The following is a 57,170-nucleotide window of genomic DNA, read 5'->3' as shown; positions in this document are numbered from 1 at the left end:
GAAGCGGGTGTACTGGCCCGGCTTGAGGCTCGAGTAGGCGCCCTTCGACCAGGGGTTGAGCGGCCAGGCGTCCCGGTACGCCTTGCCGTTGTAGGCGGCGGTGATGCCCGGGTAGATGGGTTCCAGCTGGGTCAGGAACGACGTGACCTGGGCGGCCGGTGCCGCGCCGAACGGCGCTCCGGTCCACACCTTCGTCTGGCTGCCGCCCGGGAACTCGCACAGCACGCCGGTGGTGGTTGCCTGGTTGACCGCGTCGTCCCAGGCGCACTGGAATCCGGTGACGTTGGTGTAGGTGGCGCCGCCGTAACCCTGCGCCACCCAGGGCCGCCTGGTGAACTGGACGTGGATCTTCGCGTTGCTGCCCAGGTCGAACTCGTTGATCGAGCGCATCTTGACCGTCGAGAACCCGGCCCTGGACAGGTCGCACTCGCGCAGCATGGTGAAGGGCAGGGCGAGGATGACCTTGTCGGAGGTCACGTCGACGTACGTGTTGCCGGCCTGGAAGGTGCAGGTGACCGAGCCGTTGGTGTTCGCCTTGACCGCCACCAGTTTGCGGTCCGGCGTCACGGTGCCGGCCGGCAGCTGGCCGACCATGGCAGTCAGCAGCTGGTCGTTGCCGCCGATGATGGTGTACTTCTCGTCGCCCCCGGTCAGCGGGTTCAGCGAGTTCTGCGAGTTCCAGGCGAGCAGGTAGATGAGGTTGAGCGCGGACTGCTGGTCCGGGTCCATGCCGTACTCAGCGACGACGTTGCTCTGCATGAGCTTGGCGAAGCGGCTGGCGAGGCCACCCGGGATGTTGGCGTCCAGCCACTGGTTGACCGTCTGGTTGTCCAGCGCCAGCCCGGTCGCGGTGTAGCTGTCGTACCGCTGCGGCCACGGCGCCGCCTGCTGTGCCGCCTTGAACGCCTGGTAGACCTGACCCCAGTCGGTGTTCGCCGCGCTGTAGGGGTAGTCCGCTCCGTCGATCCAGTACTTGTCCCCGCCGGGTGGCTGGTTGCCGCCACCCACGTCCCGGAGGCTGAGCCCGAGGCTGTTGGCGAGGTTGCGGATCGTGTTGTGCTCGGTGTTGATGAATGCCCCGCCGTGCTCGACGACGACGCCGCCGTCGAAGAAGTTCCGCAGGGTGTAGCAGCGGCCGCCGATCCGGGAGCTGCCCTCGTAGACGGCGGCCCGGATCCCCTTGACCTTGTAGAGCCAGTGGGCCGCGCGGATGCCGGCGAGACCCGCTCCCACGATGGTCACCGACGGTGGTGCGGCGGGCGCGGCGGCCGCGCTGGCGGGGCGGGGCAGGCCGGCCGCCCCGGCGACGGCGGCGGCCCCGGCGACGGCGGCGCCGCCGAGCAGGTTGCGGCGGGACAGCCCCGCGGCCCGCATCTCGATGACTTCGTCGACCGGGATGCCGGTCCGTTCGGATTCGGCGTGCGCGGCGAGCGTGGCACGCAGGCGGCTGGTGAGTGGTGTTCGACCTCTGGATCTCATGACTGACCTCCGGTCGCGAACGCCTGAGCTGGCGTGCCCGACATTTAAAGCTGGATTCAGTTAGACAGTCAAGAAGTTCATTGGCCTGGAACATGGCAGCCCGTCGGAGCTGATCTCGCTTTCAGGAGTCGGCCCACCACCGGGCGGCCACAAGCTCGGCGACCAGCGTCTCGGTGAGCAGGCGTACGACGGGCTCGTCGTCGCCGCGATAGCGCACCGTCGCTGCGGCGCCGGTCACCTCGGCGCCGACGGCGAGCACCGTGGCCGCCCGCTGCCGCAGCCAGTCCAGCGCCGGCGCGTCGTAGTGGGAGCCGGGAAAGAGCAGGGCGCGGTAGTCGAGGGTCTTGGTGAGGTAGACGTCGACGTGCGACCAGTCCCCCGTCTCGCATCCGTCGGCGGGACGGCGGGGACCCTCGCGGACCATCAACGCCGACTGCATCGCCGACGAGAGCCGCTCGGCCGGCGCGAGGGTGTAGACGCCGTGCGGGCCGTCCAGGACTTCGGCGGCCACGGGCAGCCATTCGTCCCGGCGGGTCAGCAGATCCTCGGTGGCGTCCGCGGCGCGCCGGGCCAGGCCCGCGATGTCCCGCCGGCGGTCGCCCGGGATGTCCCGTTGCCCGGCCAGTCGGGTCACCAGATCCAGCAGCAGCACCAGGGTGTGTTGGAAGCTCCGGCAGGCCACCCCGCCGGCCTCGGCGCCGGCGTGCATCGGGACGACGAGGTCGGCCACCTTCGCCAGCGGCGAGTCCGGCACGTTGGTCAGCGCGACGAGTGGGGCCTCCCCCTGGTAGCGGCTGGTGGCGTCGAGGGTCTCCTGGCTGGTCCCGGTGGCGGAGATGGCGACCACCAGGGTCCGCGGCCCGGGCGGATAGCCGGTGGCGGCCGAGGCGTACTCGGCGACCGCGTCGACACCCGCGGCGCGCAGCCGCAGTGCGGCCATCTCGGCCGCGTAGCGGGAACTGCCCATCCCGAGCAGGAGGACTCGCTCGACCCGGTCGGGCAGCCCGTGCCACGGGTCACCGTCGGTGAGCGTCGCGGCCAGGCGGCGCAGCGACTCCGGCTTGGCTTCCAGGTCGGCCAGGAACAGGCGGGGGTCCACGGTTCTCCTCGGGTCAGTCGTACCAGCTGCGCAGGACGCCCATCGGGGCGTACCGCCAGCGGGGCAGGAAACGGGCGGCGTAGCACAGCTCGCGGCACTCCTGCTCGACCTCGAACGGTCGCAGCAGCCGCTCGTCGAACAGGTGCGCCATGCCGCGCTCATGCAGGGTGCCGAGGTAGGCCGCGAGCAGGTCGTCGACGCCGCGCCGGCACCAGTCGGCGACGGCGGGCCGGTGCCGGCCCTCGGTCCGCCGGCTGGCGATCTGCCCGACGTGCAGCAGGCTCGTGCGCAGCTGCGCCACGTCCCGCGCGGCCGGCTCGGTTAGGGTGCCGCCGGCGGGTGCCGCGAGGGTCGGGTTGCCGTCGAAGTCGGTCACCGCGAGGCCGCCCCGCCAGCGCAGCACCTGTCCCACGTGCAGGTCGCCGTGCGGTTGGATGACGTACGCCCGGTCCACCTCGCGGGACCGCCAGATGTCGGCGGCGAGCCGGGGCACCCGGGCGGTGAACCACCGGGCGTCCTCGTCGTCGGCCGCGGCGACGAGCCGGCGTGCCTCGTCGAGGACGGCCAGGCCGTCGGCCGCCCAGTCCCGGTGGCTGACCGCCACGGGTGCCGGGATGGTGTCGGACGCGGTGGCCAGGGCGCAGTGCAGTTCGGCGGCCAGCGCCCCGAGGTCGCCGGCCAGGTCGGCGGGCGGTCCCCCGTCGAGCTGGTGGAGCAGGGCGTCGACGCACCAGTCCCACCCGTCGGCGGCGTCCGGCAGGAAGCCGGTCACGACCGCCGCCAGGCCGCCGTCCGGCTCGTCCCGGTAGACGGCCGCGTACGGGGTGGGCGTACGGGTGAAGTTTGCGGCCGCCAGGTGGGCGAGCAGGTCGGGAGCCCGGTCGGGCGTCTCAGCGGGGCGCATCCACTTGACCACGACGCGTTCGCCCACCACGACCGAGGTGTTGGTCTGGTCGACGGTGATCAGTCGTTCCCCGAGGGGACCTCGGGCGAGCGGGACGAAGCGACGCACCCGTAGGCCGGTGATCGCGCCTCCGGTGGCGAGGGCCTCGACGAGCGCGGCGGAGGCACCGGGCGGCACTCGGGCGTGTGTTGAATCCAAATTCAGTTTCCGGCGTAAAAAGTCGGCTACAAAAGGCGGCACGAGTCTTGCGCACGTTGACTTGCATTGCAACACTCCGGTGCACTGTCTCGACTCTCGACGGGAGTGCCGAGTGTTGCCGTTCAGAAGTGCCCGGCGTACCGCCGTTTCGGCCGCCCTCGCCGCGGGCCTCGTGCTCGCCGTGGCGGCGTGCGGCGGTGGCTCCGACAACGCCGGCGCCGCCGGCCCGGATGCCCTCGACCCGAACGCGGACCTGAGCAAGCAGAAGCTCACGGTCTCCAACTGGGACGGCTACATGCCGGAGGATCTTCCCGAGAAGTTCAAGACGGCGAAGGGTCCGGCGGTCACCGTCACCAAGCACGCCACCAACGAAGAGATCATGGCGAAGCTGACCGCGGGCGCGGACAGCGGCATCGACGTCGCGTTCGTCTCCGGACAATTCGCCCAGGCGCTGGCCGAGCAGGGCCTGCTCGAGCCGATTCACACCGATCTCGTGCCCAACCTCAAGAACCTCTACCCGGAGGCCGGGCAACTGGCGTACGACAAGGGCAACAAGTTCTCCGTGCCGTACACCTGGGGCACGACCGGCCTGTGCTACCGCACCGACCTGACCGGCTACACCCCCGACAGCTGGGAGGACCTGCTCTCACCCAGGCCGCAGCTGGCCAAGAAGGTGACCATGATGGCCACCGAACGGTGGCTCATGCTGCCGGCCCAGAAGGTGCTCGGCTTCTCGGCGAACACCACCGACGCCGAGCAGCTGGAGCAGGTGAAGCAGAAGCTGCTCACCGCGAAGAAGACGCTGCTGGCCTACGACGACACCACCTTCGGCGACCGGCTCAAGTCGGGCGAGGCCGCCCTGGTCGAGGCGTGGGACGGCTGGTGCCCCACCGACGACCCGAAGATCAAGTTCGTGGTGCCCAAGGAGGGCAGCGACCTCTGGGTGGACACCATGGTGGTCTTGAAGACGTCGAAGAACAAGGAGGCGGCGCACGCCTTCATCAACTACATCCTCGACCCGGGCAACCACTCCTGGGCCGCCGAGAACATCCTCTACAAGGTGCCGAACGCCGCCGCCATGGCCAAGGTCGACACCAAGCTGCTGGACAGCCACCCGGAGCTGAAGACGCCCCCCGCCGAGCTGCTCAAGGGCGAGGTTCCGGTCGACCTGGGTGACGCCGCGCCGGCGTACACCCGGATCGCGACCGAGGTGTCGGCCAGCAAGTGAGCTCAACTCTCACCCCCCAGCGCGCCGCCCGCACGGACGTCGGTCCGGTCGGGCGGCGCGCCGCCCGACGGGAGCGCCTCGCCGGGCGGTTGGCCACCCTCGGACCCGGGCTGGGCTACCTGGCGGTGTTCCTGCTCGTGCCGCTCGCGCTCGTGCTCAGCTACACGCTGTTCCACCGGGGCCGCTTCGGCGGGATCGTGTACGAGGCGTCGACGGACAACTTCACCCGGGTCGCCGACGGGCTCTACCTGGGCGTCATCTGGACCTCGGTGAAGCTGGCCGGGCTCACCACACTGCTCGCGCTGCTGCTCGGCTATCCGACCGCATACCTCATCGCCCGGCTCCCCCGCCGCTGGCGCACGGTGGCGCTCGTCCTCGTGGTCCTGCCGTTCTGGACCAACTTCCTCATCCGCACCTACGCGTGGATCATCCTGCTCAACAGCGAGGGCGTGATCAACCGGACGCTGACCGGGATCGGGGCGATCGACCGGCCGTTGGAGCTGCTCTACACGCCCGGCGCCGTCGTCGGCGGCCTGCTCTACGCCTACCTGCCACTGATGGTCCTGCCGCTGTACTCGGCGATCGAACGGCTCGACCCCCAGCTCCGCGAGGCGTCGGCGAACCTGGGCGCCCGGCCGGTCCGAACCTTCTGGTCGGTGACCCTGCCGCTCACCCTGCCCGGTGTGCTGACCGGCTGTGTCTTCGTGTTCGTGCCCAGCCTGGGCAACTTCGTGGTCCCCGAACTGCTCGGCGGCGGTCGCACGGTGATGGTCGGCAACCTCATCCGCGACCAGTTCCTGAAGGCGCGGGACTGGCCGTTCGGCTCGACCCTGGCGCTCGTCGTGATCGCCCTGCTCATCCTGCTGCTCATGGCCCAGGCGTGGGCGGCGCGACGGCTGGCAGGTGGCAACCGTGCGTAAATTCAGCTGGCTGTACGTCCCGGCGGGCCTGACGTACCTCTTCCTCTACCTGCCGATCGTGGTCCTCGTGGTCATGTCGTTCAACGCCGCCGAAACCCCGTACCGGTGGGACGGGTTCGACACCGCCTGGTACGGACGCCTGTTCGACGACCGGGCGGTGCGCGAGGGACTGATCAACACGCTGGTCGTCGCGGCCGGCGCCACCGCGCTGTCCACGGTCCTCGGTACCCTGCTCGCCGTCGGCCTCGCCCGGTACACGCGGTCGAAGCTGCTCGACGCGATCGCCGTGGCGCCGGCGGTGCTGCCCGACATCGTGCTCGCCATCGGGCTGCTCGCCTTCTACACCGCCGTTCAGTTCACGCTCGGCCTGCACTCGATCCTGCTGGCGCACACGGTGTTCGGCACGGCCTTCGTCGCGGCGGTGGTCCGCACCCGGCTGGCCCACGTCGACGGGTCCCTGGAGGAAGCCTCCCGCGACCTGGGCGCCACGGCGGTGCAGACCTTCGTCCGGATCACGCTGCCGTCGCTCGCCCCGGGCATCATCGCCGGTGCGCTGCTGGCCTTCTCCCTGTCCATCGACGAGTTCGTCATCGCCTTCTTCACCGCCGGCCCGCAGGACCCGACGCTGCCCATCGTGATCTATTCGATGGTGCGTTTCGGCGTCACCCCCGAAATCAACGCCCTGGCCACGCTGCTGCTGGCGGTCAGCTTCACGTTCGTCATCGCGGCCCAGCGCCTGTCCCGCCTCACGGAGTCCCTATGAGCGAGCATCGTGGTGCGCCAGCCGGCGAACCCCTGGTCAGCATCCAGGGTGTCAGCCGCCGCTTCGGCGACGTCCGCGCCCTGGAGCAGGTCAGTCTCGAGATCCGCCAGGGCGAGTTCTTCGCCCTGCTGGGCCCGAGCGGCTGCGGCAAGACGACCCTGCTGCGGATCCTCGCCGGCTTCGAGCACCCGGACAGCGGCTCGGTGACCCTCGACGGCGCCGACCTGCTCGCCGTGGCGCCGCACCGACGGCCGGTCAACCTGATGTTCCAGTCCTACGCGCTGTTCCCGCACATGACCGTGGCCAAGAACATCGCGTACGGGCTGGAGCGCGAAGGGGTGCTGAGGCGGGAGATCCGCGAGCGGGTGGACGAGGTGCTCACCACCGTCGGGCTCACCGGACTGGCCCGCCGTCGCCCGCACCAGCTCTCCGGCGGCCAGCGGCAGCGCGTCGCACTGGCCCGGGCGATCGTGAAGCGGCCCCGGCTGCTGCTGCTCGACGAGCCCCTGTCGGCGCTGGACAAGAAGGTGCGCGCCGAGATGCAGCTGGAACTCAAGCGGTTGCAGCACGAGGTGGGCATCACCTTCGTGGTCGTCACCCACGACCAGGAGGAGGCGATGTCGCTGGCCGACCGGATCGCCGTGATGAGCGAGGGCCGGGTGCGCCAGATCGACGCGCCGGTGCCCCTTTACGAGCGGCCCGCCGACCTGTTCGTGGCGGACTTCATCGGGGCCAACAATCTGATCACCGGCGTGGTCACCACCGACGGGCTGCGGGTGCCGGACGTCGGGGTGCTGCCCTGCCCCGCCGCCCCGGACGCCGTCGGGGCCACCGCGACCCTGGCGGTGCGTCCCGAGCGGGTGCGGCTGGGCGCCGACGGCGGCCTGGTCGGGGTGGTGCGCGACGTGACCTTCTTCGGTGGCACCACGCGGGTGGCGGTGGACGTGACCGGGCTCGACCGGCCGCTGCTGGCCACGATCGCCGGCGCCGCCGCAGTGGGGCTCGGCGACAAGACCCGGGTGGACTGGTCGGGCGCCGACGCCGTGCTGCTCGACCGGGCCTGACCGCCCGGGCGCCATGCCGTCCGCGCTACGCCGTGGCCTTCCGGGCGCGCGGAGGCTTGGCCGGCTCCTCCGGTACGTCCAGCGGGTTGCCGGTGACCAGCCGGGCGTACGACAGGATGAGCTCGACCGCCTCGGCGGCGTGCAGGGTCGGGTGCCGGGCCACGATCCGGTAGCCGTAGGCGTCCTCGAGCGCCACCAGGTTGCGGGCGATGGCCTCCGACGGCACGGCGAGGGTGAACACGCCGTGGGCCGCGCCGAGTTCGAGGATCGTCTGGTACATGGAGACCTGTCGGTCGTAGAGCGTGGTCAGCAGGGCGGCGTAGACCCGGTTACGGCCGGCCGCCCCGCCGAGTTCGCAGAGCAGGCGCACGTCGGCGTCCTCGGCGTCGGTGGGCAGCCCGGAGCGGATCGTCACCACCAGCTTCCGTACCGGGTCGGAGATGCCGGCGATCCGCTTCACCCGCAGCTCGTAGAAGCGTTCCATGCCGGCGTGGTGCGCCTCGAGCAGCAGGTCCCGCAGGTCGGGATAGTGGTAGAGGACCGCGCCGGAGGTGAGGCCCGCCTGTTCGGCCACCTGGTTGAGCAGCACCGTGTCGGTCCCATGCTGGATCATGGCGCGGCGCGCGGCCTCGATGAGGTCCTGGCGGCGCTGGGCGCGGGACTTGCGGGTCTTCATGGGCACCGATCCGAGATACGACGTCAACACTCTCCCGAACACCATAGTGCCTGCGTATTGACGGCCGAGCGAGGAGCTTGTTGAATTTCGATTCAACAGTCACCCCCGGGAGAGTCGATGTCTCAGCTGACGGTTCTGTTCATGCCCGAGAGCGCGTACGGCCCCACCAACAACTGCATCGGCATCGGCGATGTGCTGCGCCGACGCGGGCACCGGGTGGTGTTCGCGGCCGAGGCGTCGTGGCGGGGCAAGCTGACCGCGCTCGGCTTCGAGGAGGACCTGGTCGACCTCGCCCCGCCGCCGGAGAACGCCGAGGAACAGGACGCCGGCCAGTTCTGGAAGGACTTCATCCGCGGCACCGCGCCCGAGTTCCGCAAGCCGACGATCGAGCAGCTCGAGACCTGGGTCAAGCCGGTGTGGGTCGAGCTCATCAACGGCGCGAAGTACTGCCAACCCCGGCTGCTGGACATCATCGACCGGGTACGGCCGGACGTCATCGTCGAGGACAACGTGGTCGCCTTCCCCGCGCTCAACACCGCCGGGGTGCCCTTCGTACGGATCGTCTCCTGCAACCCGCTGGAGATGAAGGGCCAGGACATCGCCCCGGTCTTCTCCGGGTACCCCGCCGCGGACCGGTCGGGCTGGGCGGCGTTCCGGGCCGAGTACGACCGGGTCCACCGTCCCGTGTGGGAGGAGTTCGACGCCTGGGTACGCGAGCAGGGCGCACCGGGCCTGCCCGACCTCGAATTCATCCACGACGGCGACCTCAACCTCTACGTCTACCCAGGCATCGCCGACTACACCGACACCCGGCCGCTCGGCCCGACCTGGCAACGGCTCGAGTCGTCGGTCCGCGAGACCGACGAGGAGTTCAGCATGCCGGCCGAGCTCGCCGACCGGGACGGTGCGCTGATCTACTTCAGCCTCGGTTCGCTCGGCTCCGCCGACGTCGAGCTGATGCGCCGGGTCATCGACTCGCTGGCCAAGACGCCGCACCGCTACATCGTGTCCAAGGGCCCGCTGCACGCCGAGATCGACCTCGCCGAGAACATGTGGGGTGCGGAGTTCGTGCCGCAGACGAAGATCATCCCCGTGGCCGACCTGGTCATCACCCACGGCGGCAACAACACCACCACCGAGGCGTTGCACTTCGGCAAGCCGATGATCGTGCTGCCGCTGTTCTGGGACCAGTACGACAACGCGCAGCGGGTCGACGAACTCGGCTTCGGGGTACGCCTCGACCCGTACCGGTTCACCGACGAGCAGCTGCACGAGGCCATCGAGCGCCTGCTCGGCGACGAGGATCTGCGCGGCCGGCTCGCGGCGCACGGCGCGGCGATCCGGGCCGCCGACGGCCTGCGCCAGGCCGCCGACGCGATCGAGCGGTTGGGTAGCACCGGGGCCCGTCGTTGACGAACTGGTACGCACCGGCCCGCACCGCCACCGGGGCGCGGGCGAGGGCCCGGCAGGCGATCGCCGACGCGGCGCCGGCGAGCTTCTGGACCGACCGTCCGGACCGGCCGGCGCCGCGGGCGCGACTGACCGGCCCGCGCACCGCCGACCTGGTGGTGGTCGGCTGCGGGTTCACCGGCCTGTGGACCGCCATCCTGGCCAAACAGGACAACCCCGCCGCCGACGTGGTGCTGGTGGAGGCCGAGCGGATCGCCTTCGGCGCCTCCGGGCGCAACGGCGGGTTCGTCGCGGACTCGCTCACGCACGGCCTGTCCCACGGCCTGTCGCGGTGGCCCACCGAGATGGACTCGCTGGTCCGCCTCGGCCGGGACAACCTCGCCGCGATCGCCGAGACCGTGCAGGAGTTCGGCATCGACGCCGGGCTGCGATTGTGCGGCAAGACGACCGTCGCGGTCGCCCCCCACCAGGTGGCCGAGCTCGCCGCGCTGGCCGACCTGCACCGGGCGTACGGGGACGACGTCGCGCTGCTCGACGCCGGCCAGGTACGCGCCGACGTGGCCTCACCCACCTACCTCGCGGGCATACGGCTGCGCGGCGCCGGCGGCCTGGTCGACCCGGCCCGACTGGCCTGGGGGTTGGCGCGGGTCGCCGAGTCGCTCGGGGTGACGATCCACGAGAACACCCGGGTCACCGGCTTCGACCGGTCCCGCACTGGCCTCGTGGTCCGGACCAGCGGCGGACCCGTCAGCTGCCGCCAGGTGGTCATCGGGACCAACGCCTATCCCCCGCCGCTGCGACGGCTGCGGCACTGGATCCTGCCGGTCTACGACTACGTCCTCGCCACCGAACCGCTCAGCGACGTGCAGCGAGCACAGCTGGGGTGGCCCGAGGCGCAGGGCCTCACCGACGCCGGTAACCAGTTCCACTACTACCGCCTCACCGACGACAACCGGATCCTGTTCGGTGGCTACGACGCCATCTACTGGTTCGGCAACCGGGTGGACCCGGCCCTCGACCAGCGCGACGCCACTCACCTGCTGCTCGCCGAACACTTCGCGCAGACCTTCCCCCAGCTCGACGGGATCCGGTTCACCCACCGCTGGGGCGGGGTGATCGACTCCACCACCCGGTTCACCCCGATCTTCGGCACCACCCGCGACCGGCGGATCGCCTACGCCGTCGGCTACACCGGACTCGGCGTGGCCGCGTCCCGCTTCGGCGCGCAGGTGGCGCTGGACCTGCTGGCCGGCCGGGACACCGACCGGACCCGGCTGCAGATGGTACGGCGCCGGCCGGTGCCGTTCCCGCCCGAACCGCTGCGGTACCCGGTGGTGGAGCTGACCCGCCGCGCACTCGCCGCGGCGGACGCGCACGACGGGCGCCGGGGGCCGTGGCTACGGCTCCTGGACCGCTTCGGTGTCGGTTTCAACAGCTGAGGAGCGACCGTGGCCATCCTGATCAACCCCGCGACCGGCGCCGTCATCGGCGAGATCGCGGACACCGATCCCGCAGACGTCGCGAAGCGGGTGGCCACCGCCCGGACCGCGTTCGACCAATGGCGGGACGCCACCCCGGTGGACCGCGCGCGGGTCCTGCTGCGCCTGGCCGACCTCGTCGAACGGGACGCGGACGAACTGGCCCGCCTGGAGGTGGAGGAGACCGGGAAACCGGCGTCGGTCATGCGCGACGGCGAGTTGCCGTTCGGCGTGGACAACCTACGATTCTTCGCCGGTGCGGCACGCTCGCTGGACGGGACGGGCGCCGGCACCCTGTCCGCCGGCTACACGTCCCTGCTGGTACGCCGGCCCGTCGGCGTCGTCGGCTCGATCGCGCCGTGGAACTTCCCGCTCATCATGGCGATCTGGAAGATCGCTCCGGCCGTCGCGGCCGGCAACGCGGTAGTCATCAAGCCCGCACCGCAGACCCCCCGCACCACCCTCGCGTTGGCGCGACTGATCGAGGAGGCGGGCGCGCCGGCCGGCCTGGTGCAGGTCGTCACCGGCGCCGCCGAGGTGGGAACCGCCCTGGTCGCGGACCCGGGCGTGGACATGGTCAGCGTCACCGGATCGACCCGGACCGGTCGGGAGGTGATGCGCGGCGCGGTGGCCGGGCTCAAACGGGTACACCTCGAACTCGGCGGGAAGGCCCCGGCGGTCGTCTTCGACGACGCGGACCTGCCCGAGATGGCGTCCGGCGTGGCCATGGGCGCGACGTACAACACGGGCCAGGACTGCACCGCCGCCACCCGGGTCTACGTCCAGCGGTCCGCCTACCGGGACGCGGTCGGCGCGCTCGAGGCGGCCCTGGCCACGGTACGCACCGGCGACCCCTGGTCGGCCGAGACCGACATCGGTCCGCTCATCTCCGCCGACCACCGCGGCCGGGTGGCGAACTTCGTGACCCGCGCCGCGGCCGACGGCGCCACCGTCGCGCTCGGCGGTGCCCCTGCGGACGGGCCCGGGTTCTTCTTCCCACCTACCCTGGTTGTCGACGCCGACCAGCGCAGCGAGATCGTGCAGGGCGAGGTGTTCGGTCCGGTCGTCGTGGTGCTTCCCTTCGACGACGAGGACGACGCGGTACGGCTGGCCAACGACAGCCAGTACGGCCTCGCCTCGTCGGTGTGGACCCGCGACGTCGCGCGGGCCCTGCGGGTCAGCCACCGCCTCGACGTCGGCGTCACCTGGATCAACGACCACCTGCCGATCGCCTCCGAGGCACCACACGGCGGCGTCAAGGGCTCGGGCTTCGGCAAGGACATGAGCCAGGAGGCCGTCGCCGAGTACTCCGTCACCCGACACCTGATGATCAAGCACGCGGCGCCCGCCGCCCGCGACTCCTTCCGGCCAGCCTGACCGCCAAGCGTCCACGGCAAAGCCGGCGCGGGGGGTCTGCCACGTCTCGTCCTGCGGCGAAGAAACGAGGTGCCCGGAGTCGGGTGGGTTGAGTATCGTGTGGGCCATGTCGAGCCCAGAGGCATCCAGGGTGGGGGCTTTCGGTCACCCGTCAGCCCCCTGAACCACTGAAGCCATAGCCCTGCCCCCCGCCGCGCTGGTCGGGGGATGTCAGGAGTTTCTTGGGCCGCTGACCGCGGTGACGAGACGTCTCATCCGATTTCTCGACACCTCGGAGTCACTCGATGCCGTTCCCTCTCTACCTGCTTGCCGTGGCCATCTTCGCCATGGGCACCTCAGAGTTCATGCTCGCCGGCCTGCTGCCGAGCATCGCCGCAAACCTCGACGTTCCCGTCGGAACGGCAGGTCTGCTCACCTCGACCTTCGCGATCGGCATGATTGTCGGCGCGCCGTTGATGGCCGCGCTCGCCCGCCACTGGCCGCAACGCTCGGCGCTGCTCGGATTCATCTGGCTGTTCCTGGCGGCACACGTCCTCGGCGCCGTCACCGGGAGCTTCGCCATTCTGTTGGTGACTCGGGTCGTCGCAGCGCTCGCCAACGCGGGATTCCTGGCGGTCGCACTCACGGCGGCGGCAGGGCTGGTCCCACCGGACCGGAAGGGCCGCGCCCTGGCGGTACTGCTGTCCGGCATCACCGTCGCCACCATCGCCGGGGTCCCCGCCGGCGCCCTGTTGGGCACCTTGCTCGACTGGCGCGCCACCTTCTGGGCCGTGGCCCTGCTGTGCCTGCCCTCGACCCTCGGCGTGCTGCGGGGAATCCCCGCACAAGCGGGACGGCCGGACCGGCCGACCGGACCGGTCCTTCGGGGTGAACTCGCTCAGCTGCGACGTCCGCGACTGGCCCTCGTCATGCTGCTCGGCGCGCTGGTGAATGCGGCAACGTTCGGCACCTTCACCTTCCTCGCCCCCATCGTCACTGACGCCGCCGGACTTGGATCCCTCTGGGTCTCCGCCGTGCTGGTGCTGTTCGGCGTCGGATCCTTCGTCGGCGTCACCACCGCCGGACGGTTGTCGGACCATCGCCCCGGTCTCGTCGTTGCCGTCGGAGGCCCCCTTCTGCTGCTCGGCTGGGTCGCCCTGGCCGTCTCCGCCACCCACCCAGCTGCCCTGCTCGTCCTTGCCTTCATCCAGGGGGCGCTCTCGTTCGCGCTCGGGAGCACGCTCATCGCCCGCGTGCTGTACGAGGCCGCCGGAGCCCCGAGCATGGCCGGCTCGTACGCCACCGCAGCACTCAACGTCGGTGCCGCGGCAGGACCACTCATCGCCGCGGCCACGCTGAACACCGGTTTCGCCGAACGTGGTCCGCTCTGGGCGAGCAGCGTCCTGGTCACGGTGGCACTTCTCCTCGCTCTGCCCTTCCGGCGATTGATCGCGAGTGGCCGACCGACGAGCCAGCCCGGCGACGGCGCAACATCGCCCTCTGCTCCTCCCGCCCGGCAAGGGAGCTGTGATCACCAGTAGGGCGGGCGGCGGGTTAGGGTCGTCGAATGCGGATCACCAAGTACACGCATTCCTGCGTGCGCGTGGAGCACGGCGGCGGGGTGCTGGTGATCGATCCAGGCACCTGGAGCGAGCCGCGCGCGCTCGCGGGCGCGGACGCCGTGCTGGTCACGCACGAGCACACCGACCACGTCGACGTGCTCCGGCTGGCCGGCCTCGGCGTGCCGGTGTACGCGCCGGAGGGCGCGCGACTGCCCGACCCGGCGCCGCTGTCAGTGACTCCGGTCCGCGTCGGGCAGCGGTTCACCGCCGCCGGCTTCCCGGTGACGGCGGTCGGTGGCCGGCACGCGGCCGTGCACGACGGCCAGCCCGGCTGCGCCAACCTCGGCTACCTGGTGGGTGACGGCCTCTACCACCCGGGCGACGCGCTGCACGTGCCGGACGAACCGGTGCAGACCCTGCTGATCCCGGGGCAGGCATCCTGGATGCGACTGGGCGAGGCGATCGAGTTCGCCCAGGCGATCCGGCCACGCCACGCGTACACCATTCACGACGCCCAGATCAACGAGCGCGGCCTGGCCAGTGTCACCGGCTGGCTCACCGAGACCGTTCCCGGCTATCGCCACCTCATCGCGGGCGAGACCGCCTGACCTTCCGACGTGGCGACGACCGGCCGTCATCACCGCCGTTGGAGAGAGTGGACGCCAGGTAGGGGAAGGTTTCCGGGTGTTCCCGGATGTTGACCGGCTCGGCACCAAACGACCATCGAATGGCTTGTTTCCCAAACCAGTCAGGGAGCAATTCGATGACATGGTTCTCCACCCGCCGCGTCCGCTGGGGCGCGTTCCTCGCCGTCGGCGTCCTGTCCGTCGTGGCCGGTGCCACCGGCGTGGCCCGGCCGGCCACGGCCGCCGGCCCCGCGCCGGCCATCGCCTGGGCTCCGTGCGCACCGGACACCACCGCCGAATGCGGCACTCTGTCGGTACCGGTCGACTGGGCCGACCCGGCGGGGCCGAGGTTCGATCTCGCCGTGGCACGCCGCGCGGCCACCGACCCGCTGGCCCGGATCGGCACGCTGGTGTTCGGTCCGGGCGGACCGGGGGACTCCGGCGTGTCGCGGGTGGTGACCGGCATCGGCCGGTTCAGCGACGAGCTGCGTCGCCGGTTCGACATCGTCAGCTTCGACCCGCGCGGAGTGGGCCGCAGCAACCCAGTGATCTGCTCGCCGGAGCTGCTCGCCGGCCGGCCGTCGCCCGCGCTGACCAGCCAGGCCGAGTTCGACGCACTGCTCGCCTACAACCGGCGGCTGCGGGACGACTGCCGGGCCCGGACCGGGCCGGTCTTCGACCACGCAGACACGCTCAGCACTATGCGGGACCTGGACGCGATCCGGGCCGCCCTGGGCGAGGACCGGCTGACGTTCCACGGCAGCTCGTACGGCACCCTGCTGGGCGAGCAGTACGCGGAGGTGTTCCCGCACCGGGTGCGGGCGCTGGTGCTGGAGAGCGCGGTTGACCACAGCCTCGGTACTCGGGGCTTCGTGACCACGCAGGCGGCCGCGGTGCAGGACTCGTTCGACGAGTTCGTGGCCTGGTGCGACCGCGTCGCCGCATGTGCACTGCACGGCCGGGACGTGCGGGCGGTCTGGGCCGACCTGATGGCACGCGCCGAGCGCGGCGAGCTACGCAGCGCGGCCGACCCGGCCGTCCCGGTGACCCCGTTCGATCTCGTGGTGACCGCGCACCGCGGGTTCGCCGGCCCGGCCTGGGCGGACCTGGCAAGCCGGATCGCCGTCATGAGCGCCGGCGGTCCCGCGGCGGTCGCCGGATTCCCGCCGCTGGTGACCGCGGCCTTCTGCGCCGACTGGAGTCTCCCGGTGCGCGACTATCGGCAGTACGCCGACCTGCTGCGCCGCGCCGCCCGGGTCGCGCCCGACATGCGGTATCCGGCGTCTCTGTGGGCGGTCGCCGCGTGCCTGGGCTGGCCGCAGCCGGTCGCCAATCCCCAGCACCGGCTGAAGGTAGGCGGCACCCCGCCGCTCCTGATGATCAACAGCCGACACGACCCGGCCAGTGGCTACAACTGGGCGCTGCACGTGCAGCGGCAGCTCGCTGACCGTGGCGTGCTGGTGACGTACGAGGGCTGGGGCCACGGTGCCTACACCCGCAGCGCCTGCACCACCGGCGTGGTCGACGACTACCTGATCTCGGTGCGCACGCCGGCCCCCGGCACGACCTGCCCGGCGGTCGTGCCCTGATCGGCGGCGGTGCGGATCGCCAACCGGCGGCACACCAACGGGCGCAGCCGCCACGACGGCGTTCGGGATCGCTCGTGGTCCGACGGGCACGGTGGCGTGTTGGGCTATGGTGTCGCGATGCGGGTCCATGACGGGCGACAGGTGGTCGAGCAGCGCAGGCTGCCGATCCTGGTCGTGGCCGCCGTGCTCGCCGCGTTGGTGTCTGCCACCGACCGCGTCGTCGGAATGTGCATCGTCTTCCGGCTGGCGAAGCGGTCGATCCCGGGATGCGTGCCGGTGTGGTCGGCCGATCGGGCACCGCCGCGCGTGCTCGGCATCGCCTGATCTCCCCCGACACCCTGCCGGTCCGGGACCGGCACCTTTCCTGGAAGGCACCATGTCCGCGCCCCTCGCTGCCTGTCTGACGGCTGATCGCCCGATCCGCCGCGCCTGTCCGCCGGTGCTCCGGCGGCGTCAGGTGACCAGCTCCGTCACCCGGCGCCGCGCCGTGAGCCCGGACCGGCTCGACGGTCGCCGTGCGCCTGCGGGCGACGTCACCACTCTCGAGGGGTGGTGACATGTTGACCCCGGGGGCGTACGCCCGTCGCGGGCTGCGGCACATGCTCGCCATCGACCTGGGCACGGCGACCGTACGGCTCTGGTCGCCCACCCTCGGGCAGGTGATCGAGGAGCCCACGGTGGTGGCCTGGGGACCGCCCGGTTCGCGACGGGCCGTGGGCCGTGCCGCCCTGGACCGGGCCACCCATGACGACGCTCCCCTCGTGTGGCCGGTGCGTGCCGGCGTCATGGACAACTACCCGGCCTGCGTGCATCTGCTGCGCGTCCTGGTCACCGCCAACGACCTGGCCTGCCGTCCCCACACGCCGGTGCTGGTGGGGGTGCCGGCCACCGCGACGCTCCGGCAGCAGAACCTGGTCCGGGCAGCGGTCCGCCGGGCGACCGGCGGCCGGGTCACCGTGGTGGAGGAACCCCTGGCGGCAGCGCTCGCCTGCCGGATCGACCTCGCCAGGACCGACGACGTGGTCGTCGTCGACATCGGCCACGGCCGTACGGAAGTCGTCCGTGTCGCCTCCGGCACGGTAACCGCCGCCGAGCGCGTCGACGTCGCCAACGCGGTCGATCAGGTGCCCGCCATCGCCGCGGTGGTCCGCCGGTTCACCCCACGGGCGCACCGGGTTGGTCCCCGACGGCTGCTGATCACCGGCGGCGGGGCGATCCCCGGCGTGGCCGCCCGCCTCGCCGCCCTCACCAACCGGTCCGTCACCATGCCGGCGAACGTCCGGCTGGCCACCATCCAGGGGCTCACGATGCTCCTGACCACCGGGCAGGACCACCCAACGGGCAGCACACCCGGCCCGCCCGGGCAGTGACGGCGCAGGTGTGCCCGGACCGGATGCGACGGGACCAAGGAGGGACGTGAACCTCAGCGCGGCGACTCGTGATCGTTTCCCGGCCGCCGGGTGACGACACCGCGCGCCCTGGAGCCGGCGGTCAGGACCCGGGGCGCAGCGCCGCGAGCTGGATCTGCAGCGCCAGCCGGGTTCGCGGCGACTCGAGGTCGAGGTGGACGACCTCGGCGAGGCGGCGCAGGCGGTGCCGCAGCGTGTTGGGGTGTACGTGCAGCTGCTGGGCGGCCTTCCTCGGGTCACCCTGTTGTTCGAGCCAGGCGGCGACCGTGGTGACGTAGTCGGTGCCGTGCTTGCGGTCGTGGGCCACCAGGTCGGGCAGCGGCCCGCCGACCAGCAGGTCCTCCTGCGGCACGGTGCTGACCACGCGGTGTACGACGACCTCGGCCCAGGCGTCCTCGAACCGCAGCACGGATCCTCGCTGCCGGGTCGCGCCGTGCAGGGCGAGCAGCTCGGCCGCCTCGGCGCGTGATCGCGGCAGGTCGGCCAGCTCCGTGGCGACGCCGCCGGACGCCGCGCGAAGCCCTGGGTCGTGCACGGCGATGTCGCGGATCAGCCGTTCCAGCCACCGCCAGGAGCCGGGCAGCGCGCCCTGGTCGACCACGACCGCGAACAGGACATCTCCCACGTCCGCGAGCAGTGGCTGGCGCCACCCGTGCCGGCGGCTGATCGACTCCCACAGGGCCAGGTTGTGCACCATCTCCCCGGTCCCGCCGTGCGCCCCGAGCGCGACCGCCCGCCACGGCCCCGTGGGGAGGCCCAGTTCCTCCCGGCCCGTCCGGGCCGGGGCCCGCAGGGCGGCCCTGAGCCGGTCGGCCGACACCCGGCGGGCGACGTCGGCCTGCACCCGGAGGCGGAGCAGGTGCAACGCCAGCACGGACGCCGCGCCCTGGAGATCGCGGAGGCGCTCGTCCGGCAGCGGCCCCTCCACGACGGCCCAGATCGAGCCCAGCAGCTCACCTCCGGCGCGAATCGGGATCACGAGCCGGGGCAGCGTCCCGTCCGGGCCCTGCGGCACGAAGACCAGCTGGCTGCCCGTGGCGAGCTTGCGGAAGACGCCCCGGGACCGGAAGTGCGCGATCACATCGCCGGGGACGCGTCGCCCGACGATGGTCGACACGCGCGCCGGGTCGGTGCGGTCCTGCCGCGACGAGTAGGCGAGCACCCGGTACTGGGCATCCTCGATCGTCACGGGCGCGTCGACGATGGCGGCGGTCGCGTCGGCGAGGGCGAACAGTTCGTCGTACACCCCGGTTTCGCCGGTCTCCGGCGAGCCCGGCGCGGCGGCCCTGTCGATCACCCCGCGGAGCAGCCAGACCAGCTGGGCCCACGATCCGTGGCTCTGCAGCTCGACCAGGGTCACCTTGCGCTCGGCGGCGGACGACGTGACGTCGGGGTGTGCGGCCAGCGGAGGCTTGAGGACGAGGCCGGCGGCCGCGGCGTCCGCGCAGCGGTCGATGACGGCGAGCGCCTGGTCCGGGGTGGCGACGCCCGCGCCGAGGACGAGGTCCCCGCTCTGGCCGGTCGGTGTTTCGTCGAGCTCGGCGAGGGTCACGTCGCGCACCTCCGCCTCGCCGGCGGGGATGACGACCTTGAGCAACGCGGCGCCGACCGCGTCCACGATGCCAGCCACGGTGATCATCACCCGATTGTGCCTCGGCATTGTTCGTTTCGCCCAATCGCCAGGACCAGCATTGGCCTGGCAGAACAATGACGTCCCGGCGCGGCACAGCCAGGATTGGCGCCGATCCCCCATTGCCGTGAAGGAGACAACGATGCCCGCCATCGAGCCCACGCCCGCCCCTCAACGCGTCGCCGTCATCGGCGCGGGGATGGTCGGGCTGGCCACCGCCTGGTTCCTGCAGGAACGGGGGGTCCAGGTCACCGTGCTCGACCGGACGGGCGTGGCGGCCGGCGCGTCGTGGGGCAACGCGGGCTGGCTCACCCCCGGCATCACCACTCCCCTGCCGGAGCCGGCGGTGCTCCGCTACGGGCTGCGCGCCGTCCTGAGCCCGTCGTCGCCGGTCTACGTGCCGCCGCGCGCGGACGCCCGGCTCCTGCGGTTCCTGGCGGGCTTCACCCGGCACAGCACCGCAGCGAAGTGGCGGACCGCGATGCGGGCCTACATTCCGATGAACCGGCGCGCGTTCGAGGCGTTCGACGCCCTGGCGGCCGGCGGGGTCCAGTCGATGACGCACGAGGCGAAGTCGTTCGTCGCGGCCTACCGGACCGAGGCCGAACGGTCGGTCCTGCTGGACGAGCTGGGGCACATCCACTCCGCCGGGCAGGAGATCGAGTTCGACGTCCTGACCGGGGCCGAGGCGCGTGAGGTGGAGCCCTCGCTGTCCGACACCATCGGCGCCGCGATCCGCCTGCACGGCCAGCGGTTCATCAACCCCGGCGAGTACGTGCACGCGCTCGCCGACTCCGTTCGCGCCCGGGGGGCCTCGCTGGTGACCGCGTCGGCCGTCGTCGGCGTGCACGACGAGGGATCGGGGGTCCGGGTGGTGACCTCCGCCGGCGCGGACGAGCGCTATGACGCGGTGGTGCTGGCAACCGGAACCTGGCTCGGTGAGCTGGGCCGGCGGTTCGGGGTCCGGACCGTCGTGCAGGCCGGTCGCGGCTACAGCTTCAGCATCCCGATCGAGCACGTTCCGTCCGGTCCGGTGTACTTCCCGGCGCAGCGCGTCGCGTGCACGCCTCTGGGCGACCGGCTGCGCGTCGCGGGGATGATGGAGTTCCGCAGTGCCGAGGCGCCCCTGGACCGTCGCCGGGTCCTGGCCATCGCCGAGGCGGCACGACCGCTGCTGCGCGGCGCCGACCTGGACGCCCGCACCGACGAGTGGGTCGGGTCGCGCCCGTGCACCCCGGACGGGCTGCCGCTGATCGGCCGGACCCGGTCACCGCGGGTCTTCGCCGCCGGTGGCCACGGCATGTGGGGCATCACCCTCGGCCCGCTCACCGGCGACCTGCTCGCCGAGCAGATCACCACCGGTCGCCAGCCCGCCGAGCTGGGCCCCTTCGACCCCCTGCGCTGATGGGTCACCTCGTCGTGTCGGCGGTCGCTCGCGGCCGCCGGGGCAAGGTCACGCCGATCGCCGCGCCGCCGACCCGGTGGCAACGCGCCCGGCGCCGCCCGCCATCACGACGGCCGACACGCTGATGACCGGCCCCAGCGGGCGGAGCGCCACGGCGCTCCGCCCGCTTTCATTTTTGGAAGGAAGCGATCGTGTACATGGTGAGCAGGCAGGACGAGCTCGGTGTGCTGCGGATCGTCCTGGAGGAGCAGTACGAGCGGCACAGCACCCAGCTGGCACTGCTGGCCCGGCAGGCCCGCCAGCTGCCCGGTGACCGGACGGACCTTGAGGCCGCGTCCGCGTTGACCGCCGCGTCGCGACGGGCGCTGGGCGACATCGCCCGGGCGCTGCACTACCTGGAACAGGGCCGCTACGGAACCTGCGAGGAGTGCCGCGGCGACATCCCCATCGAGCGGCTGGCGCTTCGGCCGGCGACCCGGTTCTGCACCACGTGCCAACCCGAACCTCACCACCAAGGCCGCCCGTAGCAGGCGCGTCGCTCGCGGACGAGTGGCGGAGGCAGCTTCCGCGCATCAGCGAGAAGGTGAGCCGGTCGTTCCGGTCAGGTCATCTCGGTGAACCGTGCCCAGCAAGTGGCCTTCCGGATCGGTGATGATCGCGTAGGTGAGGTGGTGGTCGCGCAGGTGGGACTCGACGGCGGCCAGGGCTACGTGGGGGCGCAGCGTCGAGGGGCCGGACTCCATCGCCTCGTGGGCCGCCGCGGTGTCGGGGGCGGCTTCGAGGGCGGCGTGCCGGAGTCGGCCGAGCAGAGTACGGTCACCGGCGACAACGAAGGCGAATCGGTACGGAGAGGCGTCGACGCGGGCCCGAACGGCAGCGATCGCCTCCTCTGGGCCTGCGGTGGGCACATCCTGGCGCAGGCAGCTACCGGCGGTAGGTGAGCTGGCCGCAGCGCCCTCGATGGGCAGGTTGTGCGCAAGCCAGTCCACCTTGCCGGCCGCATAGTCGTAGACGTCGGTGAATCCGAGGGACTCGAGCCGGCACGCGGCTCGTGGGCTCACGTCTCAAAGGCCGTCCCAGCAGTAGACGACGATCGGGCGGGAGCGGTCGAGGTCTGCGGTCATGTGGGGGCTGATGGTCTTGAGGGGGATGTTGCGCGCGCCGGGCAGATGCTGGTCGGCGTACTCCGCCGCGGGCAACACCTCGATGAGCTGGGCACCCGCGTCAAGCAGCGCACGCAGCCGCGGCAACTCGATCCGGGTGACCATCAGCCGGCCGTCAACGCGGCCCCCCGGCGCTGCAGGGCGGCCAGGATCCACTCATCGGGCGGGGTACCACGAACACCATCCGGGGTCGGATAGAGCCGACACTGCAGGCCGTAGTCCGTGCGGTGCGTGGCCGTCGGGTCGACGTCCACGCCGTCGATCCGCAGCGTCGGCGAGCCGAGGAAACGGTGCGCCTGGGCGTCGATGTCAGTCTCCACCGCCTGCTCGTGGATCGGATCATCCAGTCCAGCGGCGTCGAGCAGCGCCCGCAGGCGCGGCACGAAGACCTCGTGGCTCGGGCAGCCGTCGAAATACAACACCTCGATCACGCTCGCCCTCCCCTTCAGGTGCCCGCCCTTCTCGCCGGCTTACCGGCGTCGCCCCGCGGACCCGACTTTAGTGGCAACGCGCCCATCGCGTACCGGATCGGGGACGGGTAACCCGGCCGTCTTCGGCACCGCATGGCACCGGCGTCGGCATGGGCCGGCGGTCAGCGGATGATCACGGCCTTCCCGGTCGCGTGGCCGCCCTTGAGGTGACGGATGGCGTCGGGGGCGCCGGCGAGCGGCCAGGTCCGGTCGACGAGCGGGGTGAGCCGGCCGGCGTCGATGAGCTCGGTCAGCGCCGCCAGGTTGTCGCTGCTCTCCTTCGCGACCAGCGGCACCAGCCGCTGCCCGACCCACGGCGACAGGGCCAGCGCCCGCAGCTGCCGGTCGAAGCCCTGCAGCCACTTCCCGGCGCGCGCCTCGCCGCCGACGAGGACCAGTGTGCCCTTCGGGGCGAGCACCCGGCGCAGCCGGGACAGCGGCCGGTTGCCGGCGGTGTCGATGACGGCGTCGTAGCGGCGGTCGGGAAGGTCGGCTCGGGTGTAGTCGACGACCTCGTCGGCACCGAGTCCGCGTACCAGGTCGAGCTTGGCGGGGCCGCAGACGCCGGTGACGTGCGCGCCGGCGGTCTTGGCGAGCTGGACGGCGTAGGAGCCGACGCCGCCGCCGGCGCCGATGACCAGGACGCGCTGACCGGGGCGTACCCGGGCGGCGTCGCGGACGGCGGTGAGTGCGGTCTGCCCGGAGACCGGGACGGCGGCGGCCTGCGCGAAGCTGAGGGTGGCGGGCTTCGGGGCGAGCCGGTCGGCGGACGCGACGGTGTACTCGGCGAAGGAGCCGGCGCCGGTGCCGAACACCTCGTCGCCGGGGGTGAACCCGGCGACTCCGGATCCGACGGCGGCGACCACGCCGGCCAGGTCCATGCCGCGGACGCGGTTGCGGGGTCGGCGCAGCCCGCAGCCGAGGCGTACCGGGTAGGGCAGGCCGGTCATCAGGTGCCAGACGCCCGGGTCGATGCCGGCCGCGCGGACCTGGACCAGCACCTGGCCGGCGCCGGCCGACGGTACGTCGATGTCGGCGAGGCGGAGCACGTCGGCCGAGCCGTAGCGGTCCTGCACGATCGCCTTCACGATTCCTCCTGCGGATACTCGAACACGTCGGTGAGGGGCACGCCGAACACGGCGGCGATCTGGAAGGCCATCTCCAGCGACGGCGAGTAGCGACCCTGCTCGATGGCGATGACGGTCTGCCGGGTGACGCCGATCCGGCGGGCCAACTCGGCCTGGGTCATCTCGTCGTGCGCGAACCGCAACGCCCGAATGGAGTTGGTGATCCGGGTCGGCTTCACCACGACTGGAACCCCCGCCGGTAGGCGACGATCTTCGCGGCCGAGCCGACCACCGCGGAGAGCACGAAGCCCAGGTAGATGACGTTGGCGATCCAGAACTGGTCCCAGTCGGCCAGGGCCATGGCCAGCGCCGCGACGCCGCCGACGATCAGGAAGGACTGGCCGATGTGGTCACCGAGCCGGTGGATCTCCCGGTCCCGCTGGTCCTTCTCGTTGGCGCCCTCGGGCGAGACGGCCGAGACGACGATGTGCAGGGCGATCGACGCCACGATCGACCCGGCCACCGTCGCCAGCAGCGGGCCCGCATAGGAGACGTCCGCGAGTGGGTCACCGTCCGCGCGCCCGAGAACGATCACCACGTACGCGGCATAGGCGGCAACCGCCACCAGCCCCATGATCCAGGCGCGCTTCTCCTCGAACGCCATCGACCCCTCCCCGAGGTAAAGAATTCTTGACACGACCGAGTGTCAAGCACAGTCGACACGGTGTCAAGAATTCTTTACCCCTCCAAGGAGGTCGGCCCCGGCCGCTCCCAGCGCTACCAACGGCGCCCGAGGTACGCCGCACCGTCAAGGCGATGCGATCATGGCGGCTCGGCCATCCGGCCGGTCGGGGTTACGGAGGGTGGCTGCTCTCGTGCCGCAAACCCGCGAGCTCGCACAGCGGTGGTTCTCGGCCGACTCGGGCGTGACGCCACTCCGCCATCCCCCAAGGCAATTACATAGATAGTGCTTGATATCGACATGCGCCGATTTGTAGGCTGAGCTGGTCCCCGCTCGACCCATCCAGTTTGGAGCGTGAACGATGCGTCTGCCCAGGATGTCCCGGATCCTCGCCACCCTCGCCGCCGCGGCGATGGCGGCGCTCGGCGCCGTCGCCGTCGACTCGGCGCCGGCCTCCGCCGCCGTCCGCAACGTCTGCTACAACACCAGCCAGGCCGGGCCGTTCGCCGGGTACGCCAACCAGGCCGCGACGATCTGGAACAACGCCACGAACAACATCAACATGGCCCAGTGCGGCTCGAACCTGATGATCTACTACACCTACGGCGGCGGCTCCTACGCCGTCCGCAACAGCCTCGGCAACGGCTACGTGGTCATCGACTACTACCAGGCCCAGCAGTACTCCCCGCTGCGGATCATGACCCACGAGATCGGGCACATCCTCGGCCTGGCCGACAACTACAACGGCAACTGCGCCATCCTGATGTCCGGCGGCAGCGCCGGCACCAGCTGCACCAACCCGTACCCGAGCGCCGGCGAGGCCGCCGCGGTCGACTCGTACTTCCGGACCGCCGTCCGGAGCGCGACGACGGCTCAGGTCTTCACCGGGAGCTGGCCGGCACCCGTTGGCGCGCTGCGCTGACACCCCGCCAACCGTGACACTCCGGCCGGGTCGGCGGTTCGCCGACCCGGCCGGCCCAGTGATATCAGAACCAGGCTCCACCAGCGGGCCCGTCAGTTGTTCGGCCCGTTGACGATCCAGGAGAGGTTGAACCGCCGCCAGACGATCGCCCGGTGCGAGCGAGGGTCGCTGCCGTACTCGTAGAAGTCGGTCTCGACGAGCGCTCCGATCTTGTAATCGGCGGTCTTCGTCATGCTGGAGTAGCCGCCCTCGTGCCCGACGCCGGAGATCGGCGCGTCGCTGAGGTTGCGGCCGTAGGTGTACGCCCGGGCGTCGGGGTCGTAGCTGATCCGGACGCGCATCGCCCGGCGGCTGTCGGTCGACGCCGAGTTGAGGAAGATGGTCCGAGCCGGCGCGTCGATGTTGTAGGCGAGCACCGAGCCCTGGCACTCCGGGTCGGGAAGCCCGGTGTCGTCGGCGAATGAGCCGAAACTGGACAGCGTTCCCCGAGCTACCCGCCGGTAGTTGCCAGAATTCGGCCGGTCGTTGCGGTAGAGATTGTCGTCGGGCGTCTGCGCGATCGTGCCCTCGTTATTCGTCTCGCTCAACCGCTGGTACCGCCATTGCCGCTGCCCGTCCGGGCCCAGGCTGCCGATGATGTTGCGGCCCCGCGCCGGGACGACGAGCTCACCGGAGCGCAACTTGATCCCGTTGCCCGGGCCCACCGCATCCCACGCCCAGCCGCTCGGCGTCAGGTCCGCGGTCATCTTCACCGGCGCCGACCAACTGGCGCCGTCGTCCGTGCTCTTGCTCAGGTAGAGGTGACGCCGACCGGCGTCGGTCGAGTCGATCGCCTTGGTGCGCGTGCCGTCCGGCAACGGATCGTTGCCCGACGAGCTGCGGTCGCCGGCGTTCCAGGACATGAAGAGATAGATGGTGTTGCCGTCGACCACCGGCGTGGGGTTGCCCCAGGTGCCGGGGCCGACACCGACCACCTCCTGCAACGGCTCCCAGTCGGTCACCGCCGCGCCGTGGCTCGTGGCGGTCCTGGTGCGCTTGTAGACGAGGTTGATGTCGCCGTAATCGGCGTTGTTGTGGCGGCGGCCCTCGGCGAAGGCCAGCAAGCGCCCGCTGCTGGTCTTCACCACCGCCGGGATCCGAAAGGAGTGAAACCCCACACCGCTCACCAGCCGGTCCGGACTGGACATGTTCGCGCTACGGAACAGGGGGAAGCCGACGTGGTACTGGGCTGCCGACCCGGCCGGGTCCTCGACCGCGGCGGAGGCGGAGTCGGGGGGTGTCGCGACCCCGACCACAGCGGCGGTAAGGCAGGCCAGTCCCAGGGCGGCAGCTCGTTTGGCCATCAATCTTCTCTCCTCAGCCCTCGACGGGTGTCGGCGGGGGATGCTAGCCGTCCAATGTGAACTGTCGAACACCACGACCGGGCTGGGGTTGGGTTGCCTCCCCCGCGACGGCGCGGGAGGCAACCCGCTCAGAGCTGCTGCACCCAGTACGGAGCCACGTCCATCCAACCGTTGGCAGCCGCCCCGTGGAGCCGGCCGGAACTGCCGGTGCTGAGCGTGTACCACGAGTCCACGTAGTCCGGGTCGTCGGTCCACCAACTATCCGGCATCGCGTCGATGAGCGCGTTGACCAGCGGGGTGTAGGTGCCGTGGTCGACGACGGTCAGCAGCGCGGTGATCAACGCCTTGGCGAGGTCGCGGTAGTTGGTGTCACCGTCGTCCTCCCACATCACCACGTCGGCAAGGTTGTATTTGTAGTTGTTGAAGTGGACCAGCAGCTGGTTGGGGTAGTAGACCGTGCCGTCGTTGTCGAGGTAGGGCATCTCCACGATGTTGACCGTGGCCTTGCCGTCGAGGCCGAAGCCGCCGACGACATTGAAGATCTCGGCGCCGCCCTTGACCCACGGCTCCTTGTCATCGTTCAGCCGGATGGCGTTGACCTTGGTGGCCCAGTAGCCGGCCTGCGTCGTGACCGCGGCCTTCACGCTGGCCAGGCCCCGTACGGTCAGTTCCTCCCGAAGCTGCGCCAGGCCCCACCTCATCGCCTTGGCCACGTTGACCTCGACCACGAGCACCGGACGGTCGGGGAGCCGGACCGGGTCCAGGAGGACCTGTCCACCGGCCGGGTCGTAGCCGACCACGCTGGTCACGGCGTCGTCGGTGGACGCCGCCGCCACGAGCGGGATCTCGGCCCGGCTCAGCGCGGCCGCCATGTCCTCGTGCCCGAGCCGGAGTTGCAGCACCGACCCGGTGGCCGCCGGCAGCCCCTTGGCCCCCAGCACCGCCCGGTTCGTCGACTGGACGGCGCGGTCGGCCCGCGAGTTGAGTCTCGCCGTCAGCAGGTCCACCGGTCCGGCGGTGACGGCCGCGACGACCCGGTTGCGGCTGACCGAGTCGGCGAGCGCGGCGGCGACCTCGCGGGCGAGCCGGTCGGTGGCTGAGAAGACAGGACCCACCCCGGACGGAGCCGCCTGGGTGGTCTGCCGTGCGTCGTCCGGACGGGCCTGGGCAGGCGCCGCCGTCGAGGCGAGCACGGTGGCCGCCGCCAGGGTCAGGGACAACACGGCATGCCGGAAGGTACGTGGATGCATGGGCAACTCCTCTGCGGTCGCGGCGTCGGCTGGTGGCCGGCGCAGCCAGCTTTGCCACATGATCGCATCCATGTATAGGCATTCGTCAATGACAGATGAACGGCCCAGGAAAGATCGGAAGCGGGTCGCGGATGTGACTCGGGGCATCCATCCTTGTCGCAACGTCAGGCGACTGGTTGGGTCGACACCATGGCACGCATCGCGTACGACGACGAGGTCGCCGCAGCGTTCGAAGCCACCCGCCACATCCCTGATCAGGGGCTGGCCGCGTGGCGCGCGGCGGTCACCCGGCATCTGGACCCCAGGCCCGGCACGCGGCTGCTCGACCTCGGTTCGGGTACGGGCAGTTGGGCGGCGGCCTTCACCGACTGGTACGACGACCTGGACGTCATCGCCGTCGAGCCGTCCGCGGCGATGCGGGCCCGCTGCGTTCATCCCCGGGTGCTGCCGGGCGACGCCGCCAACATTCCCCTGCCCGACCACAGCGTCGACGCGGCCTGGCTGTCGACCGTGATCCACCACGTACCGGATCTGGCGGCGGCGGCGCGGGAACTGCGTCGCGTGGTGCGCGGCGGCGGCCCGGTGTTGATCCGGTCAGCTTTCGCCGGCCGGCACGAGGCGATCACGCTGTTCCGGTTCTTCCCGGAGGCCATCCGGGTCCTGGACACGTTTCCGAGCGTGGCTGACGTCGAGGCGGCCTTCGGCGCGTGCGGGTTCGCCGTCACCGCCTTCGACCAGGTCCCGCAGACGACCGCGTCGTCCCTGAGCGAGTGTGCGACCAGCCTGCGCCGGGAGGCGCACACGCCGCTGCAACTGATCACCGACGACGAGTACGCCGCCGGGCTGGCCCGGCTCCACCGGGCCGCCCGATCGGAACACGGCCCGGTGATCGACGCCCTGGACCTGCTCGTCCTTCGCTAACGACCCCGCGACCCGTCTGCGTCCTGGTCGGACGGTCACCGCTCCCGGATCACCCACCCGGACCGAAATGACGCGGAGTGATCAACTAATTGCACGTATCGGGGCCCACCTGGGCGCCCCTGAAGGTCCGTACCGCCATCGCCCTGCTGCTGCGGGAACTTCCCAGCCTGCGGCTCGCGGTGCCCGCCGACGAGGTGCGGTGGAAGCCCAGGCACGGCATCCTCGGCCCGACGGCGTTGCCGGTCACCTGGTAGCCGGCCGGGACGCCGGAGGTTGCCCTGCCGTCCGGCGGACTCGCTGGCAACAACCGCCGCTCAGATTGACGGATGGTCAGTCGCGGGCGGCGACCAGGGCGCCGACCGCACCCGCCGCCACGGTCAGGCCGGCGGCGGCGACCAGCCGATGCCGGGACAGCCACGCCTGGGCGCTGTGGCTGTGCGCTCGCCCGGTGAAGCTGCCCTGGGCACCGAAGTCGTGGCCGCCCGGCCCGTCGATCGGCTGCCACAGGTTCGTCGGCCGGTGCGGGTCGGCCGACTGGTCGGTCTGCTGGGACTGGTAGCCGGTCCTGGCCAGGTAGCGGTCGAGCAGGCCCGGCGCGATGCGGTTGCCCAGGATGGTCAGGGCCGTGGAGGCGCCGACCCAGTATTCGCGGCGGCCGGGCCGGTCCGCGGCGCCCACGATGGCCCGGGCCGCTACCTCCGGCTCGTAGATCGGCGGTACCGGCTGGGCGTTGCGGGGCAGCCGGGACAGCAGCCAGTCGAACTGGGGTGTGTTGACCGCGGGCAGGTGGACCATGGTCAGCCTGATCTTGCTCTTGTCGTGCATCAGCTCGCACCGCAGTGACTCGGTGAACCCGACGATCGCGTGCTTGGCCCCGCAGTAGGTGGCCTGCAGCGGAATCCCCCGGTACGCCAGCGCCGATCCGACCTGCACGATCGTCCCGCGGTCGTGGGGCGTCATGTGGGCGAGCGCGACCCGGGTGCCGTGCACGTACCCCAGGTAGGTGACCTCCATCGCGCGCCGGAACTCCTCCGGCCGGGTCTCCTGAAAGGGCGCGAAGACGGAGCTGAAGGCGTTGTTGATCCACAGGTCGATCGGGCCGAGTTCGTCCGCCACCCACTGCCCGGCGGCGACGACCTGGTCGTAGTCGGCCATGTCCACCTCGACGGGCAGGGCCCGGCTGCCGGCCGCCCGGACCTCGGCGGCGGCGGCGTCGAGTCCGGTGCGTCCCCGGGCCAGCAGCGCGATGGCGATGCCCCGCCGGGCGAGCAGCCGGGCGGTGGCCCGGCCCACTCCGGCACTGGCGCCGGTGATCACCGCAACCTGTGCCTGCCGTCTGGTTCGCCGCATGTCGCCCTCCCAGCGTCGCCTGTCCGTACTGGCTACCCCGGCGGCGGCCGAGATAACCGCGCACGGCGGGTGAGGTGTAGGGCGGAGTGGGGCGGGTAGTGCCGTGCAACGCTGCGGGGAGGTGCGGCGGTGGATCAGGACGTGGGGCCGGGCCGACCGACGGGTGAGGATGTTCGGGGCCCGAGTGTGCTGCGGGAGTACGCGCTGATCGCCGACGGGCGCCGGGGCGCGCTGGTCGGCCCGGACGGGAACGTCACCTGGCTGTGCGCCCCCGGCTGGGCCGATCCCCCGGTGTTCAGCCGGCTGGTCGGCGGGCGGGGCGACTACCTGGTGACGCCGGCGAACCGGCGGTTCGTGTGGGGCGGCCACTACGAGGCGGCCTCGCTGGTGTGGGTGAGCCGTTGGGTGACCACGGACGGGATCATCCAGTCCCGGGAGGCGCTGCTGTTTCCCGGCGAGGGGCACCGGATCGTGCTGCTGCGTCAGATCCAGGCCGTGGACGGTGACGCGGTCGTGCACGTCCGGCTGGATCCGCGGGCCGACTTCGGCCGGGAGCCGGTACGCGAGGTGCGCCGGGCGGGGCGGCACTGGCTGGCCCGCACCGGCGGGCTGTACCTGCGGCACTCCGGTGGCGAGATGCTCGGGCAGACCAGCGATGGCCCGCTGTGCGGCGAGCTGACCGTGCCGGCCGGCGGCCGGCACGACCTGGTGCTGGAGATCGCCGGGCGGCCGCTCGATGAGGCGCCGCCCGAGCCCGCCGAGCTGTGGCGGACCACCGAGCAGGCCTGGCGGCAGGCCGTGCCGGGCCTGGCCGGCGGCCACGCGCGGCGGGACGCCGTGTTCGCGTACGCCGTGCTGCGCGGCCTGACCCGGCCGGGTGGTGGGATGGTGGCGGCGGCGTCCGCGTCGCTGCCGGAGCGGGCGCTGGCCGGCCGCAACTACGACTACCGCTACGCCTGGCTCCGCGACCAGTCCTTCGCCGGCCGGGCCGGTGCGCTGGTCGGCCGGTACGACCTGCTCGACGACGCGGTGGCGTTCGTCACCGAGCGGGTGCTGGCGGACGGGGACCGGCTCGCCCCCGCCTACACGGTCGACGGCCGCCCGGTGCCGCCACAGGAGGAACTGGCGTTTCTGCCCGGCTATCCGGGTGCGCCGGTGCGGGTCGGCAACTGGGTCGGCGGGCAGTTCCAGCTCGACGTCTTCGGGGAGGTCCTGCTGCTGCTGGCGATCGCCGGGCGGCACGACCGGCTGGACGACGCCGCGCGGCGGGCGATGGAGCTGACCGCGCGGGTGATCGGCGACCGCTGGAGCCAGACGGACTCGGGCATCTGGGAGCTGGCGCCGCGCCCGTGGACCCACTCGAAGTTGATGTGTGTGGCCGGGCTGCGGGCGGCGGCCCGCGTCGCGCCGGCCGGGCTGGCCGGGCGGTGGGCATCCCTCGCCGATGCCGTCCTCGCCGACGCGGCGACGCACGGCCGCCACCCGTCCGGGCGCTGGCAGCGGGCGTACGACGACGAGCGGGTCGACGCGTCGCTGCTGTTCCCCGCGATCCGGGGTGCGTTGCCGCAGGGGGACCCGCGTACCGAGGCGACCCGCCGGGCGGTGCTGCGGGAGTTGGAGTGTGACGGTTACCTGTACCGGTTCCGCCCCGATCTCCGGCCGCTCGGGGACGCGGAAGGCGCCTTCCTGCTCTGCGGCTACGGGGCGGCGCTGGCCGCGTGGCAGGCTGGTGACGTCGTCGAGGCGAACCGGTGGTTTGAACGCAGCCGCGCCGCCTGCGGCCCGCCGGGGCTGTACACCGAGGAGTACGACGTGCAGCAGCGACAGTTGCGCGGCAACCTGCCGCAGGCGTTCGTGCACGCGCTGATGCTGGAGACCGCGGTGACGCTCGGTCAGGCGATTCCCTGTTCGTCGCCCGACTGACCGGCGGTGCCCGCGCCGTCGCCCGCGCGCCGCGCCGCCGTCACCCTCTCCGGCGCCAGGCGGCGAGCGCGACGGCCGGGGCGAGCGCGGCCAGGCCGACGACTCCGGTGGCGAGCAGTCGGGTGGCGCGGGACGGCCGCTCCGGGCGCCGTGCCCACTGTCGCTCGGGACGGGCGGTCACCGGGTCGCCGTGCAGGCCGGCCCGGAGCAGCTCGGCGAGGTGGATCGCGGTCCGGCCCGCGGCCGCGCCCTGCTCGACCTGGGTACGGCAGCTGAAGCCGTCGGCCAGGATGACGTCGGTGTCGGCGGCGTCCCGGACGGCCGGTAGCAGCACGCGTTCGGCGCACGCCTCGGAGACCTCGTAGTGCCCTGCCTCGAAACCGAAGTTGCCGGCCAGGCCGCAGCAGCCGGAGTCGAGGAACTCCGGCTGGGCCCCCGCCTTGGCGAGCACCGCCTGGTCCGCGGCGGTGCCGAGGATGGCGTGCTGGTGGCAATGGGTCTGGATCAGGGTGTGCACGGGCAGCTGCGGCGGCTGCCACCCCGGGGTGTGGTCGTGCAGCAGTTCGGCCAGGGTGACCGTCTGCTTCCGCAGCCGGGAGACGTCCTCGTCGTCGGGGAAGAGTTCGCGGGCGTCGCTGCGGAAGACCGCCGTGCAGCTCGGTTCCAGGCCCACCACCGGGGTACCGGCCCGCAGGTGCGGGCGCAGCACGTCGACGGTCCGCTGGAGCACCCGTTTGGCGACGCCGAGCTGCCCGGTGGAGATCCAGGTCAGGCCGCAGCAGACCGCCTGGTCGGGCACCCGCACCCGCCAGCCGGCCGCCTCCATCACCTCGACGGCGGCCTGGGCGATGCCGGGGTGGAAGTGGTTGGTGAAGGTGTCCGGCCACAGGAGGACCTCGCCCCGCGAGCCGTCGCCGCCCGGGGTTCGCCGGGCGAACCAGCGCTGGAAGCTCTCGGTGGCGAACACCGGGATCTCCCGGCGCTGGTCGACCCCGCCGAGCAGCTTCGCGAGCCGGCTCAGCCCGGGCGCCTGGGCCAGCGCGTTCACCGTGCGTGGTGCCCGCGCGGCGACCGCGGCCACGGCGGGCAGCCAGCCCATCGAGTAGTGCGCGCGGGGGCGGAGCCGGCCCTGGTAGTGGTGGGACAGGAACTCCGCCTTGTACGTCGCCATGTCCACGTTGACCGGGCAGTCGGCCTTGCATCCCTTGCAGGCCAGGCAAAGGTCGAGGGCGTCCCGGACGGCGTTCGACCGCCACCCGTCGGCGATGACACCGCCCCGGGCCGTCCCGTCGAGCATCTCGAAGAGCAGCCGCGCCCGGCCTCGGGTGGAGTGCTCCTCCTCCCGGGTGGCCATGTACGACGGGCACATCACCCCGCCGTGCGGTCGGCGGCATTCGCCGACGCCCACGCAGCGCAGCACGGCCCGGCCGAAACTGCCGGAGTCGTCGGGGTAGCGGAAGTGGGTCTGCACGTCGCCGTGGTTGTAGTCGACGCCCAGCCGGAGGTGGCTGTCCAGCGGATAGGGGGCGACGACCTTGCCCGGGTTCATCCGGTCGGCGGGGTCGAAGATGGCCTTGAACTGCCCGAACGCGCGGATCAGTCGCTCGCCGAACATCTTCGGCAGCAGTTCGCCCCGGGACTGGCCGTCGCCGTGCTCGCCGGAGAAGGAGCCCCCGTAGGAGACGACCAGGTCCGAGGCGCGCTCGATGAAGGAGCGGTACTGGCGTACACCCTCGGCCGTGGTCAGCTTGAACGGGATGCGGGTGTGGACGCAGCCCTGCCCGAAGTGCCCGTACAGGGACGCCTGCTCGAAGCCGTACTCCCGGTACAGGGTGTCGAGATCGCGCAGGTAGTCGCCGAGTCGCTCCGGTGGGACCGCGGAGTCCTCCCAGCCCTCCCAGGTGTCCGCCTCACCCGGTACGCGGGCGGTGGCACCGAGGCCGGACTCGCGGACCCCCCACATCTGCTCCTCGTGGGCCTCGTCGTCGAAGCGGTGCACGGTCGGCCCGTTCTCACGCCGCAGCGCGTGGAGCAGCCGGGCGAGGGCGGCCTCCGCCTCCTCCGGCGTGTCGCCGCCCATCTGGAGCATCAGCCAGCCGCCGCCCTGTGGGAGCAGGTGCAGCGCGGCGGGGTGCAGGTGCTTGCGCTTCTCGAAGTTGATCAGTTTGTCGTCGAGGCCTTCGAGCGTGATCGGGTTGTGCGGCAGGATGCGCGGCACGTCGTCGGCCGCGGCGGCGATGTCCGGGTAGCCGAGGAACACCATCGCCTTGCAAGGCACCACCGGGACCAGCTTCAGCCGGGCCCGCAGCACGGTGACCAGGGTGCTCTCCGAGCCGGTCAGGGCCTGCGCCACGTGGAAGTTCTTCTCCGGCAGGAGGCTGTCCAGGTTGTAGCCGGAGACCCGCCGGGGGATGTGCGGGTAGCGGGTGCGGAGGTCGGTCAGGTACTCGTCGCGCAGCGCGCGCAGCTGGCGGTAGATCTCGGCCGGCCGGCCGCCCCGGCGCTGGATCTCGGCGTACGCCTCGTCGCTGGTCTCGCCGACCCACATCCGGGTGCCGTCGTAGAGCAGCACCTCCAGCTCGACGAGGTTGTCGACCGTCTTGCCGGTGCGCTGCGCCGTCGACCCGCAGGAGTTGTTGCCGATCATCCCGCCGATGGTGCAGTGGTTGTGGGTCGACGGCTTCGGGCCGAACTCCAGCCGGTACGGGGCCAGCAGCTCGTTGAGCGTGTCCAGCACGATGCCCGGCTCCACCAGGCACGTCTTCGCCTCGGCGTCCACCTCGAGCAGCCGGTTGCAGTACTTCGACCAGTCGATCACCACAGCGGTGTTCGTGCACTCGCCGGCCAGGCTCGTGCCGCCGCCGCGGGACAGGACGGGGACGCCCAGCTGACGACACACCTCGATGGTGGCGACGGCCGCGTCGACGGTGCGCGGCACCACCACACCGAGCGGGATCTGACGGTAGTTGGAGCCGTCGGTGGAATAGGCGCCACGGGACCCGGCGTCGAACCGGACCTCGCCGTCCACCACTGGGCGCAGCCGGGCGGCCAGGGCGGCCAGGTCCACGTCGGTGGCGGGAGCGGGCGCCCGGGTCACCGGGTCGGGCAGTCTGACCGGCGCAGGGGCGACCCGGGTCATGACCGCAGCTCGTTGATCTTGTCCCGGGCCACGGTGGCGAGCGTCGCCTTCTTGTGCGGCTCACCGCGCAGGAACGCCTCGGTGAAGTGCTTGGCCTGCTCGTAGCGGACCTTGCCGGGCATCGGCGGCTCGTTGGGGTTGACGTCGCAGTCCACCAGCGCCGGCCCCGGATGTGCCAGAGCCTCCCGGACCGCCCCGGACAGCGACTTCGGGTCGGTGACCTTCACGCCGTATCCGCCGCAGGCTCGCGCCCAGGCCGCGAAGTCCGGCTCCGGCTGCCCGTGCCGCACCTCGTACTCCGGGTAGCCGAGGATGATCTGCTCCCACAGGATCTGCCCGTACGCGTTGTTGTTGTTGATCACCACCTTGATCGGCAGTTCGTGGCGGACGGCGGTGAGGAACTCGGCCATCAGCATGGCGAACCCGCCGTCACCGACGAACGCGATCACCTGCCGCCCCGGAAACGCGTGCTGCATGGCGACCGCGTACGGCAGGCCCGGCGCCATGGTGGCCAGGTTGCCGGACAGGTAGAACTCCCGGTTGCCGCGGATGGTCCAGTGCCGCGCCGCCCAGGTGGCGATGGTGCCGGAGTCGCAGGTGAGGATGGCGTCCGAGGTGGCGGCCTCGTCGACGCAGCTGATCAGATACTGCGGGGCGATCGGCTCACGGCTCGGGTCCTCCAACGCTTCCATGTCCGCGCGCCAAGCGTCCCGCGCCTGCTGGTACTTCGTCAGGAAGGCGCGGTCCGATCGGGCCTGGAGCATCGGCAGCAGTTGCTGCAACGCCACCTTGGCGTCCGCGGTGACGGCCGCGTCGACCGGCAGGCGCAGACCGATGAGGCTCGCGTCGATGTCGATCTGGACCACCCGCGCCTGGCCCGGCGAGGGCAGGTACTTCCCGTAGGGAAAAGAAGTGCCCACCATCAGCAGGGTGTCGCACTCCTCCATCAGTTCCTCGCTCGGCTTGGTGCCGAGCAGGCCCAGACCGCCGGTGGTCAGCGGATGATCGTCGGCGACCACCATCTTTCCCGACAATGTCTTCACGATCGGGCTGGCCAGCGCGTCGGCCACCGCGAGGACCTCGTCCCGAGCACGGCGGGCGCCGACGCCGACCAGCATCGCGACCTTCTTCCCGGCGTTGAGCACCTCAGCCGCCCGGGCCAGATCCGCCTGCACGGCCGACACCGCCGGCTGCGACACCACCGGGCTGCTCATCGGCGGCTTCCCCGGGCTGACATGCCGATACGGATCCTCCCCCGCCGCGGCGACCTGCACATCATTGGGGAAGGACAGGTGTGCGACGCTGCGCCGGGCCAGAGCGTGCCGGATGGCGATATCCACCACCCCGGGCACCTGCTGTGGATTCGTCACCATCAGGTTGTAGGCCTCCGCCACATCCTGATACAGCAACGCCGCGTGCACCTCCTGCTGATAGTGCGAACCCAGCACCGACGTCTCCTGCATGCCGGTGATAGCCAACACCGGCACGTGGTCGAGCTTGGCGTCGTAGAGGCCGTTGAGCAGGTGAATCGCCCCCGGCCCGGACGTCGCGACACACACCCCGACTCGCCCCGTCGCCTTCGCATAGCCGGTGGCCATGAAGGCCGCCGCCTCCTCGTGGTGCACCAGCACGAACCTCAGCTTGTCCCGCTGCCGGCGGAAGCCCTCCATCAGCCCGTTAATGCCGTCCCCGGGCAGACCGAAGACCGTGTCGACGCCCCAATCCACCAGCCGTCGCGCCAGGCTCTCGCCTACGATCTCCTGCACGTCACGCCTCCTGATCCTGGAGTTACCGCAGTCTCCGCCCGCGAGTGCTGGCCGGTGGAGCGCGGCGCAGCCCCCGCGCCCGCCGCCGCTTCTCGTGCCGGCTGGGCCGCGGCAGGGCCTGGTGCTCGCGTCCCGCACGTCCCGAGTCTCCGGCAGCTACCCGGGCCCGTGCCGGCGAACCGGCAAATGGCCGCTCTGCTCCCCCGTCCGCCGTGCCACCCCGGCGTTGTCTGGAAGTCACCTGCGGCGACCGAGTCGCGCCGCCAGATAGCCGATGACCAGCCCGGCGGCCACGGTGGCGAGGGTGCGGCTGCTGACCGCCGCCCGGAGCCGGGTGAATCCCTCGCGGGGGTCGGCGACCGCACCGGCCACGTTGCCGGCCGCGCCGACGACCACGTCACTGAACCGGCTCTTGTCCATCGCCCGCCACCTCTCCTGCCCGCTCCTCTTACCGCCCGTACCCGCCGTTCAGGGCGCCAAACGGGCGGCTCCCGGCCCGGGCGGCCAACCGGTCGCGCCGGGCGGCTCGGTCGGCCACGCCGTCCGGCTGTCAGGTGGGAGCTGACAGCCCTGCTGCGCGGCTGTCCAGCTCGCGTCCCTACGCCAAAGCGGGGTCAAGGATGCCCGAGCCGGTGGGATACTCCTCCTGCTGGCGCCGGCAAGCCGCGGACGTTCCGGCCGCCCGCGACCACGATCCGCCCTTGGCCGCGGCGCTGCGGCGTACGCCCACTACGGCACGGGCCCGCCGCCGGCGGCGGCCCGCCTCGCGGACAGGAGGGCCCGATGCACCAGCCGCAAGGCAGGCGTCCACCCCGCGCCGGGACCACGACCGGGCCCGCCGCGGCGGACCCCTTCGTCTGCAACGCCCGCGATCACGGCCTGACCGGCGACGGAACCACCAACGACCAGCCGGCACTCCAGCGGTTGGTCGACCACCTCGGCGCCGCCTACGCCCACGACGGTCAGCCGCGCACCATCTACTGCCCGTCCGGGGTGTACTCGATCAGGGACAAGGGCACCGTGTGGAGAAGCGGTGTCTCGCTGATCGGCGCGGGGGCCGCCGCCACCCGGTTCGTGCTGGCCAATCCGGGCGATCCGCGCTCCCCCACTCCGCTGGCCTACTTCACCGCCCGGGAACACGGCGCCAGCCGCGACAACCACATCGCCGACTGCACCTTCGCGTACTTCGAGATCGACGGCTCCGGGGTGCGGCTGCCCGAGTACGACGTGCTCGCCAAGGGCCTGGGCATGCAGTACGTGTGGCGGGGCCGCTTCCACGACCTGTATATCCACGACACGGCGGCCACCGGCTTCGGCTGCGACTTCCTGCAGGACACGTTCGTCGACAGTCTGTTGATCGAGCACTGCGGCCGGCTGGAGAACGGCGAGTGGATGGGTGGCGCCGGCATCGGCATCGGCATCGGCGGCTGGGGGCCGGTGGAGCGGTGCACGGTCAGCGCGTGCACCACGATCCGCAACGGCACCAACGGTATCTTCTTCGAGCTGCAGGGCAGGGACTGGACACCGCCTCGGGGGATCCGCGTCATCGGCTGCCACGCCGAGGGCAACCGGTTCGGCATCTCCGACTGGGGCGCCGACGGGCTCATCGTCTCCGGCTGCACCTTGATCGGCAACCACCAGGCCGGCTACGACGTGTCCTCGCTCGGCACCACGGGCGTGGCCGGGCGGGGCGGCATCGTGACCGGCTGCGTCATCGAGGACAACGTCTGGGACGGGGTCGCCATCGGCAACACCCCGGGCCCCTACACCGTCGAAGGCAACCGCATCAGCCGTAACGGCCGCTACGGCTACTGGCAGCACAACCTCGCCGGCGGACCCCAGGCGCCCGCCACCGACATGATCATCAAGGACAACGAGTTCTGGGACAACGCTCTCGAGGGCATCCTCGCCGGCTCCTCGCTGGCCGACGTCGCCATAGCCGGCAACCGCATCCGCAACAACGGCCGGCGCACCGCACCCGCCTCGTCCGGCAGCGGCGACACCGTCTCCTACACCGAACGGTCCCTCACCGACACGTCCGCGAACTGGGTGCCGGACGGCCACCGCGGCAAGTGGATCACCGCCGGTGGGCACCGGGTCATCGTCATGGGCAACACCGCGACCAAGTTGGTGCTCGCGCCGCGCCGCCCCGGCGCGCTGGCCGCCTGGCCGGACCGCACCCCACCGCCGGGGACTCCCTACGAGATACCCGGTGCCCCGCCCACCAGGGCCGGCATCACCGTGGCCGCTGCCACCTACCACCCCACCATCCACAACAACCGGATCTGGGACAGCCAGCCCCACCGGACCCAGACCCACGGCCTCCAGATCACCACCGCCGGCACCTGCGAATCCGGGTGGGTCCACGACAACCACCTGGAAGGCAACGCCGTCGCGGCCGTCCGCTTCGACACCGCTCCGTCCGGCGGGTGCTGGTACCACAACATCGGCCTGGATGACTGTCCCGGGCCCTGACCACGGCATGGAAATTGCGATGCCGGTGTGGCACCAGGATGGGTAGTTTGCCCAGATGACCGCAGTCCCGATGGCCACCTCGCGCCTGCAGTTCCACACCGATCCCGGCGAGTTCCTCGCCGCGGCCGGTGACCACCTGGCCGCCGATCCGGTGATCAGTACGGTAGTGGCCGCCTTCGCGCACCGGCGGTCGGCGCAGCAGGCCGATGGGATCGCGCAGCCCGACCGCGACTGGTGGTTGGTGGTCAGAGACGAGTCCGGCACCGTGGTCGGTGCCGGGATGCGCACAGCTCCGTTCGCGCCCTACCCGCCGTTCCTGCTGCCGATGCCCGACGAGGCGGCCGTGGCCCTGGCCCGCACGTTGCACGAGCGCGGGGAGGAAGTGCTTGCGATCAACGGGGCTCTTCCCGCCGTCGAACTGTGCGCCGCCGAGCTGACCCGGCTCGGTGGGGGTCGGGTGCAGGTCAGGCAACACACGCGGCTGCACGAGCTCGGCGAGCTGGTCCAGCCGGAGCCCGCGCCCGGCGGCCTGGTGGCCGCGACCGAGGACGACGTGGACCTGGTCACGGAGTGGTTCGGCGCGTTCATGGGCGATGCCGACGAACAGGCGGGCCGTCCGCGGGGGGCCAGCGCGCACGAGGTGCCCGAGCGTGCGGAGTTGCTGCGCCGGCTCCGTGCCGGGCGGATGTGGTTCTGGGTCGACAAGGAAGGGCAGCCGGTGCACCTGACGGGCGCCAACCCACCGTCGTACGGGGTCGCGCGGGTGGGTCCGGTGTACACGCCCCCGACGCAGCGCGGGCGCGGCTGGGCCAGCAACGCGGTCGCCGAGGTTTCCCGGCGGCTCCAGGCCGAGGGTGCGCGGGTGTGCCTGTTCACCGACCAGGCGAACCCGACCTCGAACAAGGTCTACGCGAGGCTCGGCTACCGCGCGGTGGTCGACATGGCCAACCTCGTCATCGTGCGCTGACGCGGTACCGGCTCGGCGGTGCGGTCGGGTGCCAGTCCGGCTGACCGCGACCGGCAGCCCGTCGTCACGGCGAGAGCGCCGGGCCGTCAAGTTGGCGTTCCGGCTCGCACGTCCCAGCCCGAAGCTTAGGCTGAACCTTGGCGCCGCCAAGGAGATTCCCTGCTCTGGCCCGCCGGCGCATCGGCCGGCTCGCGTGTTGTGCGCCGCGTCACAGCAGACAGCGGAGATCTCGCTCCCCGTGGGGGTGACCGTGTTTCCGGGCGAGATCTACCGTGCGCCGAGGAGCTGGGCAGAGCAGGCATACCGACAGCTCAACTACTTCAACGAGGTCGACCGGGGCGGTCACTTCGCGGCATGGGAGAAGCCCCAACTGTTCGCGGAGGAGCTTCGAGCGGCCTTCCGGTCGCTGCGATGACCGGGTAAGCCGACCGACGACATCAGCGTCCATCGGACCGGAGACGGTCGGCTACGCCGGCTGGAAGGGCCACTCCTCGAACGACCGGCAGCGCCCGTCCTCGGCGAACCGCATGATCCACAGGTCGCGGTACTCCTGCTCGACCGGGTCGCCGTACCGGACCTCCACTCGGGCGACCGCAGTGTCGCCCTCGACCGCGACGATCTCGCTGGTCAGTTGGAACACCTCGTCGGGGCCGTCGCGCTCGACCTCCCACATCCGGGCTATCGCCGGCAGGCCGATGACCGGTGTCCGGTAAGGCCCCTGCAGGTAACTCGCCGCTTCGGTGAAGAGCGTGGCGAGCAGCTCGGTCCCCGGCGTGCGCCACGCCTGCTCGTAGGCCGCGAGCCAGCCCGTCACCTGCTTCCGATCCACAAGTACCCAGCTTGCCAGCTGACCGGCGTCAGGTGGCGAGATCCGGCCAGGCCACGCGCGAGGCTGTCGCCGTCCGCGGCCGTCACGGCCGGACCGGCCCTGCCGGCGAGCGGTCAGGCCAGCAGCTCGGCGAGCGCGTCGGCGAAGACCTCGTGGTGCCGGGCGACGTCCTCGACGGTGGTCTGCGGGCACATCAGCGCCATGTTGTGGAACGGGGTCAGCAGGACGCCCCGGTTGATCAGGTAGACGTGCAGGTAGTCCTCCAGGTCGGGGTCGGCGCAGGCCGCTGACTCGGTGCCGGTGCGGGGAGCCGGCGCGGCGAAGCGGTACTCCACCCGCGCGCCGAGTTGGCTCACCGACCAGGACAGGGCGTACCCGTCGATGATCTTGCGGATGCCCGCGGCGAAGACGGTCGCCACGTCGATCATGCCGGCGAACGCGTCGTCGGTGAGTACCTCCTGCAGGGTGGCTCGGGTGGCCGCGATCGACACCGGGTTGCCGGCGAGGGTGCCCCCGACACCGCCCATGTCCACGAGGTCGAGGTCCGCCCGGCCGGTCAACGCGGCGGCCAGTTCGGCGGACAGGCCGTACGCGCCGACCGGGACGCCGCCACCGATGGCCTTGCCGATCGTGACCACGTCCGGCGTCAGCCCCCACGCGGCCGTCGCGCCGCCCGGCCCGGCGGAGAAGGTGTGCGTCTCGTCGTTGATGAGGTAGGTGCTGTGCTGCCGGGTGAGCGCGCGAACCCCGTCGAGGTAACCGGGCTCGGGCAGCACGATGCCGATGTTGGTCAGCGCCGGCTCCATCAGCACCGCGGCGACGTCGCCGTGTGCGAGTTCGCGGGCCAGGCCGTCGAGGTCGTTGAATTCGGCGACCCGGCTGGTCACGGTCACGTCGCAGGGGGCGCCGACGTTGCCCTCGCGGCTGCGCGGGCGCCCGTCCGGCCCCACCACGATCAGCGATTCGTCCACGGAGCCGTGGTAGCAGTAGCTGTTGACCAGGATGCGGGGTCGGCCGGTGATGGCGCGCAGCAGCCGGATCGCCCACCGGTTGGCGTCGGTGGCGGTCAGGGTGAAGCTCCAGGTGGGCAGCCCGAAGCGTCGGCTCAGCTCGGCCCCGACCGTCGCCGCCTCCTCAGTGGGCAGCATGGTGCTCCCTCCGCCGAGCTCGGCCAGTCGACGGGTGACCGCGGCGACGACCGGGTCCGGGGAATGTCCGGCCATCGCGCCGGTGTCGCCGAGGCAGAAGTCGACGTAGTCGTGTCCGTCGATGTCGGTAAGTCGGGCCCCGCGGGCCCGGTCCACGTACACCGGGAAGCCGGCGGCGTTCTTGTTCATCCACGTCATCGGCACCTTGCCGAACAGGTGCTCGGCCCGGGCGTACGCGGCGGCCGACCGGGGGTGCCGCTCGACGAACTCGGCCCGCTCCCGCTCAAGGAGCCGGTTGAGACGCGCGCGGTCAACCCCGTCAGCTACGAAATCCGTCGGCATCGGGCGACAGTACCAACGAAGTGCTCATCGAACCAATAGCTGCGCGACCGATTCCGGCCTCTCACGCCGGGCAGCCCAACGACCTCTTCCGTCCGTGGGATGAGCGGAGGACCGGCCCTCCACCCGGCATGATGGGAGGAGCCGCCAGGAACTGGAGGGATGAGGCATGAGACTTGGCCTGCACTACTGGAACTTCTCCACGCCCGCCGACCCGGCGGAGATCGCCCCGGCCCTGGCGGAGACCGCAAGGATCGCGGAGCAGGCCGGCGTCTCGACATTCACGGTCATGGACCACTACTTCCAGATGGAGTTCACCACGTCGGCCGACGAGCCGATGCTCGAGGCCTACACAACCCTGGGCTACGTGGCCGCGAAGACTGAACGGATGACGCTCGGCGTCCTCGTCACCGGGGTGATGTACCGCTACCCGGGCCTGCTCGCCAAGATTGTCACCACTCTGGACGTGCTCTCCGGCGGGCGCGCCCAACTCGGCATCGGCGCGTCGTGGTACGAACGCGAGCAGCGCGGCCTCGGCGTACCGGTCGTCCCGGTCGGCGAGCGCTTCGAACGGCTCGAGGAGACGTTGCAGATCTGCCGGCAGATGTGGAGCGCCAACAACGGCCCGTTCGACGGCAAGCACTACCAACTGGCCGAGACGCTGTGCGTGCCGGCGCCGATCAGCCGACCCCACCCCCCGATCATGATCGGTGGGGGCGGCGAGAAGAAGACCCTGCGGCTCGTGGCCCGCTACGCCGACGCCTGCAACCTGTTCGGCGAGAGCGCCGCCCAGGTCGCGCACAAGCTGGACGTCCTGCGGCAACACTGCGCCGCCGAGGGCCGGGACTACGACAGCATCGAGAAGACCGTGCTGGTCATGCGGCCGCCCCTGGCCGACGTTGACGCGTTCGTGGCCGAGGTGGCCGAGTACGCCGCGCTCGGCGTGACGGAGGTGCAGGCGATGCCCGACCGCCACCCGGTCGAGTTCGCGCAGCAGCTGGCCGAGCAACAGGTCACGACGCTGCTGGCCGAACTTCCCTGAGCTACCGGCGGCCGATCAGCGGCGAACCCACGACCCGTGGCGACCCATCCCTCGCGTGGGCCCCGACGTCGGGGCCGATCGTCAACTATCCTTCCGGAGGTGCCGGCACCGCTGTCGCCCCGCCTCGCCTCGATCGTGAACGCCCTTCCCCTCCAGCCGCACTCCCGCGTCCTGGAGATCGGATGCGGGCCCGGGGCCGCCGCACGAGCCGTGGCAGCCCGGCTCACCACCGGCCACATCCTGGCCATCGACCGATCCGCCCGCGCCGTCGCACAGGCGGAGGCCGGTGCGGCGCCCGAGATCGCGTCCGGCCGCATGAGTGTCCGCCAGGTCGCGGCCGAGGATTTCGTCCTGCACGAAGGCGAAGAACCGTTCGACATCGTGTTCGCCGTCCGCGTCGGCGCCCTCGACGGGCGGCATCCCCAGGCGGGTCAGCGGGTGTTGCCGCGGATCGCCGTGGCGACCAGGGCCGACGCCCGCCTCTTCGTCGACGGCGGCGACCCGCTTCGCGAGCTATCCATCCCGAGGTCGTGAGAGCTCCTGCCGGCGGTCCCGGTGGTGGCCGGGCGCGTCAGCGCGCCCGGCCACCACGATCGAGGTCAGGTCAGCCCTGACCCCCGAGGTACATCGCGTTGAACAGCAGGCGGTAGGTGCCGTGCGACTGGGCCCGGTGCTGCGGCTTGAACCCGATCATCACCACCTGCCCGTCGCCCACCTTGGCCGTGACCACGGCCCCCTTCCCGCCGATGACGTCGTCACCGAGGAGGAAACCGCTCTTCAGCAGGTTCGTCTTCGGCCAGCTGGCCGCCACCGTGACGCCCGTGGCTCCGTGCTCGACCTCGAACGCGGGGCCGTTGGCGACGAACGCCGACGCGGTCGAGGCAAACCCGGCGCCGACCGGGTCGGTCGAGTCGACGTTGAGGTTCAACACCGATCCCGGGATGTTGTACCGGGTGTCGGCCACCCCTTCGGTGACGTCCTTGACCGGCACCCCGAACGCCTTGATCGGCAGCTGGGCCGCCTTGTTCAGGGTCACCAGCGTGCCGCCCGCCTCGACGAACGCCTTGAGCTTGGCCACGCCCGCGTCGGTCATCCCGCCGGTGTACTCCGGCGGCAGCGATCCAGCCGCCCGGCCGTTGCGCATCGAGTTGTACGTGGCGTCGGGCAGCACGATCGTGTCGAACTTCGCCCGCAGGTCGCCGGCCCGAACCGCCGCGTTCGTCAGCTTCTCGTAGCGGAAGCCGAACTGGTCGAGGATCAGCCGGGTCCAACCCTCGTCGTAGTTGTTGAACCCGTCGTACAGGCCGATCCGGGGTGCGGCGAGAGTGGTCACCTTCGCCGGTTTCACGTCCACCGCCGCGATGCTGAGCCCGAGCCGGGTGGCGAGCGACGTCACCCGCTCGTCCGTGCCTGCCGCGGGCGTGACCAGGAAGGTCCCGGCCGGCAGGGTGCCGGTTCGGGTGGTCACCTCGCCACCGCTGCGGGAGACCTTCTCCCCCGCCGCGAGCAGCGAGTTCACCGCGGCCGAGCTGTCGTTGACGCGGGGGTCGAGGGCGTACGCGTACTTCGGTGCGCCCGCCACCACCCCGGTCGGCACGGCCGGCCAGTCGACCTGGCGGGTGGTGGCCGGGACCGGCTGGTCGAGCTTCTCGACGGTGACGCCCATCTGGAACGACAGGGTGTAACCGGTGATGTCGTACGGCGGCTCCAGCGGGCCGCCGGGGTAGAGCCGACGGTCCGGGTACTTCTGCGCGTTGAGCAGGTCCAGGACCGCCGCCCGGTAGGGCTGGGCCTCCCGGACGAGGTAGCTGCCGGCCGGGTAGGTGCGGTTGCCCACGGTGAACGAGCTCACCGCCTGCTCGACCCGGATGTTGTTCCACCGCAGCTTGTCCACCAGCTTCGTGGCGGTCGGGAAGTCGGCCTGGTCGGCCGGGATCACGTAGGTCGTGCGGGCGCCGTCGCGCGCGCCGTCGCGGGCCATCTGCGACGCCCCGTAGAGCAGGGACTCCCGGTCGTCGCTGGCCACGCGCAGCATCGCCCACGAGGCCGTCTTGATGTAGTCGCAGCTCTGCGAGAGGTGCCACTCACCGCCCTTCCAGGGGCTGGGGTAGAACACCGACGGCTCGCTGGTCGAGGTGCCGTCCGCGAAGGTCTTCGGGAACGTCGCGGGGTCGTACACCCGGGGCGTCGCCGAGGCGTGCGCCGTCTCGGTCAGGATGCCGATCTGGTTGTGGTAGTACGGCGCGGTCCGCGCGCCGCCGTTCCACCAGATGTCGTACGACTGGCGCGCCAGCGCGCCGCCCTTGTCCTCCCGTTCCAACCGCTGCCCCATCGCGTCGCCGACGAGGTTGACGCCGCGGACCACCTGGGGGTGGATGTTCGGGTTCAGCGGGTCCTCGTACGGCGGGATGCTGATTCGCGCCGGGAAGACCGCCGTCTGGTGCACGTTGTGCATGACCTGCGGGATCCACTCGTGGAACAGTTGACGCCCGACGTTCTGGGTCTCCTGCAGGTTGAACATGTACCAGTCACGGTTGTTGTCGTGCCCGGCGTACTTCTGGTAGAGCTCCGGATAGCCGGCGTCCTGGTAGGGACCGCCGAGGTTCTGGCGGTACCACTCGGCGACCTTGGTCCCGCCGTCCGGGTTGACGTTCGGCACCAGCAGGGTGATGACGTTGTCGCGGATCGCGCGCGCCTCGGGCGTCTCGCTGGTCACCAGGTCGTAGGCGAACTGCGGGGCGGTCTGGTGACCGGCCACCTCGGTGGAGTGGATGCCGAAGTCGACCCAGGCGATGGCCTTGCCGTTCTTCGCCAGGTCACGCGCCTCCGGTGCGGAGAGCGCGTCGCCCTGGGACAGCTGTACCGAGGTCTTCCGGTAGCGCTCGAGGTCCTTGTCCTTGAGGTTCTTCTCCGAGGAGACGATGGCCATCAGTTGCGGCCGGCCCTCGCTGGTCTTGCCGATCTCGACCAGCTTCATCCGGTCGCTGGCCTTGTCCAGCGCACGGTAGTAGTCGGCGATCTGCTCGTACGTGGCCAGTTTGTAGTCCGCGCAGGGCACCCAGCCGATCACGGACTCCGGCTTCGGCACCCGGTCTCCTGCGGTGGCGACGGTTCCCGACGTCAGCACCGGCGTACCGATCAACGTCAGTACGCAGGCGAGTGGCACCGCGGTCCGAGACAGTCTTCGTTTCACCTGACACCCCTTCACAGCACATTGCACGACGGAAAAGGGACCGACAGGGGCGGCCGCGCCAGATCGGATGAGATCGATTCAACAGGCTTCGATCAATTTCAGGAACGCTCTCGGCGGCAATTGAGCAAATCTTGAGCCTTGCTGATGTTGCCGAACCCGACCCGGACAGCCTGGTCCGGGGTGATTGGCCTCGCGTCCGCGGTCCGGCTGGTCGACAGGCGAGGTATTGAACGAAGGCAGACGTTTCAATGGCACGGCAGAATTGCGGTCGAGGTTTTCCTCAACGACCGCACACATATTCGCCCCGCGACCCGTCGAACCGGAGGGCGGGAACACTTTCCCGCCCTCCGTCTGGGCTACTGGGTGAGCTCGGCGACCTGTTCAGCCGTCAGCCGAAGCGCCTCCGCAGGAGCTTCAGCGCGCATCCTGGCCGCCGCGGGCGGGTCGGCGGGCCGCCGCAGATGCCAGTCCGTCGTCGCCTGGTAGGCGGCCACCACCGACAACAGCCGGTCCTCGGCGTACGGCAGTCCGCCGAGGATGGTGCCGATCGGCACGCCCGCGGCGGTGAACCCGATCGGGAAGGCGATCTCCGGCAGACCCAGGATGTCGAAGGGCACCGGGTCGGTCTGCACCACCACGTCGCACACGTCGAACAGGTCGTTGAGCACCCGTTCCATCAGCAGCAGTTTGGCCCGCTGACCGGTGAGGAACTCGTTGCCACCCAGCAACGCTCCCTGCAGCCAACTGGTCACTGACACGCCGAAACCGCGCAGGTCTGTCCGCAGGTACGGCATGAACGGCTCGCTGCGCTCCGGCAGCCGAATGTTGTTGAAGGTGCTGCCGGTCAGTTGGCTCCACCCGTCCGGCAGGGACACGTCCACCAGCGCCGCCCCGGGTATCTCGGCGAGTTGGGCCAGGTACGCCTGGCGGGCCGCCGCGGTGGCCGAGGTGCCGTTGGTGAAGCCGGGCAGCACACCGATCCTGGTGTTCCACCGCAACCTGACCCGGTTCCTCTGGTAGACCGGGGTGGCCGCGTCGATGAGCTCGGGCACGTCGGGCAGTCCCTGGCTGCGCGGGTCCGCCGGGTCCTCGCCCGCCATCGCGGTCAGCATGATGGCGGCGTCCTTGGCATCGCGCGCCAGCGGGCCCGGATGGTCACGGGTGTAGCTGAGCGGGATGACGCCGGTCGCCGAGACGCGGCCCATGGTCGGCTTGAGTCCGGTCAGGTTCTGGGCGTTGGAGGGTGCGGTGATCGAGCCACCGGTCTGGGTGCCGATGCCGGAGGTGGCCATCCGGCCGGCCACCGCGGTGGCGGTGCCGGTGGACGATCCGCCGGGGTCGGTGTTGCGGTTGGTCGGCGTCCAGGCGTTCACCGTGGTGATCACGCCGGCGGGCGTGGTGGCACGGGTGGTGGCCAGCGGGCCCATCTGCGTCTTACCGAGGACGATCGCGCCGCCCGCCTTGAGCCGGGCCACCGCGGTCGCGTCGTACGGCGGCACGAAGTCCTTGAACAGGAAGGAGTTCGCGGTCGTCAGGACGCCTTCGGTGTAGTAGTTGTCCTTGATGGCCAGGGGAATGCCATGGAGCGCGCCGAGTCGTGGCGCGCGGACGGCAGCGCGTGCCGCCGCGGTGGCCGCGTCGGCGAGCACCAGGTTGAACGCCTGGTAGGTGCTGTCGTACGTGGAGATGCGGGCCAGGTACGCCTCGACCAACTGTTCGGGGGTCAGCTTGTTGGCGCGGATGAGCCAGGCCGCCTCGGCGATGGTCAGCTCGGTCGGATCGGCGACCGCCTCCGGCCGGGGCTGGGTGTAGGCGTTGGGCTGGTCCAGGGCCCGGTTCCTGGTCCCCGCCCCGGGGTCCACGGACAGCGGGCCGACCGCCAGCGCCAACGACGGCGAGGCGACGGTGGCCCCTGCCGCGGAGGCGATGGCCAGCGCGGCGGCGCGGGCCAGGAACACGCGACGGTCGATCGAACGGTCGAGTGGTTCGCCAGTCATGCCTTCCGCCATTCTGCGCTGTTCGAGGGGTACAGAATCGGCACATGTTGCTGCGACAGCGCCCTCCCGACCTCGGGATCCGTGGCGTCGGGGGCGGGCAACTGGTACGCGGCCAGCGTCGCCACGGTGCCGCGCAGAAACGAGCGCAGCGAGGCGAGCACCGAATCCCGGCCCGGCGAGCCGGTCTCCGGGTCGGCGGCGCTTCCTGGCGGAAGTTGATCGAGATCGATACCGAGCGTGGCCAGCCGAGCTCGGATCAGGGTGTTCAGCTCAGCATCGGTGGGCGGAGTAGGGGCCATGGTGCTCCTCTGGTGATGCACGTCGCCGTGTTCCATCGAAGTGAGCCGAACCTAGGCTGGCCACACTGCCTGGAGGCACCTCAGGCATGGAAATTGAGGGACTCTTGAGTCTGCCCGTCCGAGGTGGACGAAGGCCGCCACGGTGACGAGCATGGGGGTGCCTGGTTGCCCGGACAGTCAAGGGCGCGACGTCGAGATGATCTCCACTGCGCCGAGTGCTGTCCGCATCCGTGCCACGGCCACCACGACCGCCGGCGTATCCCACGCCGGCGACACCCATCTCCGCGCAATTCCCGGCCGCGGCTCTCCCGCGAGTTCCGGCGAACACGGCACTACGCCCTACGCATCTAGGCAGGTCAATGCCATAGGAAAGGCGTCGCCACTTTCGTTACATTTTCCTTCATCTGCCTACTTGATATTCAAGTGATGACCGTCAATGCTTCTGCGGCAGTACTTTGGGCTCCCGACCCGCTATCCGAAAGGTAGGGAACATGTCCACAAGACTGCTCCGCGGCCTGGCAGCTCTCGCGGTGGTGACCGCGGCGACGCTGGCCACGGCGGGGACCGCGGGCGCCGCCCCGGCCACCCTCAGCACGTCGAACAGCGCCGTCATCGGAAGCTACGCACAGCTCAGCCCCGAGGTGGCCCGTACCGCCACGGGCAACGGCCCCGACGCCCGGCAGCGGGCCCTGGCAGCGTACTGGACCCCGACCCGAATGAAGGCGGCCAAGCCGGACACCGAGATTCCCACGGTGAAGGCGGCGCTCGCCGCGCGCGACAGCGCCGGGAACCGGGCGACCAGCACCACCCGCCCGCAGGGGCCGTCCGGCAGCGTGGCCCCGGCCGCGCCCGCCGTCGAACCGAAGGCCAGCGGATCCACCGCCACCTCGCCCGGCATGTCGACGCAGGCCTACTACCCCAACTACCCGGTCGGTCACCCGGTGGCCCGCACCTCCGGCAAGGTCTACTTCACCCTCAACGGCGGCAACTACGTCTGCTCGGCGACCATCGTGAACACCGAGGGCAAGTCCGAGGTGTGGACCGCGGGTCACTGCCTCACCGGCAACCGGGCGTGGGCGACCAACTGGACCTTCGTCCCGAACTACAACAACGGATCGGCCCCCTACGGCTACTGGTACGCCACCCAGTTGTGGACGACCACGGCCTGGTTCAACAACAACGGTGACTTCGCCAACGACGTCGGGTCGGCAGTGATGGCCCGCAGCAACGGCTGGCGGATCACCGACTACCTCGGCGGACAGGGAATCGCCTGGAACTACCCGATCGGCCAGTACGACTACGCCTTCGGCTACCCGGCCGCGTCCCCATTCAACGGTGAGGTGCTCACCGCGGAGAACGGCCCGACCTACGACGGGGGCGGCGGCACCATCTACATGCTGAACTACATGACGGGTGGTTCATCCGGCGGGGGCTGGCTGATGTCGTTCGACGGCAACTGGGGCTATCTCAACGGACACAACGACTTCAAGTACAACACCCTGCCGCAGTACATGTTCTCGCCGTACTACGGCAACCAGGTGGCCGACCTGTACAACACGGTCCGGAACATCTCCAGCTAGTGCGACCGAACGGCGCCGGGTCCGCCTCGGACCCGGCGCCGTCCGTCATCCAGGTCGTTCGGATCCTGACGCATCGCGCCGCCTGATCGACACAGGCTCAGACGGGGACTTCGGCGCTGAGGACGATGGTCTTCTCCTCCGGGAGGTGGAGGAACTCGGCCTGACTGGCGGCGTTGTGGGCGAGGCCGATGAACAGGCGTTTCCGCCAGGTGGCCAGCCCGGGATGTGGGGTGCACCGCAAGGTGATCCTCGAGACGAAGTAGGAGACCTCGTCGAGGTCTATCCCGCTGGCGAGGGGGTGGGTCGCGGCGCGGCGCAGGACCTCGGGGAAGTCGGTGGGATCCTGGAAGCCGAACACGGCGGTGATGTGGATGATGCCGTCGTTCGGGTCGCCGAGGTCATCGAGGGTCAGCCGCTGATCCCATGGAATGTGCGGGACGTTCGCGGTACGGCCGGTAATGAACACAATTCGCTCATGCCGGATATGGTTGTGCGCGACGTTCGCGCGCAGTGCCAGCGGGGTGGTGTCCTTGTTCGGATGGGGGAAGACCGCGGTGCCCGGCACCCGCGGGATGTCCGCGGCGTGCAGGGTGTCGATGAAGTCCGACAGTGGTCCTTCCCGTTCGGTCCGTCGCGGGGTGACCAGCTCGGCTCCGCGCCGCCAGGTCATCAGGATCGTGAACAGGGCTACCGCGATGAGCAGCGTCAGCCAGCCACCGTGGCTGACCTTGGCCAGGTTCGCGGTGAAGAAGATCAGCTCGATGCTGCCGAAGACGGCCCCGAACAGCACCACCCGCCGAGCGGACCAGCGCCACAGCGCCCGCGCGACGACCAGGACCAGAGTCGTGGTGATCAGGAAGGTGCCGGTGACCGCCACCCCGTAGGCCGCGGCGAGTTTCGTCGAGGAGCCGAACGCGAACACCACCACCAGGACCGCCGCGAACAGGCTCCAGTTCACTCCGGGCAGGTAGATCTGCCCGTACTCGCGCTGGGACGTCTGCCGGATGCGCAGGTGCGGCAGGAACCCCAGTCGCATGGCCTCCCGGGACACCGAGAAGGCCCCGGAGATCACCGCCTGGGACGCGATCACGGTGGCCACGGTGGCCAGGACGACCATCGGCAGCCGCGCCCATTCCGGCATCAGGAGGAAGAACGGATTGGCCCGGCTGTCCGGTGCGCGTAGAATCAGCGCGCCCTGACCCAGATAGTTGAGGGTCAGCGCGGGAAACACGATGGCGAACCAGGCCCGGCGGATCGGGGCGCGCCCGAAGTGGCCCATGTCGGCGTAGAGCGCCTCAGCGCCGGTGATCGCCAGCACCACCGCGCCCATCGCGACGAACGCGATGATCGGGTGGTCGACGACGAACAGAGCGGCATACGTCGGCGACAGCCCGCCCAGGATGCTCGGGCGACGGAACACCTCGGCCGCGCCGGCCACGCCCAGGCAGGCGAACCAGAGCAGCATGATCGGCCCGAAGATGTTCCCGACCCGTCCGGTGCCCCACCGCTGCCCGGCGAACAGCACGGTGAGGATCGCCGCCGACACCGGCAGCACGACCACCGCCAACTGCGGGGACGTGACCTCCAGCCCCTCCACTGCCGACAGCACCGAGATCGCCGGAGTGATCACACTGTCGCCGTAGAACAGGGCGGCGCCGAGCGCCCCGAGCGCCAGCACGCTGGCGGCGCGCCTTCCGTTGGCGTTGCGCAGCGCCTGTCGGGCGAGGGCGGCCAGGGCCATCACCCCGCCCTCGCCGTGGTTGTCGGCACGCAGAATGAAGATCACATACTTGATCGACACGATCAGGGTGATCGACCAGAAGACCAGCGAGATCACGCCGAACACGTCGCGAGAGCCCGGGTCCAGGCCCCGGTCGAGCGTGAAGACGGTCTTCAGCGCGTACAGCGGGCTGGTGCCGATGTCCCCGTACACCACACCCAACGCGCCGAGCAGCAAGGTCGCCCCCGCCGCTTTTCCCGCCGCCGGGCCCGCCAGCGATGTCTGCGACGCCGTTCCACCGTCTTCCGTCGGCTCGGTGCCGCCTACCGCAGGCTGCTCGTTGTTCGCTTGCTCCGACACCCCACAGGCATACCAACCCGCACGCCGCCATCTACCAGGGAAACCGGAACTGTACGGACGTGATTTTCTTTCGCCCGCCGAACTCGGTGGGATGGACGCCGGTTCACCCGGCGACCAACTCCTCGACCTGCGCCGCCGGTTCGCGGTGGGCCACCTGAGGCGTGGTGCGCCGGCCGGACCACAGCACCCGGGCGACGATGCCCGGCCCAAAGAGCCCCGGCGGCGGCGTCATCAGGTTGGCCACGCTCAGGAAGCGCCGACCGACGACCGGGTGCCGCGCGGCGGCGGCATGCAGCCGGGTGACGTACCCGTTGAGGAAGCGGGTCCGGCGGCTGCGCGGTCCGACGACCGCCGGGTAGCGCAGGTCGGCGCCGACGGCCATGTCCCACGGCACGTCCACCACCTTCGCCGCTCCGGCGAAGAAGCGGCGGGGCAGTTCCCGCCGGCCGTGCCGGAGACAGTCGCGCAGCACCATCGCCTCCGCCGCGGCCACCGTCATGCCCTGCCCGTACGCCGGGTTGAAGCTGCAGATCGCGTCGGCGAACGCGATGAAGCCCTCCGGCAGGCGGGCGAGGCGCTCGTAGCGGCGGCGCACGCTGGTGGGCAGCCGCATCCGCTTCGGCGGGCCGAGCGGCTCCGCCCGGCTCAGCAGCGCGTGCAGCTCCGGGGCGGGCAGCCGCCCGGCGAAGGCGAGGTAACCCTCGGGGTCGATCGGCGGAGCCTGCTCCGGGCCGACGCCGAACAGCGTGACCATCCACCGGGCGCCCTCGGCCGAGATGGCCACCCCGCCGTACGGGACGGCCGGCGACGGGCTGCTGACGAAGGCGGCGAAGTTGGCCTCGCCCGGGGTACGGCGGTAGTCGCGGGAGACGTACACCGTGTGGGGGTCCACCCGGTCCTCGACGGGCGGCTGGTAGCCGAGCTCGGCGAGCCAGGTGGGACCGCGGTTGCCGCGGCCGGTCGCGTCCACGACCAGGTCGGCGGCGTGGCGCTCCTCCCGTCCACCTCGAGGCAGGATCCGCGCGCCGGTGACGCTGCCGCCGTCGGCGTCGACGAGCAGCCCCAACGCCTCGCACCTGTCCCGGATCTCCACGTTGGGCAGGGCACGGACCCGGCCCCGGACGTACGCCTCCAGGGCGCGCCGGCTGACGCAGAGCCCCTCCAGCCCGGAGGCGACCCGGGGGATCCGGTGGCCGTCGTTGACCCAGAGGCAGTCCCGTTGGATGTCGATGGCGGCGGCCCCCTGGGCAGTCAGGTCGACGGTCAGACCGGGGAAGAGCTCCTCCAGGATCTGCCGGCCCCGGGCGAGCAGGCCGTGAGAGTGCCCGCTCTGCGGCACGCCCTTGCGGTCGGCGGCCTCCGCCGGCAACTCGTCCCGGTCGAAGACGGTCACCTTCGCGTACGACTCGCTCAGCACCCGCGCCGCGAGCAGACCGCCGATGCTGCCGCCGAGGACGACCGCCCGCCCGGTCTCATTGGTGGTGGACACGGTTGACTCCGTTTCATCAAATGGATGCCTACAGTCAGCGGCACGGCGTCGCCGCAGGGAAAGCGAATTGGCGGACGGCTAGCTGACAGTGAATTTCCCGTCAGCGGCCCCACCCTTTCCGATCTGTCGACCGATCGATTTCCGGCGGACAAAATCGCTGCTCAGGCCGCAACGATGGGCCTCGCGGCGGACATGGTGACCGACATCTCAGTCGTCAACCGGTCAGTAGTTGCCGGCTATCAGCTCACCGAAAGGAGGACGGGGCGACCCGGCCGATCAGGCACCCCGAAAAGGCGTAAAGGCAACTGCCCCCCGGCGACGAACGGTCAGCACCCCGTCAAATTGGCAGGACCTCCCGAACCGACCGCCGAGCACCGTCGTCGTCAGGGTGACCATCGGCTGTCGCGACGCGTGTCCGGTTGCACGGCGTAAATGGTGCAGTGCAGCGGCAGCGACTGGGAACCGGGATAGTAGAGCCGTCCCGTCGCGTCGGTGATCTTGAAGTATGCCGTGCAGGCGGCCTCGACGTGCGGTGCGCGCAGCCGAACCCGGATCACCGCCTCGGCGCCAGGATCCACCTCGCCGAATCGCACCCGGATCGGCGACTGGAGCCAGCCGGCCACCCCCGGTGCGCCCTGCCGGGTCAGCCACCGCCCGCGCCAGGGCACCGGGCCGACGTTGCGCACCGTCCAGGTCTTGTCGAACGCCTGGCCGACCGACACCACCGTGCCGTCCGGTGGATCCTCGGCCATGAGCAGGCAGCAGTCGGCCGGATCGTGGTCGACCGGCACACTGCCCCCAGCCACCGCCGGAAAGCAGGCGACGCCGCCCAAGTGGCGCAGCCGGGCGTCCCGCAGCGACGTCTCCCGGCCGACCCGGACCGCCGCCTCCAGGTCCAGGAACTGGCCGAGCAAGGCCTGCCCCGCCCCGAACGTCGCGTCGTACCACTCCACCAGGCCGCGGCTGGGCTTGGTCAGCCCTCGCTCCACCCGGGACAGGTGTCCCTTTCCCCACCCGGACAGGTCCGCAGCGCGGGTCAGGGACGTCTCCGCCGACTCACGCAGCTCCCGCATCCGCGCCCCGATCACCTCACGCGCCTGCGCCGCCCGCATGTGCGTCACGCCCTCCCCGACCGTTGCCTACCTCGCCAACCGGTGACCCGTCCCCGATCCTCGGCAGACAGGCCCGTTATATAGGAATCAATGGATCTGGGGGAAGGGCATGACACTGCTGGAGAGGCCGAGAAGGCGTACTACCCGTTGGCTAGCCCGCACCGTCCTGGCACTGGTCGTCACCACCGCCACCACGCTTGGCCTGGCGGCGCCGGCGCTCGCCGCCACCGGCACTGTCCAGGCATCCGGTGGCCTCTACGTCCGCTCCGGTCCGGGCACCGGCTACTCGGTCGTCGGCAGCGTGGCCAACGGCGCCACGGTCAACATCACCTGCCAGACGACCGGCGAGTGGATCAACGGCAACTGGGGCGCCACGAACATCTGGGACCGGCTGGACAACGGCGGGTACGTCTCCGACGGCTTCGTCTACACCGGCAGCAACGGCCAGGTCGCACCGAGTTGCAGCAGCAGTCGGGCTGACAACGCGGTCGCCTGGTACGAAGCCCGGTTCGGGTCGACCGCGTACGAGGGCTACTGCGAGATGGCAGCCGAGAACGCGTACGGCCGGACCGGCATCTACGCCTCCGCAATGGCGGACTGGAACGACGCCGTGGCTCGCGGCACCGCCCACCGGGGCGACCTGAACGCGCCCCGCGGTGCCCTGGTCTTCTGGAACATCAGCGCCCCGTACGGGCACGTCGGCATCTCCCGCGGTGACGGCAGCTTCGTGGCGACCAGCGTGAACGGGCGGATCGGCTCCGCCCGGCTGCCCTACTACGCCAACTACCTCGGCTGGAGCTGGCCGAACTTCTGACCGGGTGGACGGGCGGCGGGCCGATCTGCCGCCCGTCTCGTCGCCGTCCCACCGCATCCCTGGGGGCGAACGGCGGCCTGTTCTCCCTCGCCGACGCCTCGAGGTAGCGGCGCCGGGCCGGTAGCCGGCCCCCGCTCGACCAGCGACGGACGGGTCCGGCGCGCCCCAGCGAGGACGCCGCGTCCAGTCAACGGAGCTCCTGTCCCCGTCGGCGCGTCCCGCACTGCAGGGAGCATCCGCCTGGGCAACCTGCTTGCCCAGCCCGGCGGCCCTGGGTTAACCTTCCGACGGGCCCGGATGCCGGCGCGCAGCGCCACCCGGAGCCCGATCCCCGCACTTTCCCGCCGGCGCACCGCCCGCCACACTGCGGGCGCCTCGGCCCGAACTCCTGAGCCGCAGCCGATCCGCGAGCCCCCAGCGATTCGTCGCTTTGCATGACGCCCGCCAGTGGCGAAGCAGGCGGCAGTCGAACGCGGGCCGGCGAGGTGGCGACCAGGTGTGGCCGGACCCCCGCTCGCGCCAGCGTCCGCCGGTGCGCTCCCCGCTCGCACGGCATCCATTTCCGCTCCCGGCTGCTCACCCTCACCGCCCGCGCCGGGACCGTCGCGCCGGTCCTTGGCACCGGCACGCCCGGAACCCGACGTTTCAGCCCGTCACCGCCAGTCTCCGGCAGGCGACCGGACCCCACCACACCGAAAGGCACCCGATGAGCACCCTGTCAACCTCACCGGTCCCGGTCAGCGGCATCCTCGACACCGTCGACGACCACGCCCTGCTCCGGGTCGACGGCTATCTGCCCTCCGCCGCCGACGCGTACGTCACCGCCGCCCAACTGCGCCGGTACGGCCTACGTCGCGGCGACCTGATCACCGGCGCGGCCGCCGCTGCACCGCACCGGGGCCGACATGCCCCGTTGGTTCGGCTGGACACCATCAACGGGATGGAGCCGGATGAGGCGAAGCGCCGGCCGGAGTTCTACAAGCTCACTCCGCTGTACCCGCAGGAGCGGCTGCG

At 71.2% G+C, this 57,170-nt stretch carries 50 protein-coding genes and 1 pseudogene (1 of these 51 running past the window's edge); 26 read left to right on the top strand and 25 right to left on the bottom strand.

The genetic code is table 11. The features are described 5' to 3' along the window. The 3 genes from ACFYM6_RS26240 to ACFYM6_RS26230 form a co-directional block, all read right to left on the bottom strand. On the bottom strand, positions 1 to 1,479 hold the 5' portion of the coding sequence (locus ACFYM6_RS26240; RefSeq protein WP_387279649.1) for a flavin monoamine oxidase family protein. 132 nt of this gene lie to the left of the window's left edge; the window shows 1,479 of its 1,611 coding nt (coding positions 1-1,479); it begins with the start codon at positions 1,477 to 1,479; its stop codon lies off the left edge, out of view. A gap of 121 nt (positions 1,480 to 1,600) precedes the next feature. Beyond that, a complete protein-coding gene (locus tag ACFYM6_RS26235) occupies positions 1,601 to 2,578 on the bottom strand; it encodes an SIS domain-containing protein (protein ID WP_387279647.1) in 978 nt (325 codons plus the stop codon). Between the two features lie 13 nt (positions 2,579 to 2,591). Further along, positions 2,592 to 3,659, bottom strand: coding sequence for a hypothetical protein (locus tag ACFYM6_RS26230; RefSeq protein ID WP_387279645.1), 1,068 nt, complete (start codon positions 3,657 to 3,659; stop codon positions 2,592 to 2,594). Between the two features lie 133 nt (positions 3,660 to 3,792). On the opposite strand from ACFYM6_RS26230, the gene ACFYM6_RS26225 reads away from it, so the two are divergent. The 4 genes from ACFYM6_RS26225 to ACFYM6_RS26210 are packed head-to-tail and all read left to right on the top strand — an operon-like array spanning position 3,793 to position 7,655. Continuing rightward, the gene (locus ACFYM6_RS26225; RefSeq protein WP_387279643.1) at positions 3,793 to 4,908 is read left to right on the top strand and encodes a spermidine/putrescine ABC transporter substrate-binding protein; all 1,116 of its coding nucleotides are present in this window, start codon (positions 3,793 to 3,795) and stop codon (positions 4,906 to 4,908) included. Continuing rightward, positions 4,905 to 5,828, top strand: coding sequence for an ABC transporter permease (locus ACFYM6_RS26220; protein WP_387279641.1), 924 nt, complete (start codon positions 4,905 to 4,907; stop codon positions 5,826 to 5,828). Before ACFYM6_RS26225 ends, ACFYM6_RS26220 begins: the two co-directional genes overlap by 4 nt. Further along, on the top strand, positions 5,821 to 6,591 hold the full coding sequence (locus ACFYM6_RS26215; protein ID WP_387279639.1) for an ABC transporter permease: 771 nt from the start codon (positions 5,821 to 5,823) through the stop codon (positions 6,589 to 6,591). The genes ACFYM6_RS26220 and ACFYM6_RS26215 overlap by 8 nt, the downstream gene beginning before the upstream one ends. Further along, entirely contained in the window at positions 6,588 to 7,655 is a 1,068-nt protein-coding gene (locus ACFYM6_RS26210; protein ID WP_387279637.1) for an ABC transporter ATP-binding protein, read from the top strand. Before ACFYM6_RS26215 ends, ACFYM6_RS26210 begins: the two co-directional genes overlap by 4 nt. A gap of 25 nt (positions 7,656 to 7,680) precedes the next feature. Here the strand turns inward: ACFYM6_RS26210 and ACFYM6_RS26205 are convergent, their stop codons facing one another. Beyond that, positions 7,681 to 8,331, bottom strand: a complete 651-nt coding sequence (locus ACFYM6_RS26205) for a TetR/AcrR family transcriptional regulator (protein WP_073838417.1) — start codon at positions 8,329 to 8,331, stop codon at positions 7,681 to 7,683. Positions 8,332 to 8,448: 117 nt separating this feature from the next. Here ACFYM6_RS26205 and ACFYM6_RS26200 point away from each other — a divergent pair, with 117 nt between their 5' ends. From ACFYM6_RS26200 to ACFYM6_RS26165, 8 genes are all read left to right on the top strand, one after another. Continuing rightward, positions 8,449 to 9,744: a glycosyltransferase gene (locus tag ACFYM6_RS26200; protein ID WP_387279635.1), complete on the top strand. Its 1,296-nt coding sequence runs from the start codon at positions 8,449 to 8,451 to the stop codon at positions 9,742 to 9,744. Continuing rightward, on the top strand, positions 9,741 to 11,180 hold the full coding sequence (locus ACFYM6_RS26195) for an NAD(P)/FAD-dependent oxidoreductase (RefSeq protein WP_387279633.1): 1,440 nt from the start codon (positions 9,741 to 9,743) through the stop codon (positions 11,178 to 11,180). Before ACFYM6_RS26200 ends, ACFYM6_RS26195 begins: the two co-directional genes overlap by 4 nt. 9 nt (positions 11,181 to 11,189) lie before the next feature. Then, entirely contained in the window at positions 11,190 to 12,596 is a 1,407-nt protein-coding gene (locus ACFYM6_RS26190; protein WP_387279631.1) for an aminobutyraldehyde dehydrogenase, read from the top strand. Between the two features lie 284 nt (positions 12,597 to 12,880). Continuing rightward, on the top strand, positions 12,881 to 14,116 hold the full coding sequence (locus ACFYM6_RS26185; RefSeq protein ID WP_387279630.1) for a Cmx/CmrA family chloramphenicol efflux MFS transporter: 1,236 nt from the start codon (positions 12,881 to 12,883) through the stop codon (positions 14,114 to 14,116). Positions 14,117 to 14,142: 26 nt separating this feature from the next. After that, on the top strand, positions 14,143 to 14,745 hold the full coding sequence (locus ACFYM6_RS26180) for an MBL fold metallo-hydrolase (protein ID WP_387279628.1): 603 nt from the start codon (positions 14,143 to 14,145) through the stop codon (positions 14,743 to 14,745). A gap of 155 nt (positions 14,746 to 14,900) precedes the next feature. Further along, complete coding sequence (locus ACFYM6_RS26175; RefSeq protein ID WP_387279627.1) at positions 14,901 to 16,352, top strand: alpha/beta fold hydrolase; 1,452 nt, start codon at positions 14,901 to 14,903, stop codon at positions 16,350 to 16,352. 9 nt (positions 16,353 to 16,361) lie between these two features. Then, positions 16,362 to 16,676: a hypothetical protein gene (locus ACFYM6_RS26170; RefSeq protein WP_387279625.1), complete on the top strand. Its 315-nt coding sequence runs from the start codon at positions 16,362 to 16,364 to the stop codon at positions 16,674 to 16,676. Positions 16,677 to 16,909: 233 nt separating this feature from the next. Next, a complete protein-coding gene (locus ACFYM6_RS26165; RefSeq protein WP_387279623.1) occupies positions 16,910 to 17,722 on the top strand; it encodes a rod shape-determining protein in 813 nt (270 codons plus the stop codon). A 121-nt stretch (positions 17,723 to 17,843) separates the two neighbouring features. On the opposite strand, the gene ACFYM6_RS26160 is transcribed toward ACFYM6_RS26165, so the two are convergent. Continuing rightward, on the bottom strand, positions 17,844 to 19,400 hold the full coding sequence (locus tag ACFYM6_RS26160; RefSeq protein WP_387279621.1) for a helix-turn-helix domain-containing protein: 1,557 nt from the start codon (positions 19,398 to 19,400) through the stop codon (positions 17,844 to 17,846). A gap of 133 nt (positions 19,401 to 19,533) precedes the next feature. Here ACFYM6_RS26160 and ACFYM6_RS26155 point away from each other — a divergent pair, with 133 nt between their 5' ends. Then, on the top strand, positions 19,534 to 20,796 hold the full coding sequence (locus ACFYM6_RS26155; protein WP_387279619.1) for an NAD(P)/FAD-dependent oxidoreductase: 1,263 nt from the start codon (positions 19,534 to 19,536) through the stop codon (positions 20,794 to 20,796). A 197-nt stretch (positions 20,797 to 20,993) separates the two neighbouring features. Next, entirely contained in the window at positions 20,994 to 21,323 is a 330-nt protein-coding gene (locus ACFYM6_RS26150; protein WP_387279617.1) for a TraR/DksA family transcriptional regulator, read from the top strand. 45 nt (positions 21,324 to 21,368) lie between these two features. Here the strand turns inward: ACFYM6_RS26150 and ACFYM6_RS26145 are convergent, their stop codons facing one another. The 6 genes from ACFYM6_RS26145 to ACFYM6_RS26120 all read right to left on the bottom strand — a co-directional run bounded on the left by ACFYM6_RS26145 (position 21,369) and on the right by ACFYM6_RS26120 (position 24,160). Beyond that, on the bottom strand, positions 21,369 to 21,857 hold the full coding sequence (locus tag ACFYM6_RS26145; protein ID WP_387279615.1) for a hypothetical protein: 489 nt from the start codon (positions 21,855 to 21,857) through the stop codon (positions 21,369 to 21,371). Between the two features lie 3 nt (positions 21,858 to 21,860). Next, a complete protein-coding gene (locus ACFYM6_RS26140) occupies positions 21,861 to 22,064 on the bottom strand; it encodes a rhodanese-like domain-containing protein (RefSeq protein ID WP_387279613.1) in 204 nt (67 codons plus the stop codon). Continuing rightward, positions 22,064 to 22,390: a hypothetical protein gene (locus ACFYM6_RS26135; protein WP_387279611.1), complete on the bottom strand. Its 327-nt coding sequence runs from the start codon at positions 22,388 to 22,390 to the stop codon at positions 22,064 to 22,066. The genes ACFYM6_RS26140 and ACFYM6_RS26135 overlap by 1 nt, the downstream gene beginning before the upstream one ends. Positions 22,391 to 22,551: 161 nt before the next feature. Then, positions 22,552 to 23,517 carry an NAD(P)-dependent alcohol dehydrogenase gene (locus ACFYM6_RS26130; protein WP_387279610.1) on the bottom strand — a complete coding sequence of 322 codons (966 nt, stop codon included), beginning with the start codon at positions 23,515 to 23,517 and terminating at the stop codon, positions 22,552 to 22,554. Further along, positions 23,514 to 23,738 carry a helix-turn-helix transcriptional regulator gene (locus ACFYM6_RS26125; protein ID WP_387279608.1) on the bottom strand — a complete coding sequence of 75 codons (225 nt, stop codon included), beginning with the start codon at positions 23,736 to 23,738 and terminating at the stop codon, positions 23,514 to 23,516. The genes ACFYM6_RS26130 and ACFYM6_RS26125 overlap by 4 nt, the downstream gene beginning before the upstream one ends. Continuing rightward, positions 23,732 to 24,160: a hypothetical protein gene (locus tag ACFYM6_RS26120; RefSeq protein WP_357436295.1), complete on the bottom strand. Its 429-nt coding sequence runs from the start codon at positions 24,158 to 24,160 to the stop codon at positions 23,732 to 23,734. Before ACFYM6_RS26120 ends, ACFYM6_RS26125 begins: the two co-directional genes overlap by 7 nt. A 379-nt stretch (positions 24,161 to 24,539) precedes the next feature. On the opposite strand from ACFYM6_RS26120, the gene ACFYM6_RS26115 reads away from it, so the two are divergent. Next, on the top strand, positions 24,540 to 25,100 hold the full coding sequence (locus ACFYM6_RS26115) for a snapalysin family zinc-dependent metalloprotease (RefSeq protein ID WP_387279606.1): 561 nt from the start codon (positions 24,540 to 24,542) through the stop codon (positions 25,098 to 25,100). Positions 25,101 to 25,192: 92 nt separating this feature from the next. Here ACFYM6_RS26115 and ACFYM6_RS26110 read toward each other — a convergent pair whose 3' ends face one another. Beyond that, positions 25,193 to 26,443, bottom strand: a complete 1,251-nt coding sequence (locus ACFYM6_RS26110; protein ID WP_387279604.1) for an exo-alpha-sialidase — start codon at positions 26,441 to 26,443, stop codon at positions 25,193 to 25,195. 128 nt (positions 26,444 to 26,571) lie between these two features. Next, positions 26,572 to 27,693, bottom strand: coding sequence for a DUF3103 family protein (locus tag ACFYM6_RS26105; protein ID WP_387279602.1), 1,122 nt, complete (start codon positions 27,691 to 27,693; stop codon positions 26,572 to 26,574). 189 nt (positions 27,694 to 27,882) lie between these two features. On the opposite strand from ACFYM6_RS26105, the gene ACFYM6_RS26100 reads away from it, so the two are divergent. After that, positions 27,883 to 28,614 carry a class I SAM-dependent methyltransferase gene (locus ACFYM6_RS26100; protein WP_387279600.1) on the top strand — a complete coding sequence of 244 codons (732 nt, stop codon included), beginning with the start codon at positions 27,883 to 27,885 and terminating at the stop codon, positions 28,612 to 28,614. 89 nt (positions 28,615 to 28,703) lie between these two features. Continuing rightward, a complete protein-coding gene (locus ACFYM6_RS26095; RefSeq protein WP_387279598.1) occupies positions 28,704 to 28,868 on the top strand; it encodes a hypothetical protein in 165 nt (54 codons plus the stop codon). 76 nt (positions 28,869 to 28,944) lie between these two features. On the opposite strand, the gene ACFYM6_RS26090 is transcribed toward ACFYM6_RS26095, so the two are convergent. After that, positions 28,945 to 29,964 (bottom strand): SDR family oxidoreductase, encoded by a 1,020-nt coding sequence (locus tag ACFYM6_RS26090; RefSeq protein ID WP_387279596.1) that lies wholly within the window; start codon positions 29,962 to 29,964, stop codon positions 28,945 to 28,947. A 129-nt stretch (positions 29,965 to 30,093) separates the two neighbouring features. Here ACFYM6_RS26090 and ACFYM6_RS26085 point away from each other — a divergent pair, with 129 nt between their 5' ends. Beyond that, positions 30,094 to 31,887 (top strand): glycoside hydrolase family 15 protein, encoded by a 1,794-nt coding sequence (locus ACFYM6_RS26085; protein ID WP_387279594.1) that lies wholly within the window; start codon positions 30,094 to 30,096, stop codon positions 31,885 to 31,887. A 40-nt stretch (positions 31,888 to 31,927) separates the two neighbouring features. On the opposite strand, the gene ACFYM6_RS26080 is transcribed toward ACFYM6_RS26085, so the two are convergent. From ACFYM6_RS26080 to ACFYM6_RS26070, 3 genes are all read right to left on the bottom strand, one after another. Beyond that, positions 31,928 to 35,026, bottom strand: coding sequence for an FAD-binding and (Fe-S)-binding domain-containing protein (locus ACFYM6_RS26080; RefSeq protein ID WP_387279592.1), 3,099 nt, complete (start codon positions 35,024 to 35,026; stop codon positions 31,928 to 31,930). Beyond that, positions 35,023 to 36,792, bottom strand: coding sequence for a thiamine pyrophosphate-dependent enzyme (locus ACFYM6_RS26075; RefSeq protein WP_387279590.1), 1,770 nt, complete (start codon positions 36,790 to 36,792; stop codon positions 35,023 to 35,025). Before ACFYM6_RS26075 ends, ACFYM6_RS26080 begins: the two co-directional genes overlap by 4 nt. Positions 36,793 to 37,029: 237 nt before the next feature. Next, positions 37,030 to 37,212, bottom strand: a complete 183-nt coding sequence (locus ACFYM6_RS26070; protein ID WP_387279588.1) for a hypothetical protein — start codon at positions 37,210 to 37,212, stop codon at positions 37,030 to 37,032. 363 nt (positions 37,213 to 37,575) lie between these two features. On the opposite strand from ACFYM6_RS26070, the gene ACFYM6_RS26065 reads away from it, so the two are divergent. From ACFYM6_RS26065 to ACFYM6_RS26055, 3 genes are all read left to right on the top strand, one after another. Continuing rightward, on the top strand, positions 37,576 to 39,267 hold the full coding sequence (locus ACFYM6_RS26065) for a right-handed parallel beta-helix repeat-containing protein (protein WP_387279587.1): 1,692 nt from the start codon (positions 37,576 to 37,578) through the stop codon (positions 39,265 to 39,267). A 55-nt stretch (positions 39,268 to 39,322) separates the two neighbouring features. Beyond that, entirely contained in the window at positions 39,323 to 40,234 is a 912-nt protein-coding gene (locus ACFYM6_RS26060; protein WP_387279585.1) for a GNAT family N-acetyltransferase, read from the top strand. Between the two features lie 244 nt (positions 40,235 to 40,478). Further along, entirely contained in the window at positions 40,479 to 40,649 is a 171-nt protein-coding gene (locus ACFYM6_RS26055; protein ID WP_387279584.1) for a hypothetical protein, read from the top strand. Between the two features lie 51 nt (positions 40,650 to 40,700). Here ACFYM6_RS26055 and ACFYM6_RS26050 read toward each other — a convergent pair whose 3' ends face one another. Beyond that, positions 40,701 to 41,063, bottom strand: a complete 363-nt coding sequence (locus ACFYM6_RS26050) for a YybH family protein (protein ID WP_387279582.1) — start codon at positions 41,061 to 41,063, stop codon at positions 40,701 to 40,703. Between the two features lie 113 nt (positions 41,064 to 41,176). Then, positions 41,177 to 42,553 carry a transaminase gene (locus ACFYM6_RS26045; protein ID WP_387279580.1) on the bottom strand — a complete coding sequence of 459 codons (1,377 nt, stop codon included), beginning with the start codon at positions 42,551 to 42,553 and terminating at the stop codon, positions 41,177 to 41,179. A 166-nt stretch (positions 42,554 to 42,719) separates the two neighbouring features. Between ACFYM6_RS26045 and ACFYM6_RS26040 the strand changes: the two genes are divergently transcribed. Then, positions 42,720 to 43,592 carry an LLM class F420-dependent oxidoreductase gene (locus ACFYM6_RS26040; RefSeq protein ID WP_387279578.1) on the top strand — a complete coding sequence of 291 codons (873 nt, stop codon included), beginning with the start codon at positions 42,720 to 42,722 and terminating at the stop codon, positions 43,590 to 43,592. A gap of 36 nt (positions 43,593 to 43,628) precedes the next feature. Further along, positions 43,629 to 44,126 carry a methyltransferase domain-containing protein gene (locus ACFYM6_RS26035; RefSeq protein WP_387279576.1) on the top strand — a complete coding sequence of 166 codons (498 nt, stop codon included), beginning with the start codon at positions 43,629 to 43,631 and terminating at the stop codon, positions 44,124 to 44,126. Between the two features lie 70 nt (positions 44,127 to 44,196). Here ACFYM6_RS26035 and ACFYM6_RS26030 read toward each other — a convergent pair whose 3' ends face one another. From ACFYM6_RS26030 to ACFYM6_RS26020, 3 genes are all read right to left on the bottom strand, one after another. Beyond that, a complete protein-coding gene (locus ACFYM6_RS26030; protein ID WP_387279574.1) occupies positions 44,197 to 46,785 on the bottom strand; it encodes a M14 family zinc carboxypeptidase in 2,589 nt (862 codons plus the stop codon). Between the two features lie 356 nt (positions 46,786 to 47,141). Further along, a complete protein-coding gene (locus ACFYM6_RS26025) occupies positions 47,142 to 48,782 on the bottom strand; it encodes an amidase (RefSeq protein ID WP_387279572.1) in 1,641 nt (546 codons plus the stop codon). After that, a complete protein-coding gene (locus ACFYM6_RS26020; RefSeq protein ID WP_387279570.1) occupies positions 48,779 to 49,117 on the bottom strand; it encodes a hypothetical protein in 339 nt (112 codons plus the stop codon). Before ACFYM6_RS26020 ends, ACFYM6_RS26025 begins: the two co-directional genes overlap by 4 nt. 455 nt (positions 49,118 to 49,572) lie before the next feature. Here ACFYM6_RS26020 and ACFYM6_RS26015 point away from each other — a divergent pair, with 455 nt between their 5' ends. After that, positions 49,573 to 50,661, top strand: a complete 1,089-nt coding sequence (locus ACFYM6_RS26015) for a trypsin-like serine peptidase (protein ID WP_387279568.1) — start codon at positions 49,573 to 49,575, stop codon at positions 50,659 to 50,661. 97 nt (positions 50,662 to 50,758) lie between these two features. Here ACFYM6_RS26015 and ACFYM6_RS26010 read toward each other — a convergent pair whose 3' ends face one another. The 3 genes from ACFYM6_RS26010 to ACFYM6_RS26000 form a co-directional block, all read right to left on the bottom strand. Continuing rightward, positions 50,759 to 52,741, bottom strand: coding sequence for a potassium transporter Kup (locus ACFYM6_RS26010; RefSeq protein WP_387279566.1), 1,983 nt, complete (start codon positions 52,739 to 52,741; stop codon positions 50,759 to 50,761). Positions 52,742 to 52,844: 103 nt separating this feature from the next. Further along, positions 52,845 to 54,230, bottom strand: coding sequence for an FAD-dependent oxidoreductase (locus tag ACFYM6_RS26005; RefSeq protein WP_387279565.1), 1,386 nt, complete (start codon positions 54,228 to 54,230; stop codon positions 52,845 to 52,847). Positions 54,231 to 54,613: 383 nt separating this feature from the next. Continuing rightward, a complete protein-coding gene (locus ACFYM6_RS26000; RefSeq protein ID WP_387279787.1) occupies positions 54,614 to 55,342 on the bottom strand; it encodes an NBR1-Ig-like domain-containing protein in 729 nt (242 codons plus the stop codon). 109 nt (positions 55,343 to 55,451) lie between these two features. Between ACFYM6_RS26000 and ACFYM6_RS25995 the strand changes: the two genes are divergently transcribed. Both ACFYM6_RS25995 and ACFYM6_RS25990 read left to right on the top strand, forming a co-directional pair. Next, on the top strand, positions 55,452 to 56,156 hold the full coding sequence (locus tag ACFYM6_RS25995; protein ID WP_387279563.1) for an SH3 domain-containing protein: 705 nt from the start codon (positions 55,452 to 55,454) through the stop codon (positions 56,154 to 56,156). Positions 56,157 to 56,853: 697 nt separating this feature from the next. Then, positions 56,854 to 57,170: pseudogene (locus ACFYM6_RS25990) on the top strand (transcription termination factor Rho); the annotation flags it as partial.

The sequence above is a fragment of the Micromonospora sp. NPDC006431 genome, from assembly GCF_042870725.1.
Classification (GTDB): domain Bacteria; phylum Actinomycetota; class Actinomycetes; order Mycobacteriales; family Micromonosporaceae; genus Micromonospora.
This window is presented reverse-complemented; position numbering and strand designations above follow the sequence as displayed.

What these genes read in the sequence shown, in the direction of transcription:
- ACFYM6_RS26210 (WP_387279637.1), top strand. Translation starts at nt 6,588, where the DNA reads ATGAGCGAGCATCGTGGTGCGCCAGCCGGCGAACCCCTGGTCAGCATC.
- ACFYM6_RS26205 (WP_073838417.1), bottom strand. Translation starts at nt 8,331, where the DNA reads ATGAAGACCCGCAAGTCCCGCGCCCAGCGCCGCCAGGACCTCATCGAG.
- ACFYM6_RS26200 (WP_387279635.1), top strand. Translation starts at nt 8,449, where the DNA reads ATGTCTCAGCTGACGGTTCTGTTCATGCCCGAGAGCGCGTACGGCCCC.
- ACFYM6_RS26185 (WP_387279630.1), top strand. Translation starts at nt 12,881, where the DNA reads ATGCCGTTCCCTCTCTACCTGCTTGCCGTGGCCATCTTCGCCATGGGC.
- ACFYM6_RS26180 (WP_387279628.1), top strand. Translation starts at nt 14,143, where the DNA reads ATGCGGATCACCAAGTACACGCATTCCTGCGTGCGCGTGGAGCACGGC.
- ACFYM6_RS26175 (WP_387279627.1), top strand. Translation starts at nt 14,901, where the DNA reads ATGACATGGTTCTCCACCCGCCGCGTCCGCTGGGGCGCGTTCCTCGCC.
- ACFYM6_RS26165 (WP_387279623.1), top strand. Translation starts at nt 16,910, where the DNA reads ATGTTGACCCCGGGGGCGTACGCCCGTCGCGGGCTGCGGCACATGCTC.
- ACFYM6_RS26160 (WP_387279621.1), bottom strand. Translation starts at nt 19,400, where the DNA reads ATGATCACCGTGGCTGGCATCGTGGACGCGGTCGGCGCCGCGTTGCTC.
- ACFYM6_RS26155 (WP_387279619.1), top strand. Translation starts at nt 19,534, where the DNA reads ATGCCCGCCATCGAGCCCACGCCCGCCCCTCAACGCGTCGCCGTCATC.
- ACFYM6_RS26150 (WP_387279617.1), top strand. Translation starts at nt 20,994, where the DNA reads ATGGTGAGCAGGCAGGACGAGCTCGGTGTGCTGCGGATCGTCCTGGAG.
- ACFYM6_RS26140 (WP_387279613.1), bottom strand. Translation starts at nt 22,064, where the DNA reads ATGGTCACCCGGATCGAGTTGCCGCGGCTGCGTGCGCTGCTTGACGCG.
- ACFYM6_RS26120 (WP_357436295.1), bottom strand. Translation starts at nt 24,160, where the DNA reads ATGGCGTTCGAGGAGAAGCGCGCCTGGATCATGGGGCTGGTGGCGGTT.
- ACFYM6_RS26115 (WP_387279606.1), top strand. Translation starts at nt 24,540, where the DNA reads ATGCGTCTGCCCAGGATGTCCCGGATCCTCGCCACCCTCGCCGCCGCG.
- ACFYM6_RS26110 (WP_387279604.1), bottom strand. Translation starts at nt 26,443, where the DNA reads ATGGCCAAACGAGCTGCCGCCCTGGGACTGGCCTGCCTTACCGCCGCT.
- ACFYM6_RS26105 (WP_387279602.1), bottom strand. Translation starts at nt 27,693, where the DNA reads ATGCATCCACGTACCTTCCGGCATGCCGTGTTGTCCCTGACCCTGGCG.
- ACFYM6_RS26100 (WP_387279600.1), top strand. Translation starts at nt 27,883, where the DNA reads ATGGCACGCATCGCGTACGACGACGAGGTCGCCGCAGCGTTCGAAGCC.
- ACFYM6_RS26090 (WP_387279596.1), bottom strand. Translation starts at nt 29,964, where the DNA reads ATGCGGCGAACCAGACGGCAGGCACAGGTTGCGGTGATCACCGGCGCC.
- ACFYM6_RS26080 (WP_387279592.1), bottom strand. Translation starts at nt 35,026, where the DNA reads ATGACCCGGGTCGCCCCTGCGCCGGTCAGACTGCCCGACCCGGTGACC.
- ACFYM6_RS26070 (WP_387279588.1), bottom strand. Translation starts at nt 37,212, where the DNA reads ATGGACAAGAGCCGGTTCAGTGACGTGGTCGTCGGCGCGGCCGGCAAC.
- ACFYM6_RS26065 (WP_387279587.1), top strand. Translation starts at nt 37,576, where the DNA reads ATGCACCAGCCGCAAGGCAGGCGTCCACCCCGCGCCGGGACCACGACC.
- ACFYM6_RS26060 (WP_387279585.1), top strand. Translation starts at nt 39,323, where the DNA reads ATGACCGCAGTCCCGATGGCCACCTCGCGCCTGCAGTTCCACACCGAT.
- ACFYM6_RS26045 (WP_387279580.1), bottom strand. Translation starts at nt 42,553, where the DNA reads ATGCCGACGGATTTCGTAGCTGACGGGGTTGACCGCGCGCGTCTCAAC.
- ACFYM6_RS26040 (WP_387279578.1), top strand. Translation starts at nt 42,720, where the DNA reads ATGAGACTTGGCCTGCACTACTGGAACTTCTCCACGCCCGCCGACCCG.
- ACFYM6_RS26025 (WP_387279572.1), bottom strand. Translation starts at nt 48,782, where the DNA reads ATGACTGGCGAACCACTCGACCGTTCGATCGACCGTCGCGTGTTCCTG.
- ACFYM6_RS26020 (WP_387279570.1), bottom strand. Translation starts at nt 49,117, where the DNA reads ATGGAACACGGCGACGTGCATCACCAGAGGAGCACCATGGCCCCTACT.
- ACFYM6_RS26015 (WP_387279568.1), top strand. Translation starts at nt 49,573, where the DNA reads ATGTCCACAAGACTGCTCCGCGGCCTGGCAGCTCTCGCGGTGGTGACC.
- ACFYM6_RS26000 (WP_387279787.1), bottom strand. Translation starts at nt 55,342, where the DNA reads ATGCGGGCGGCGCAGGCGCGTGAGGTGATCGGGGCGCGGATGCGGGAG.
- ACFYM6_RS25995 (WP_387279563.1), top strand. Translation starts at nt 55,452, where the DNA reads ATGACACTGCTGGAGAGGCCGAGAAGGCGTACTACCCGTTGGCTAGCC.